Origin of the sequence: Clostridium zeae (genome assembly GCF_017312485.1) — a bacterium.
Lineage (GTDB): Bacteria > Bacillota > Clostridia > Clostridiales > Clostridiaceae > Clostridium_AR > Clostridium_AR zeae.
In genome coordinates this window covers 288,358-346,028 of the sequence record NZ_BMBA01000004.1, presented here as the reverse complement: position 1 = coordinate 346,028, position 57,671 = coordinate 288,358, and the positions used below count along the sequence as shown (strand labels likewise).

Here is a 57,671-nt window from a genome sequence, read left to right as displayed (position 1 = left end):
CCACTCCCAGATATAGATTTAAGGATTTTAGGTTGCGTAATGCTGGTTAATATATTTGTTTTAAGTTATAGTGCAGTAAGATTGAAAAGTAAAAATCGGTAATGTGTACTTAATTAAAAGCTTGATGTAAAAAATGCATCATAATGGATTTTTTAGCTAAGATAGAGAAACATCCCAATAATATAAACCCACGACGATATAGCTTTGTATTGTCGTGGGTTTTATTACAGCTATTCAACAATCAATCCAGCTAGTATTACCTCTAAACCATATAAAAACTGCTGCTGGAAGTCTAGAGTAAATTCATATTGATCTCCAAAAAATGTTCCAAAAAGCATAGCTTCTTCTGGAGAAAAATTCATACCACGAATTTCATCAGCTACAAATGATAAAATATAGTTATTCACAAGATTAGCAGCGGTTAGACAGTTTTTATTAGAAACTCCGTATTTACTTAGAGTTTTTAAAATAAATTTTATAGATTCTATTCTACTTGGTGTACTTGGAAAAGACTGTGATAGGACATCTACCGCATCTCTAGTTTTTAATAGAACTCTTCTAATTTCTAAAGAAAGAGCTATTAATGTTTCCTTTGGATCGTCTAAAGCTTCTGGTAATATTATCTCTTGATTAATATGCTCTGAAAGCAAATCATATAAAGCTTGCTTATCTTTGATGTGCCAATATAAGGATGCAGCTTTTATATTAAGCTCCTTAGCTAAAGTACGCATTGTTAAATTGCCGATTCCATCTCGATTTAATATATTAAGTGATGCATTTATAATTGTTTCCTTTGTTATAGCCATAAAATCACTCCCAAAAAGATATTGACACTAACACTGTTAGGTGATACACTAACGGTGTTAGATAACTAACGATGTTAGTCTTAATTATTATAGATTTTAATTTTTTAAAAATCAATGTGTTTTAAGGAGAAGTTTATTTATGATGAAAAATATGAGAAGAAGCAAAGATGTTGGTATTTATGGGCTAACAGCAAAATGGTATGACAAAAATTCTCGTAAGAGCAGAATAGCTGAAATGAAACAATATGCTGATGAAGTTGCATCATATGTTAATAAAAATGCAAACATATTAGAAGTGGCACCAGGACCAGGCTATTTATCAATTGAACTTGCAAAGAAAGGCTTTAATTTGACTGGCGTAGAGATAAGCCCTGATTTTGTAGAAATCGAGAAAAATAATGCAAAACAAGCAAATGTTTCAGTAGATTTTAAAGAAGGTAATGCTTCAAATCTACCTTGTGAGGATAACTTTTTCGATTTTATTGTATGTAGTGCAGCATTTAAAAATTTCAAAGATCCTGTAAAAGCATTATCAGAAATGCATAGAGTGCTAAAGCAAGGTGGAACTTCTCTAATAATAGATATGAATTACAAGGCAACCTCCGAAGACATCGAAACTGAGGTTAGAAAGTCAGGAATGAAAGGTTTTGATAAGTATTTTGTAAAACTTGCTTTTAAAACTTTCTTGAAGCAAAGTGCATATACAAAAGAAGATTTTGAGGAATTTATAAAAGAAACGTCTTTTAAAAACTACAGAATTAAGAAGGACGGCATTAGTTTATATGTTTATCTTTATAAATAAATGAAAGGCTTGGCTTTCTCGAAAGCGTTTCTTTAGGTAAATGATGAATTAAAAAGGTTATCTCTTAATCTTACCAAAAAAAAACATTAACAATGCTTTCATGATTAAAACCTCGGCAGAAATGTCGAGGTTTTTGACTATCATATCATTAAATATGTACAACTTAAATCACAAGTAAAAAGTGAGTTTTATAATATCTTATTATAGAAAATACTATTTTTTAGAAGAAAACATCTCAATACTAGGCATCACATAAGGTAATATATTGTGTGAAAGTTCTTTGGCTGAAATACGTCTCCTATTGCTATACCAGTAGCTAGTAGCACCATATATTGAACTACTGATCATTATAGATAGTAAATCTAAATTTTCTTTCTCGATGATACCGAAGCTAGTAGTGTTAGTTAACATAAGAGCAATAAGTTCTTTAAGCTTAAGCTGAATTTTGTTATCCATATAAGAAGAAATTGATTTATAAACTATATTACAGTGATTACTTATATTCTCATGATAATTGCACATAGCCACTATTAAAGTCTTTAGTGTATCTTCATTTAACTGTACATCAGATTGAAATTTACTTGATATGCCAGAAGAGAAAGCTTCTGAAAGTAACTGATCTAGAAGAATATATTTATCCTCAAAATGAGCGTAAAAAGTAGATCTATTTATATTAGCTCTTTCTACGATATCTTTTACGGTTATTGCTTCAAAAATTTTTTCTCCTGTTAAGGAAAGAAAGGCATCCTGTATCAAAATACGAGTTCTAGCAGCTCTTGGATCTATTTTTTTAGTTTCAGGTGTCATCTGTCATACCTCTTAATAAAACTTTTCTCCATCATTTTTTATACTCTGTTTGGTTAACCGACAGAACTTAAGTTTTGTTGGTTGAACCAGTTTCTTATAGATATTATCATAATAACATGCAGCATTTACTTTGACAACACGTGTTGGAGAAATTGTATTAACGTTAAAAGCTATATGAACATAAGGATATCCACTTAAATTATTTAGAAATTATGGAAAAGGAGCTAGAATAGCATGAAATTATTATTTGATAAAACAAGTATAGGAAAGTTAGAATTAAAAAATAGATTTATTAGATCTGCAACTGGTGATGGCTTTGTTAAGGATGGACACCCAACAGAGGAAATGTTTGCAGCATATGAGGAGTTAGCTAGAGGTGGTGTTGGAACAATAATAACAGGCAATGCTAAGATAACTGACTACAAGATTCCGTTCTTTGATATGCTTAGCATAGAGGATGATTCTTTTATACCAGAACTAAAAAATTTTACTGATAAAGTCCATGCTTTGGAAACCAACATCATACTTCAAATTGCATACTTTGGTTCGCTAATTGGATCAGAAGAAGGAGATATTTTAGGTCCAAGTGCAGTACCGAATCTTATATCAAAAATCGTACCTAAGGAAATGTCAAAGGAAGATATTAAATATATACAAAAGGCATTTGCATCAGCAGCATTAAGAGGTAAAGAAGCAGGTTTTGATGGTGTACAGCTTCATGCAGCACATGGTTTTCTTTTGAGTCAATTTTTAACTCCATATTATAATCGTAGAACAGATGAGTATGGTGGAACAATCGAAAATAGAGCTAGAATGCTTATAGAGACTTGTAAGGAAGTAAGAGAAATGGTAGGGGAAGACTATCCAATTCTAATAAAAATAAATAGCAATGATGCTATAGAGCAGGGCATGACTTTTGAAGAATGTAAATATGTTTGTAAGAAATTGCAGGAAGTTGGGATAAGTGCAGTGGAGATAAGCGGCAGTTCCCATACTTTTAAACCACAACAAGAAGCATACTTTAAGGATTATGCTGCGGAAATTGCCCAAGAAGTTGATATTCCAGTTATCGTAGTTGGAGGAAATAGAGATTATACATCTATGGAAGCTACATTAAATGAAACTTCCATTGAGTATTTCTCATTCTCAAGACCATTTATTGCAGAAAGCGATTTTATTAAACGTTGGGAAAACGGAGATACAAGTAGAGTAAAGTGCGTTTCCTGTAATGGCTGCAATAGTCCTGAAAGTATGGGAAAGTGTATTTTAAAAAAGTAGGCGATGTTAAAGCACCGTGTTGTTAATATGCAATTTTTTAAGGGAACTTGTTAAAAGTTCCCTTAATGCACATTTTAAGAATATTATGTATTAAGTTTACTATAGACTATGTTTATTTTGAACGCAAAAAATAGTGCTCACCTTCATATGCATTGCCTTCACAGAAGTCAATTTTTAATAATGTATTCCGCCTTTCAACAGCTTGAGGTATTGCCTTAGTTGCAATCATATCAACCTCAAACAAATCAAAAAAGTTCTCGTTACAAACACTAAATATTTCGTTTAAATAATTCGCATTTTCGTATTCAGAAGAAACATCAACTCGGAGTATTCCCGTTTTAATTTTATATTTACCAGCATAACCAAACATTTCTACTGTTCCAATAGCTTTAGATAGTGATTTATCTATAATTGCAAAGCGTATAAATTCTTGTTGAGAATATGCACAAAGCCAAGCTTTAGTACATTGTAACATATCCTCAATTGTGTAAATACAAAAATCACCTGTACACCTATCAGAGTTAAAAATTTTTTGTGCCTTACTATCAGAATAACATTTAAGTAGACCTTCGGAATCTTCTTCTGAAACGAGTCTTAAAATAAAACTTTCTGTTTCAAAAGTGGGGCATATTTCATATGGGTTCTTCATAAAACTCCTCCTCATCATGTATATTATATAAACTTTCTTCGCTTCACATTTCTTACCATTGTGCCACAAAAATCTACAATTCTCTATTTACTTTATTATATAACATGTATAGGTATAATTTCAAATATTTTACACGCATTATACATAGATTGCTTCTCTAATCCTAAAATCCTTTAATTTTGTGTCAGTATGAGAGGTATGGGATTGAACCAATAAATTTTTGCTCTTTATAGTATCTTTCTCGGTATTAAAGATTTCAAGCCATTTAAACCAATACATATTTAAATATAGTATTATAGGTATGGAAATGATTGAAAATGCCAAAATATAGAAGAAGATAATGAACTTAAAGAGCAGCTTAAAATTAGTTACGCAGATATTTACAAACAATTATAATATTATGAAATTTATGGTATAATGAAATGAATAATTACATCGTAATTGTAATAAATGACGAAGTAATAAAGATACTATTTAATTCATAAAATAATTAATAGAGAAGAGGCGCGTTATGGTAAAAATTGATGATTCCAACAGGCATTATTTAAAGAAACTTTGTTCCAGCAGGAAAGATGATACTATGCTGTTATGGTTTCTTGAAGGCAATCCCTACTGTGATGCGTGGGTGGACGATGTAGTACATCCAGAAGAAGCTGTTATTATTGCAGCAGATTTTTGCTACCTTCTGGGTGAGGTAAAACACCTTGATGAAATTGAACAAACATTAGAGGAGAATGCTCGATATAAGATTATTATTCCATGTGGACTGCAGTGGGTTAAATATTTGAATGAACACCTATCCGATAAAGTTCGCTGCTACAAGAGGTATGCAATAAAGCATGAGCCCAATGTTTTTGATAAGAATAATTTAAAACAATTGATTAAGAAAGTTAATCCAGTATATGAAATTAAGCAAATTGATGATGTTATATACAAGGAAGTTCTAAGTATAGGTTGGGCTGCTGATGGATGCTGTTTTTTTAGGTCATATGAGGATTTCAAGAAAAATGGTCTGGGGTATGTTATATACAAGGATAGACAACTTGTTTGCATTGCATCCTCGTATATTACATACAAAAGTACCATTGGAATAACGATAGGAACCTTGGAAGAACATAGAAGAATGGGACTTGCTGCAGCCTGTGCTGCTAGCTTAATTTTGACTTGTCTTGAGAGAGGGATTTACCCTGAATGGGAGGCAGCAAATATGGATTCAGTAAATTTGTCGGAAAAATTGGGTTACCATTTTGATAAGGAATTTGAAGTCTATTCGCTTTTATAAAAAGAATTAAGTATAAAGTTAAAATAATATATTATTAATTAGTAATTTTCTTAAACTACTAAAAAAGTCCAGCATGTTTATTTGCTGGATTTTTTTATAATATACATGTGCTTATATGTTATAAGCACTATTTTTTATAAGTTTTCATAAAATTACTCTTGATAAGTAAATAATTATCAAGATATTTAGTTGCAACGCCATTAAACCTATTCATCCACTTCTTTAATTTTCTATGGAAGGTGTTAATATGTTGTATATGATATATGCCTTCTTTATAACCACTTAATTTCAACAATACTCTTAAACATAGCCAAAAAGTAAAATGAATTTATTATATAAGTTTAATTTATTACTAACGTTAAAATCCAGTAGAAGACAATTTGTCTACTACTGGATTTTTGTTTAATATAGAAAAATAAGTTTTTGAATATATTTAAAAGCTACTTATAGTTGTCAACTTTGCTATATTTGGTTGGTAGAGGTTTACTAATAATGGTAGTATAATAATCTTAGAGGTGAGATGAATGAGTTTTCAAGAACAATTGCAAACATTGAGAAAATTAAGGGGATTATCACAAGAGAAATTAGCTGAAGTTATGGGAATCTCAAGGCAAGCAGTTGCAAAATGGGAGGTTGGGCAGTCATATCCTGATATTGCTAAACTAATCGCATTGAGTGAATTCTTTAACGTAAGTATTGATAAACTAGTAAATGATTATGAGGAAAACTGTCATTTGCTCATAGAATCAAATAAAGGTAATAATATCGATGACGATGCAATAGACTTTTTATGCAGGGCTAAAATATCTACCTATGCAGGAAATGGTTCAGAAGTTAAAGCTTCAAGACCTAATTCTCATGATTTGGAATATGTAGAAGGCGATTTAAAATACATTGACACCTATCTAGGCGGGAAACAATTTTTGGGAGAAGAGGCTATATGGAAAGAGGATATTCCGCTATGGTCTATGAATTATTCAGGAAGGGTCTTAGATGAAAATTTTTCAGGAAAATTTTTAAAGGAAGTATTAAGCTTAGTGTCAAAAGAAAATCCTTATCGAGGGCCAATTATGTACGAAAAAGGACAGTATAAATATCATTGCATTATTAATGGAGAATTTCAATGGTTTCAAGGCTATGAGGAAATATATTTTAATAACAATAAAGTGTATGAATGCTTCTTTCATGGCGGAAAAATCAAATAATAGATAAATGGAGAATGAATTATGAATAAGAATAGAAATGAGCTCTGTTGGTGTGGTAGTGGACTAAAATATAAAAAATGTCATTTGAGTTTTGATGAAAAATTAATTGATTTAAGAGACAAAGGATATATAGTACCAACAAGAGATCTTATTAAAACAAAGGAACAAATCGAAGGAATAAGAGAAAGTGCCAAGATCAATAATGGACTTTTAGACTTAATTGCTGCCAATATTAAAGAGGGCATGACAACACAAGAAATAGACGATATGGCGTATAACTACACCGTGTCTAATGGAGGAATTCCAGCAACCCTTAATTATGATGGATTTCCTAAAAGTATCTGTACCTCAATAAATAGTGTGGTATGTCATGGAATACCTAGTAAAGATGTGATACTTAAAAGTGGTGATATTATAAATGTAGATGCAACAACCATACTTAATGGATATTATTCAGATGCATCAAGAATGTTCATGATTGGAGAAGTAACAGAAGAGGCTAGAAGATTAGTTGAAATTGCTAAGGAATGTTTGGAAAAAGGACTACAAGCAGTGAAACCATGGGGATTTTTAGGTGATGTAGGAGCTGCAATTCAAGAGTATGCAGAAGGAAACGGATACTCAGTAGTTAGGGATTTTGGAGGTCATGGGGTAGGATTAGATATCCATGAAGAACCCTATGTTGCTCACTATGGTAAAAGAGGAACAGATATGATCTTAGTTCCAGGGATGGTATTCACAATTGAGCCTATGATAAATGCAGGAAGCTATGAATTATTCATAGATCCAAGTGATGGATGGACTGCTATTACTAAGGATGGAAGTCTTTCAGCACAATGGGAACACACAATTCTTGTAACAGAGGATGGATTGGAAATCATTGCAAGATAACTTTTAAAATTGAGATAGCCAGCTGTATACTTGTTCGAAAATCTCGGCATTTGGAGATTGCGGGGCATATATAAATTAATAGCTGAGCTAGTAACCATATAATTTATGATAAAACTATGAAAATATAAGAAAAAACAGATAATCCTTTAAACTTAAGGGTATCTGTTTTTTTGCTACACAGTGAAAAATAAAACTTATTCGCCTGCCAAATTTTCTTAACAATATTTAAAAAGGCAGATAAATAAAAAAGTACAAGACAAAGTAGCTCTTACAAAATATGTTATAATAGAACAATAAAGTAAATGTTTTGTTTAGGATAATGGTTATAGTGTGATGTTGCGTTCTTGAAATACTTTTTTTGCTGTAAAGATGGCGTTTAGTACTTTTGGAAATCCAGTATAGGGGATGCATTGTAGAAAGGTTTCCACGATTTTAACAGGTTCTATTCCTGTGTTTAAAGCTCCGTTAATATGAACTTCTAATTGTGGTTCACATCCACCAGCTGTAAGGAGACTAACGATAGTAATCATTTCTCGCTCCTGTAGAGATAGAACAGGTCTAGAATATATATCACCAAAAGCAAACTCAATTATATATTTTCCGAGGTCCGGTGATATATCTTGTAGAGATTGAATCACTGCATCACCACCTTTTCCATCCACAGTTTTTAAATTTTCCATTCCTTTAATGAAACGTGTATTTTCCATAAAAAGACCTCCTTTAGTGTTGATAATTGAAGAATATCACTTCAAGTATGGTTGAGGTCAATGAACAAATTGTGAATTATGAGGTGTAAGATGACAATTGGAGAATTTTCAGAATTAACCGGTATAAGCTGCTCGGCATTAAGATATTATGAGGACAAAGGCCTAATACAGGTTGAACGAGATTTTGGAAATAGAAGAATTTATTCTGATAAAGATGTTGAATGGGTGAAGTTTTTAAAGCGTCTTAAGGATACAGGGATGTCCCTAAAAGAAATGAAGCATTACTCTGATTTGAGATATGAGGGCGATTCCACAATTTCAGAAAGACTTGAGATATTACAAAATCATGAGATTTATGTTGATGAACAAAGAAAACTCTGGGAAGAGTACTCTGAAAATCTAAAGTCCAAAATTCAGTGGTATAAAAAGCAACTCTGATTTTACTGTAAGTATTAAGAAATATTTTTAAGATAAATACGAATGAAAAACAAGAAGTAGAGATTGATATAAATTTCAATTTAAGGATGAGTAAGATAAATTGCGATCTATTAATTTATATAGATTTAATTTTGAGGAAGGGAGGAAGTTAATATGAAAGTAGAAAATTTTATTGAAGTAACCAATAGTAGGAGGTACATTCTCCTATAAGAAAATTAAGGAGATTAAGATGGAAAATATAATTACAGATAGATTAATTATTAGAAAGTTTAAACAAAATGATTGGCAGGATTTATATGAATATTTGTCAGATAAAGAAGTTGTTAAATTCGAGCCATATGATATTTATTCAGAAAATCAGGCTAAAGAAGAAGAGGTTTTTAGGTCGAATGATCAGGCTTTCTATGCAGTTTGCTTAAAGGAAAATGGAAAGTTAATAGGAAACTTATATTTAGCTAAAGGAGACTTTAATACCTGGGAATTAGGATATGTTTTCAATAGCAAGTATCAAGGTAAAGGTTATGCAACAGAAGGTGCGAAGGCGTTACTTGACTATGCTTTTAAAGATTTAGGAGCAAGACGTATTGTAGCCATGTGCAATCCTAAGAATGATCATTCATGGAAATTGCTTGAACGATTAACTATGAGGCGTGAAGGGGTACTTTTACAAAATATATATTTTAAAACCGATAGCAATGGGGAGCCTATTTGGCTTGATACTTACGAATATGCCATATTGAAGAAAGAATGGTGTATATAGTATAAGGTAAATATAAGTGAGCTGTATAAATACTATTTAAATTAGTGTTTATACAGCTTTTTTCATTTATACACTATTGCTGTGTGAACGTCTAAAGATATACAGTTTTTCTATATATTTGGATATTTATGTATATATAGTATATAATTAAGTAAATGTATAATTAAGGATAAATAGCAAATTGGTGGAGGAAATATTTATGAAGAAAGTGAACTTAAATCATCTAGCATCTTGGATACATAGAAATGCAAGAGAACTTGAGATTGCAATATGGAAATATCATTTTGAGAATGGAAATAAAGAAGATGTGGTTAATGCCTTAATGTATTATCAAAACGAAGATGGTGGATTTGGTAATACAGTTGACCCTGATAATTGGAATGTGAATTCATTACCTATGGCAACATTATTTACTATCAATATCTTAAACGATATTGAATTCTATGATATGCAACATCCAATTTATTTAGGTATAAAAAGATATATTGATACTGAATTAAACTTTCCAGAAGGTTGTGCTTTTACTGTAGCATCAAATAAAGATTATCCTCATGCAAGTTATTATAATTATGATGAAAGCTATAATAGGACTGAAAGTACTGGTGTGATTTTAGGATTTTGTACATTTATTATTGAGAATTATGTTGACTCAAAAATATATCAAGAAACATTAGCACTTATTTCCAAAATGATGGATAATCTATTTAGTGATAATCTTGGAGATATGGGACCATCAGGGTATATTTCCTTAATTAAGGCAATGAAGAATAAACAGATTGATGGTTATGATTATGATAAATTGGATTTAAGACTGAAAGAATTAGTAAATAACTCTATTCAAAGAAAACCAGAACAGTGGCCGAACTATGGCTATAGACCATCAGATTACATAAAATTTGAAGATAGCATTTTCTATCAAGATAATAAAGATATTGTTAATGTAGAATTAGATTTTTTACATGACACTTTGCCAGAAAATGACGTTTGGCCAATTTCGTGGTCATGGTTTGAAAATAACGAGAAATATCCAAAGGAATCAGTAATTGGTGGCAATTGGTGGAAATCTATAAAGGCAATTGAAAGAGCAAAGTTCTTAAAGAATTTTAGAAGAACGTATTAGCATGTTTCAACATAAGGGAGAGATCAGATATGTTACTTAACGTAAAAGAATTATACAGAAGCTCTGATATGAAAATCCTCTCAAACCCTGATTCTATGAGTAAAAAGTTATAATTTTAAGAAGGTAAAAAGTTTTATTGATAAATATTTAAAAATGTATATTTATATAAATTTTAAAAGTTATGTTGATAAAAACTTATATTTTTAAATTCTCTTTTCAGAATCTTGCAAAGTTTCAAAAATAGGTTTCAGATTAAAGCAATATATTATCGGAGAACACTGTGTGTCGATTAGGAGACTAAAAATGAAAGATTGGTTTACTATTGAAAAAATTGATAATAGCACATATGTCATAAGCGAAGAAGGTCATTGGGAAAAGATGCATTCCTATCTTTTGATAGGGGAGACCTCTGCACTTTTAATAGATACAGGACTAGGAATAGGAAATATTAGAGCAGAGGTTGAGCTTCTTACAGATCTGCCAGTAAAAGTTGTTACTACTCATGTCCATTGGGACCATATAGGAGGGCATGGTTTATTTAATGACATTTCTGTATATGTAAGTGAAGCTCAATGGCTTGAAAAAGGTATACCTATGCCAATTAATGTAATAAAAAATAATGTTATTAAAGAACCTTTTAGTAAAATGCCGCCTAAGGAGTTTGATATAAATAAATATAAAGTTTATACAGGAACTCCTACAAAATTGTTGTTTGATAATGACATTATAGATATAGGTTGTAGAAAGATAAGAGTGTTACATACACCAGGGCATTCGCCAGGACATATCTGCCTTTTTGAAGAAGACAGAGGTTATCTATATACAGGAGATTTAATTTACTTAGGAACTCTTTTTGCATTTTATCCTAGTACTAATCCAGTTGATTTCAAGAAATCTGTAGATAGGCTTAGTAAGCTACACAATATTCAAAAAATATTACCAGGACATAATGCCTTAGAGGTTCCAGTAGATACTATTGAAAAAGTAAAAGAAGCCTTTGAATATATTGAAAAAAATAATTTGTTAAAGCACGGCAGTGGTATTTTTGAGTTTGAGAGTTTCAGTATACATTTATAAAAAGCAATAGCTATATTTTAGAAAGAAGGATGAAACTTGATAAATTTAAGAAGTACAATTCAAACTAACTCTTTGAACAAGCATATTGAGTTGTAGTGGATATTAGACTTGAAATTTTAATACATTCTTTAAGCATAATAGGAAGGTATATAAGCTTAAGTTATGAAAATAAAGCTAAAGTGAGAAATGTAGAAATTAGGTGAAATTATTAATGAATGAAAAAAATATAATTATGGAAACAAAGAGCCTAAACACTGTAAAAACTTTATATGAAGATTTTTTAAACCTTGGGGTTAATAAAGATGATATATTGTTAGTTCATTCCTCTATGTCCAGCATGGGATGGATTTGTGGTGGACCTCAGGCTGTAATAACCGCTTTGAAGGAATCAGTAGGTAGTGATGGAACAATAGTAATGCCAGCTCAAAGTGGTGATTGGAGTGATCCTTCAGGCTGGGAAAATCCACCTGTACCAAAGGAGTGGATACAAATAATTTATGATAATATGCCAGCCTTTGATCCAGAGGTTACGCCAACACGAGGGATGGGACGTATAGCAGAATTATTTAGAACTGTACCAAACACAATACGTTCAAACCATCCCCAAAGATCATTTAGTGCAAATGGAAAGGCTGCAACCTATATTACCCAAAATCATCCGCTTACTCCTCATTTTGGGATAAAATCTCCTCTAGGCAAAATGTATAACCTTAAAACAAAGGTTCTTTTATTAGGAATTGGCTATGATTCTTGCACAAGTTTTCATCTAGCAGAAACCTTTATAAATGAAATGCCAAAAGAAAGACTTGGTGCTGCAATATTGGAAAATGGAGAGAGATGCTGGAAGTGGTTCGAGGATTATGCTTATGATATAGAGGGCTTTGAACTAATTGGTAAAGAATTTGAGAAGAAATATGATGTACAAGTAGGGAAAGTTGGTAATGCTGATTGCAGACTATTTGATATGAAGGAAGCAGTTGATTTTGCAAAGGATTGGCTAATTAAGAATAGATTTAATAAGTAGAATATTAATATGATAATACCTTTCAAATAACTAATGTTGGTAAAGAGCTATGTGAACTACGTTTTATAAAAGTATAATTTTATAAAATCCATTATGGAGGATAATTAGGAGATTAAGAGGGATATGAGAATAGAAACGGATGAAATAGTAATTAGAGCCTTTGAAAGAAAAGATGCTGAAAATCTTTATAGGATAGTTAGACAAAATAATATCATAAGATTTATGCCTGATTGGTCAGAAGGCAAAGATTCACCACAAGCATATTTTAATTACATAGAGTGGCATCAAGCTAAAAGAGACTCAATAGATATTTATGAAAATAAAAGATATGTAATAGCTTTAAAGGATACAGATGAGATGATTGGTATGGTAGGCATGGGACTTGAAGATACATTGAATGAAGTTGAAATAGCATATTTTATGTCAGAAGAAAATCAAAGAAAAGGTTATACAGTAGAAGCAGTAAATAAATTAGTAGAGTGGTGCTTTAAGGTATCAAATATAAAATATCTTATTTTAACTATTGATTGTGCAAATATAGCATCCTGTAAACTTGCTGAGAAGTGTGGTTTTGAATTGTTTGAAAGAAGAACTCCTATAGGACATAAGCAGCCTAACATGGAAAGTGATAGTTACTTTTACTATCGTAAGTATAGATGAACTTCAATTTAAAGTTAGAAATAGTTGCATTATTTAATGGAATAATTAGTGATTAATTTAAGAAAGTAGGGGAGTTTATGAGAGCACCGTATCAAGTTTTAGTATTTCCTTATCATATTAATGATAAAAATATAGAATATGCCATATTTCATAGGAGTGATTTTGATTGTTGGCAGGCTATTTCTGGTGGAGGAGAAGATGGAGAAACCATAATTGAATCCGCTAAAAGAGAAGCATGGGAAGAAGCAGGGATTTCTATGGATTCGCTTTACATTAAGTTAGACACAGTTAATTCAATACCTGCTGAAGAATTTGCAGCCAGTAAACATTGGGGAGAAAATGTATATGTTATACCAGAAAATTGTTATGGAGTTGAAATTACAGATAAACAATTGAAGCTTTCACATGAACATACAGAATATAAGTGGATGAGCTATGCTGATGCTATTTCATGTTTAAAATATGATGGAAATAAAGTAGCACTGGGGGAGCTCAATAAAAGGCTAAATAAGAAATTTTGAAAGGTTATGAGTTAAAGTTGGACAAGGTCTATTTAGTGGTACATTTAAAGATAAAGTTTTATTATCTAAGGTCTTTATCTTAAATATAGCCTAAATATATCTCTTATTGTAAAAACTCCATATTTTTGATAATATCACAAAAATGTTATAATTTACAATATTAATTGAAAAATGTAAACTGATAAAATATAATTAAATAAAATGCAGTATTGTAAAAACATGTATAAAATGCTATTTGCAGAAATATGATAGGAAGAAATACTTTAAGGTGATTTATGGAAATATATGCTGTGAGAATTTATGATCTTAGTGAAGAAAGATTAACTGAGTTATGCTCGCTAATTAATTTAGAAAAAAAGAATAAAATTGAGAGATTTGTTAATAAGAAAGATAAGATTAGGGCAATAATTGGGGAAACATTGATAAGAATGATAGTTATTGAAAACTTAAAGCTTAGCAATAAGTACATAAGCTTTGACAAAAATCAATATGGAAAACCTTATTTGAAAGATTATCCGAATATCAACTTTAACATATCTCATTCTGGAGATTATGTATTATGTGCTGTTGATGATAGCCCTATAGGAGTTGATGTTGAAGAGGTAAAAGATATTAAATATGAAGAGATAGCTAAAAGCTTTTTTACAACAAAGGAGTCTGAATATATTATTAGTCAAGACTTAAAAATTCAATTAGATAAGTTCTATGAAATATGGACCTTAAAAGAGAGCTACATTAAATGTTGTGGACAAGGGTTATCAATACCATTAAAGTCTTTTTATCTTGACCTAGATCAGCGTGAAAATATTAAAGTAGTTAGCAATGATAAGTATACAGAACATACTTTTAAGGTATTTAATATAGAGTTAGGTTATAAGGTCGCTGTATGTTCTTTAAATAAAGAGATTTCTAATAATATAGTAAGATTAGACCAGAACTATTTAATCAATAAGTTTACTGAACTTTGCCTTAAGTAAGCTGTTGATAATGAGTAAATGTTTCAATTCTTAAAAGAAAGTTGTGAAAAAGCAACAAAAACTTAAAGTAATGATCTATGTAAAGCAATTTTATAATTAAAAGTATTTTTGTTATTCCAGTTTTTATGTTAGACGCTTAGTCTACTTTTTTTATTTCATTAACAAGGAAGAAATAAGTACTTTGTTGAAGAATTAGAGACCGGTTAGGTAGTTATTGGTGACAATCAGTTTTTTAAAGGTTATACAGTGTTTCTTTGTAAAGTACATAAAACAGAATTAAAATACCTACTGAAGAAGAATTAAAAGAAATGAAAGAAATGAAAGAAAAACTTATAGTGAAATTAAATCATTTAGTATAATAAAAATTCCAATTTGTAAATAAAAATAGATGAAACATGAGAATTTATGGAGGGAAATATGGAACAAATATGGGAAAAACTTTATAAAGAAGCTATGAATGTTATAAATCCACATGAAGTCTCAAGCACCATGTGGGTTGGAAGCGTTGCTTCAGCTGTATTAACCAAGAAAGGCAATATCTATACAGGTATATGCATTGATACAAACGGTTCCTTAGGAATGTGTGCAGAGAGAAATGCTTTATCAACAATGCTCACTCAAGGTGAAAATGAAGTGGATAAAGTAGTTTCTGTTTATAAGGATGGAAAGGTTATACCGTCTTGTGGGGCCTGTAGAGAATTTATGATGCATCTTGGAACGGATGCAGAAAATATTGAAATGTTACTTGATAATGAGGGGAAGACAATAAAGCTAATAGAATTACTACCAGAATATCCAAGATATAAATAGCTGCGAGGTAAGAATATTTATAATTATAATTTTATTTATGAAATCTAGGATTGATAAAATGATGAAAATAAACAGCATAATCAGGGGGCATCATTTTGTAACTCCTGCAATCAAAGGAGAGATATAATGGATATTTTTATTAGACTTGAACAAGAAAAAGATTATCGTCGTGTGGAAGAAGTAACAAAACTTGCATTTTCATATCCTGGCAGAGTTGAGCGTGGGCAAATTGGATGTCCATTTGAACATTGGATGGTTCACGAACTGCGCAAACGAGACGGAATACTAGCGTTAAGCTTGGTGGCAGAAGTAGATAACTCTGTTGTAGGTCATATTATTTGTAGCGAAGCCACAGTTAAAACATCTGATAAAACTTTGCCTGTTTTGAATTTTGGTCCTATCAGCGTACTGCCTGAATATCAGCGACAAGGTGTTGGTTCAGCACTTATAAACGCCATGATTGATAAGGCAAAACAGCTAGGATATGGAGCAATATTGTTTTTTGGACGACCAGAATACTATCCACAATTTGGATTCAAGGAAGCTGAGGTATTTGGCATAACAGATTCTGAAGGATATAATTATCCAGCTTTTATGGGCATGGAACTGATACCTAAATATTTATCCGTAGCTTGTGGAGGAAAATACTACGAATCTGACATTTACAATGATGATCTAAATCGGGACAAAGTTAAGGCTTTTGATGATGATTTTTAATACAGAGCATGATCATAACTATGTGACTTAACAAATTCCAATTTAAGATTGATACAGGAGGATAAAAATGGATGATAGCAGTGAGCTTATTTTAAACTTAGATAAGCTACATACAACTGATTTAGGAGTCGTTAGAATTAAGAGAAATATATCTTTAGATGTGGAAGATGTTGTTAGATGGTGTAGAAATAAAATTCAAAATCCAGATGCTTCTATAATCAGAAGGGGCAAAAACTGGTATGTAGATATAGATGATTGCGAAATAACGGTAAATGCTTATAGTTATACAATTATCACGGCACATAAGGTAAAGAAGTAAATTAGATTTCATTTAAAAAATAATTAATTCCAATTTAATGTTTATTAATAAATAGTAATTTGTGGGGTAACGTTAATATGAATGAAAACATTCAAAATTATATTGAAAAATACAGCGAGGAAATACAAGACCTTTTTTCAGAGGTGCGTGAGCTTATTATAAAAAGTGTACCTTGCAGGATAGAAGAAAAATTATGGGCAAAATTACCGAGCTTTTATGTTGACGATAAATTCGTAAGAGTTATTCCTTTTAAGGACCATATTAATATTAATTGTACTGCAATTATTGATCATAAATCACAATTAGAACAATATAAGATTACACCTAAAGGGATGTTGCAGATTTATCTTAATCAAGACATACCCTATACTGTTTTGCAGGCAATTTTTAAGGAGTCGTTAATTGGGTAAATTCCAATTTAAGTTGAGTAGTATAAATAGTAATTTGCACTGAGGAACATTATGATATGTATTATTAATGAAAGAGAGCAGAAAGAGCAAATAGCAAGAGAAATATTAAAAGGAAGTGAAATTTAATGAAAAAAGAATATTCAGTTATTCCAGAGTCAATGAGAAATATGGAAGCTTACGGTTTTTCGTGGATGGATTTTGTGACTGCGATACCATCACCACTATTTGTTGTAACTTCCTATAAATCTAATGGAAAGCCTAATGCTTGTTTGCAGTCGTGGGCATGTTTTAATGGTAGTCCTCGTGGCTTTTATGCAATTCTCTCAAGTGTAAATAAATCTGGACACATGTATCAAACTATAAAGGAAAAAGGGGAAGTAGTGTTGAATTTTCCATCCGCTGATATTTACGAAAAATGTACAGCAACAATTGCTAATAATGGATTCGATAACGATGAAATAACCTTATCGGGACTTACTGCTGAACAAGCATCTAGTGTAAATGCACCACGTATCAAAGAATGTTTTCTTAATCTTGAATGCCGCTATCTGTGGGAACGTGAAATAAAAGATGGGGATACCCACGTTTTAATATGCTTAGAAGTTGTTAATGTTTGTGCAGATGAAGTTCATTTGGATGAAAACGTTCAAGGAAGATACGGTGAAAAAGGATACCTTTACAATGTGCATTATCCAATAAACCCAGAAAATTTTGAGGGTAAATCACACGATTGGATAGCAACATTGAAAAAGCTTAAGGATATGGGGGAATATTAAAAAGTTATCCATATTATGAAACATTGAGAAAAAGAGGTATACTATATGCAAAGTTTGGTCTTATTATTGATTATAATTGTTCTAATAATTATATTGATATTGGCATCAATTAAGCATTTAAAGAACAAATGCAATCTTAAACCAGTTACCATAAATGTTTTTAGAGTATCAATAGTATCAATTTTAGTTGGCTTAGTAATATTAGGCTTGTGGAGTTCAGGTTTAAGATTTACGCCCCTTCAGGCTTCAAAAGCTAACAGCTTTATAGAGGTTGATAGCAAATTCTTAAAAGAAATAAAGATAGATAATAATTTCCTTCACATCTACTACAATCCTAAGGAAAAATTATATAGGACTACTTTTACTAAACATGTTGGATTTCTTTTCGAAAGTAAATCTTCAACCTATTACTATCCCCATGAAGAAGATATGGTAGCAACCTTAGGTGGCAGCAATATTGAAACAAAGGAAGGCTATGAATCTGTGTTATATATTGCAAGTAAAGACCCACAAGTAACAGAATTTGAAGTACTCGATTCGGACGGCAACTATATAAGCCGGCAACCAGCCAATTCAGGAGATTCTGTAACAATTCAGTATAAGTATCCAAGTAGTGAAAATACCGCAAATTATAAAGTTTTAGCACTAAATAAAGATTTAGATGTTGTTTACTACTATGGTTACCCAATAAATTCTAATAAAATGAGCATTGATGATTATAAATGGCATGAAATGAAAAACGAAAAATTAGACAGTAAATTTGCAGCAAAAATTAAATCAGGTAATTTAGTCACTAACTATAAAATTGATACAGTGCTTAGCGATATAGATAACTTAGGTCTTAATACCTTAAACATTCCTGTTGTTATAGCTATAAAAGACCTTTCATCTAGTGATATGTCAATTGATAAGAATAGCGAAGAACAGGCAATAAAGCTTATTAAGAAGTTGCAAGGTAAAAACATAAATATAATACTTGAGCCCTATCCATGGATAGCAAATGGCAGTAAAGTTGAGACAGAATGGAAGCCTAATAATATCAATGATTTCTTCAATAATTGGAAAATCAAAGTATTAAAACCTTTAATTGACGATATTGCAGTGCCATATCATGTTGAGTCCTTTAACATCGGTACGAGCTTCAACAATATTGAAAATTATGAAGACCAGTTCTGTGAAATGATAGATTTTGTAAAGAGTAATTACAAAGGTTTAGTTACTTATAGAACAAGCTGGTGGGTAACAACTAATTGGAATGATCCTTCAACCAAAAAGATTGAAGATAACTTAAAAGCAGCATATAACAAGAAGCTTAATAACAAACTATTTTCAAAGCTAGATTTCATTTCCATTGCTTCTTACTTTGAACTTACTGATAAGGATACAAATACCGTGGACAACCTAGTTAGGGCTCTCCAAAGTACCCAAAGATATAATAGAAAGCAAAATGTAAAGCAAGAAATCAAAAGCTTTAATACAAAGTATAATAAACCAATCTTCTTTGGCGAATTAGGCTTTCCACCAAAGGATAAAGCTTCTATTGAGCCATGGAATCCATATCTAACATATAAATGGAAGGATAAAGAACAAGCTAATTGTTTTGAAGCCTATAAGACTGTATTTGAGAATGAGCCATGGAATTTAGGCTTTTCAATTTTTGCAATCGGAAGTAAGGAATCTGACAACAACTACTATCCAAGTGATGATACAATGGAAATCATAAAAGGATGGTATTCGAAATAGGGAAAAAAACGAAGATAGAGTTTCTTTAGTTACAATATATTACATTATCCAGGAAAAAGGAGATAATGATGAATAGTAAGTACGATAACTGTATAAATCAATGGAATAATATTTTTTCAAAAGAAGTAACTAATGCACCTATAGAGTCAACCTCCGGAAATGAAACCCTTGATAAAGGAATCAAGTAGATTTGTAATGGCACAGAAAAAATTCTTGATTTTCGATGTGGAAATGGTACTATGCTATTTTTATGTGCTGCTAATGGAACAAAATATGATATTGGAATTGATTTATCAGAAAAAGGTATTGAGGTTGCAGAAAATAGAGTACAGCAAATGACGCAAGGGGAATTTCATTTTATACAAGGTGGAATCGATAAGCTGAAGAAAATGGATAACCTAGATGTAGATGCTGTGATTTTATCTAATATTATTGATAATTTGTATCCTGATGATGCAGAAGTTCTAATTAGCGAAGTGGAAAGGTTCTTAAAAGGAAGTGGTAAAGCTAAATCTATATTTATCAACAGATCAATGGGTAAAGTTCTTTGAAAGAAAATTTCATATAAAACAATATGAAGAAATCTATTATCCAGAATATGAACAGTTTAATAGAATGTTCTGGATTGTTAAGAAAATATAATAACACATTACTTAAAGAGTGGACTTAATCAGTAAGTCCCAATTTAATGTTTATTAATATAAATGATAAATTTGAAAGGTTGATACAGGTTGACAAAAATGGATGATGGAAGTGAGCTTGTTTTAAACTTAGGTAAGCTACATACAACTGATTTAGGAGTTGTTAGAATTAAGAGAAATCTTTCCTTAGACGTGGATGATGTTATTAGATGGTGTAAAAATAAAATTCAACATCCAGATGCTTTGATAATCAGAAGGGGCAAAAACTGGTATGTAGATATAGATGATTGTGAAGTAACGGTAAATGCTTACAGTTATACAATTATTACGGCACATAAGATAAAGAAGTAAATTATATAAACTCAAAAATAGATAAATTTCAATTTAATATTGAGTAATATAAATATTAGTTTATAAGTGATTCGTTTAACAAATGCGAACTGAAGATTATTATAAAATGGGTAGGTGAAGATATGGAAAACCATATTGAAAAAATTCAAAAGTATTTACATAATGGACGTACTGAAGATATGGGTAATCGCATTGAAAAACTTCGAAAATATATTGATGAAATTCTAATAAATATGAGAGACACTGAAGAAAGAAGATGTGGTTACCTCCATTTATATGGAGTTTCTCAGGCATGTGCAATGATTGCTCTCAAAAGAAATCAAGATGTTGAGTTGGCAACCATGGTTGGTATGTTACATGATTTACATTCATATAAGACCATGAATACTGAAAATCATGCTGAACACGGTGCAGTTTTGGCACGTCAAATTCTTGAGGAGTTGTCACTGACAACTGATAATGAAACAGATTTGATATGTTCGGCTATTCGTAACCACAGTTCAAAGGCAACTATTCATTCTGCATTTGATGAGGTATTAAAAGATGCAGATGTTTTGCAACATTGTTTATATAATCCTCTTTTTCCTGTGATGGAACATGAAAAATGTAGGTTTCAGAATTTGCTAAATGAATTTGGTATTTTGAGAACGTTATAAGTATAATGTGGAGTGCAACAAATTCCAATTTTTAAATCAGAACAGGTAAAACGTGAGAAATGAAGATGGAGAATATGGAACAAATATTGGAAAAACTTTGCAAAGAAGTTATGAAGGTTTTAAGATTATATTAAGATAATTAATAATTTGAATTTTTGATTATTTGCTTTCTAGGAAGTGATATTATTGGATACGTATAAATACAATCGCATCATCATTGTTGGCAATAATGGTAGCGGGAAAAGCTTTTTATCTAAAAAATTGTCTGTTATTGCAGGTTTACCACTCATTCATCTTGATGTTGAGTATTGGCTTCCTAATTGGGAACAACCAACGAAAGAAGAATGGATTAAGAAAGTAATGGAGCTTACATCAAAGGAAAGATGGATAATAGATGGTAATCATACTAACACAATGGAGCTAAGATTTAAAGCGGCGGACTTAGTCATATTTCTTGATATAAATCGTTTTATATGTTTGGCCAGTGTATTATTAAGAAACGGTAAAAAGCGCTCTGACACACCCGAATATCTTGAAGAAAAATTTGATAAGGCATTTTTGCGTTTTTGTAAGGGTTTATGGAGTTTCTCCAAAACACGTAGACATGTTATAACGGATTTACATAACAAGTATCCCGATAAACCGTTTTGGGTTATTCATACAAGAAGAGAAATGAAAAAGTTATTAAATCAATGTAGTAATGAAAAAACTAAATATATAAATTAGGCATTATAAGAATAACACAAAGCAGACAAATAGTAATTTGTAGATGATTTGGAGGTGATAACTTATGAAGAGTTTAGTTAGGCTAAGAGAATATAGTAGAGATGATGTTCAAAGAATATTCCATATTGCTGATGAATTACAAAGCGGAAAGTATAAGGACTTTTTAAAAGGTAAGACAATAGTTATGTTCTTTCCAGATTCAAGCATTAGAACAAGAATTACGTTTGAAAAAGGAATATATTTATTGGGGGGGCAAACTATATTATTTCCACCTTCAGCATTGGATAAGAAAGAAAAAATTGAAGATGTCATAGGATATTTAAATAATTGGACTGATGGTTTAATTATACGCTACAAAGATATTTCTGTTATTGATGAAATAATAAGGTATGCTGATTTTCCAGTAATCAATGCTATGACAGATATAAATCATCCTTGTGAGATGTTAGCTGATATGTATGGTTTATCCAAAATAAGGAGGGACCTTACCAAAGAAAATTATCTATTTGTAGGTGCAAGCGGAAATATTGGATTAGCATGGAAAGAAGCATCTGAACTAATGGATTTTTCATTAACACAAAGTAGTCCAAGTGGATATAAAATACCTGGTGTTAATCATATAATTGACTTAAAAAGTGCTATTGTTGGTAAAGATATTATTTGCACGGATTCGTTAGGCGCTAACATATTAAAAGATTTCTCTGAACACCAAGTTACATTAGAAATAATGGAGAATGCAAATAAAAATGCAATATTAAATCCTTGTCCTCCTTTTTATAGAGGAGAAGAAGTTTCTAAGGATGTAATAGAAAGTAAGTATTTTGTTGGATATTCTTTCAAAAAATATTTACTAGAGATACAACAAGCAATAATAATATATAGTATGTTAAGCTAAATAAATTCCAATTTAAATTTAAGTATTATAAATTATAATTTGTGAGGCACTTGAAATCTGAAAATAATTAATATCATAGGAAGGAGTACATTTTATGGACAGGGATGAAATATTAAAAACCAATAAGACATATTGGGACTCAAATGCAGATTTATGGTTTGGTACCACAGCACTACCAGAATACGGAGTTAAATTTGTGACAGAAGATGACTTACATTTGTTTGGAGATGTTTCAGGTAAAAAGTTGTTGGAAATATGTTGTGGCAGTGGTCACTCTTTAAAATATCACGCTGATAAAAATGCCTCTGAATTGTGGGGAATAGACATTTCCCATAAGCAAATAGAAAATGCTGATGCTTACTTGAAAGAGCATGGGTATACAGCAAAATTTATTTGCTCACCTATGGAAGCAGATATGGATATCCCAACAAATTATTTTGACTTCGTTTATTCCATATACGGGATCGGTTGGACCACAAATCTACAAGGTATATTCAATAAGATAGCATCTTATCTGAAAAAAGACGGTATATTTATATTCAGTTGGCATCATACGTTGAATTACTGCGTGGCTTGGTCATGTAACCAACGCAAAGATGTTATAGAAAATGACACCTTGATTTTTAGTAAAAGCTATTTTGATGAATCATATTTTACTATGCCAGTTGATGGAAGTGAAATAATATTATGTAATCGAAAAATATCAACATATATCAACGCTTTAGCAAAAGCAGGATTTGTTGTTGAACAAATGGTTGAGCAATCTGATAATGAAACAATGGAAGCAGTTCGAGATGTTAGCGACAAAACTAAAAAGGCAAAGATGCTTCCGATTTCTTTTTGCATTAAGGCAAGGAAATTGTAATGTGAGCTTCGTTCATTATGAGCAAAACGGGAAGTTGTCAAATCCTAATTTAAGGTTTAGTAGTATAAATAGTAATTTGAATGAGAGATTGAATAGATAATTATTTTTATAAGAAAGGTGAGTGAAATTATGGCTTATAAATTAAAAGAAGTAACAATAAGAACCAATAATTCTGAAGAAGGAATGAAAAAAATTGATGAAATTTGGGATGATATTTCAAGTGGAAAACTTCCTATTCTTTTTGATAGTGAGCATACATTTCAACAAGGTATTTCTCCTGTTTCAAGATATAGTAACTATTCTAGTGATGAGAGTGGAGATTATGACCTTAGCATAATGGCTGTATCAGTTGACTTCTTTCAAGATATAGAATTAGCAGTAAGTAAAGGATTATACAAAAAATATGTTGAAAAAGACGAAAACGGAGATATAGGTGTATGTGCAAGAAAAGCTTGGGAAAAAGTATGGGCTGAGCAAAAATCAGGTGAAATAAAAAGAACCTTTACCAAGGATTATGAAAGTTCCGTTCCTAGTAAATATACGAAAGATGGAAAAGCACATTGCTATTTATATATTGCCATTTAGTAGAACGCAAAATGATGAATTACTTGTTTGGACAAGCCATAGAACAGTAACTTTCTATGAGTGAGAGGAATTTTCAATGAGCAACGAAATAATGGAATTAGAATTATAGTCAATATTGATTTATAATTTAAGAAAAGGATATTGTCGCTTGTTCTATGTAGCATAAGGATTGGAAGGAGAAAATTAATGATATTTTGTAAAAAAGGTAATTTGCTTATTCGTAGTTTGGAATATGCAGACAAACCCTTATTGGTAAAATGGCTTTCTGATAGTTGAGTTCTCAAATATTATGGTGGAAGAAACAATATATATAATGAGAGTATGATAGAAACAAAATTTTATAATGGTAGTAATAAAACAAGATGTATAATTGAATATTTTGAAATACCGATAGGTTATATACAATTTTACGCTATTAGCGAAGAAGAGTGCTATGAGTATGGATTTGAAAATCTTAAAGGCGAGATTTATGGCACAGACCAATTTATCGGAGAAACTAATTATTGGGGACAAGGCATAGGGAAAATGCTAATGGAACTAATTACAAATTATTTAACATCTGAAAAAAGAGTTCAGAAAATATTATTAGACCCACAATCTTGGAACGAAAGAGCAATTAAATGCTATGAAAAAAGTGGATTTATAAAAATAAAATTGCTTCCAAAACACGAATTACACGAGGGAGAACTAAAGGATTGTTGGTTGATGATGTATGGTTAAGGCATAATGAAAACATATATTTTTAAATAGAAGTGAGATTAGATTTTTGGAGGTTAAGTTATATGGAAAAGTATACAAGAGAAGAATTGAAAGAGGCACTACAAGTTATAGTTTCGACTATTAGTAACTGTGAAAAAATGCAGCCCAAATTTGCAGAGGGTACTTCACAACACTCACTACTTAAGAATAGGATAAAAGCGCTATATATTTCAAAAGCATTGATAACAGATGAGGAAATAACTGACAAATATACAAAAGAAGAATTGATAGAAGCATTACCACCAGTATCTTCAGTTATCAGTAAATGTGAAAAAGCAGTGCTAAAAGTTACTGAAGGCACCTCTCAGCACACCCGCCTTAAGAAAATAATAAAAGCGATGTATATTTCTAAAGCATTAATAACAGATGAAATTAGTAGAAGAGGATAAAAGAAAAGTATTTATTAGAAGGAGTAATAATGGATAAAAATAATGATTTGAGGTGACACGCTGTTTATGTTTTGCTAGTATTATACCAAAACAGGACATTAAATATTATGCGAAAATCTAACAATATCTCCAAGTAAGGATTTATACACAGGTGAATATATGAAAAAGGTTATGAATGAACAATTAATTTATGAAATACTCTCCGTTGTGGAAGAAATCCCAGAAGGAAAAGTAGCTACCTATGGACAAATTGCCGGGCTTATTGGTAGAGACAAAAATGCACGACTTGTTGGGAAGGTCCTTAGCCAAGCAGAACTTTATGGTGGGTACCCGTGTCATCGTGTGGTAAATCATGCTGGAAGGTTAGCACCTGGGTGGCAGGAACAACGATTTCTGCTATTAGAAGAAGGTGTATCCTTTAAAGATGAGAATCATGTTGATATGAAGAAAAACAAATGGGACTATTAGGATTGAGATTAAAGACCAATAAACAAAGTTATTGGGAGCATACACACATTTGATTTACACAAATCTATGTATGCTCCTTGTTTGTATGTTATTTAATTTTGAAAGCATTAAATTTTGTTTCATTAATTTCATTCATTTCATCTAAATTACTTTGTAATTCATTTTTATCATTATAGAGATTAAATTGTTCAACCTTTGAAGTGGAATTTGAAATAACTATATATCCGCTTTCATTTGATATATTTTCTTTTAAGCTTTGGCCATCAGAGAACTTTATATCAAGCTTATTAAGCTGAACAGGAATTTTCTTATCTTCTTTTGGATCCCATTTAGTGTTGTTGAAGGTTCCAAATAGTATTGTACTTCCATCGTATTCGGTTTTGTTTATGCTAAAGCACATACTTATAGGCGTTACTCCAGTGGTCCAGGCTTCAATATTATGTTTCATATCTAATAAAAATAGATCAGTAGATCTATGTCCATCTCCCGAGTATTTTTCTGCTAATACCAAATATTTATCCTTAAAGGATTTTGTATTATAGATTTTTAATTCGCCTTTATTTTTTGGGTCTTGGGTTAGATAGTATTTGGAGACAGCTTCTTTAATTAAACTGTCATTGTTGCTAGAATTAGCATCTAATTTTGTTTTATCTAAACTTGTAGCTTTGCAACCTGCTAATGACAGGCAAATTAGAGAGCACAGGGCTAGTGCAATAAGCTTCTTCAATTTTAAAACCTCCATTTCTTAATATATTTATATACGTAAAGATATTATATATAGTTATTAAATCTATACTTTGAATATTAAAAAATTCATATTAATTCTTTGCAAAGGCTCATTAAAGCATCGGATGTATAACCACTTAATTTCAACGGGGTGCTTTAACAGCACCAAATCTTTTAAAATATAGTATTATTATTTTTTTCTTGTAACAAAATAATAATAATGATAAATATGTAATCGCTTTCTTAACGTTTTAACAAAAATGTATTAAGAATAATTAATAGTATTTAACATAATTTGGAAGGAAAGTCAAAGGTGGAAAGTATAATATGAATTTTGTAACCAAGTTCTAAATATACTAGATTAGGATGTCCACTAATTGGATATTCAGAAACTAGGAAAAGTAGGGGGAGAAAATGTTAAATTCTATCAGGAAAGTTAAGGGATTTATTACACTGGCATTGTCAACAGTCATGACCTTTAGTATGATCGGTCCAATAAATGTCATGGCAGACACCACTAACAAAAGTGAACAAGCTATAAGTACAACTGAAAAAAGTCAGCTTTTAGCCACAGGTAACGATAAGCTAACACTACAGATCCTTGCCACATCAGATAGTCATGGAAGATTTTTACCTTATGATTATGCGATAAACGCAGCGGATACTACAGGTAGTTTAGCTCAAGTTTATACTGCAGTAAAGCAGCTTAGAAGCCAAAATCCTAACAATACTATTCTTATAGACAATGGAGACACAATTCAAGACAATTCAGAAAGCCTATTTATCAATGGTTCATCAAATCCTATGATAGAAGCAATGAATATTATGGGTTATGATACTTTAACTTATGGAAATCACGAATTTAATTACGGAGTTCCAGCATTGAAAAATGTTATGAGTAAGTTCAAAGGAAAAACCCTTTGCGGCAATGTTTACAATCAAGATGGTTCAAGACTTGCGGCACCTTATACAATAGTTGAAAGAAGTGGAGTTAAGATTGGAATTATAGGTATGGTAACTCCAAATATAACTAGATGGGATTCAGTTAATCTAGAAGGTTACAAGGTAACTAATCCAATAATTGAAACAAAGAATGCAATAGCAGAACTTAAAAAGCAAAATGTTGATGTAATAATTGCTTCAGAGCATATGGGGGAAACAGGAGAATACAATGAGCCAGGATCAGGAGTAATAGATGTCCTTTCTCAGTGTCCTGAAATAGATGCCTTTATAGCAGGTCACTATCACTCAAGAATTGCTGGAGATTATTATTATAACAATGCAATATATACTTTAAATAGTAATGGCACAGTTACAGCAACTTTACAAGATGGCAGCACAAAGGCTTCAACTGTGGATGCTTACAACGAAGCTAAGCAAAAGGGAACTGTAATAGTAGAACCTAATAAGTGGGATAAGAGTCTTTCACAGATAAATATAAATGTTACAAAGAATGCTGATGGAAAGTATGTTATTGCAAACAAGGGTGCTGATATAACCACTGCAATATACGATATGGCGACTAAAACAGCAGTAACTTATCAGCCTGATGCAGACTTAACTGCAGCACTTCAATCTTATCATAAGATAGCAATTGATGATGCTAACACACCAATAGGAACCTTAAAGGGTGGAGATTTATCACCTAAGGATGAAGTTAAAGGAATAAGTGAAGCTAAACTTAAACCAACAGCTATGATTGATTTAATAAATAAAGTTCAGATGTACTATGGGGAAAAGGTTGCAGGACACAAAATAGATGTATCTGCAGCAGCTATGTTTAAAGATGTTCAAAATATAACAGAAGGTCAAATAAAGAAATGTGATACTGCGAACATCTATCAGTTTGACAATACTTTATATGTATTAAAAATAACTGGTACACAGCTTAAAAAGTATATGGAGTGGTCAGCAAACTACTACAATACCGTTAAGCCAGGAGACTTAACTGTTTCCTTTAATGCAGCAATACCAGGTTATAACTATGATATGTTCTATGGAGTTAAATATAAAATAGATATATCAAAGGAGCCAGGCAGCAGAATAGTTAATTTAACTAAAGCTGATGGTACTGCAATAGGTGACTCAGAAGTATTATATATGACTGTAAATAACTATAGAGCAAGTACTCAGCTTACAAAACCAGGTACTGTTTATTCAGCAGGTGACAGCTTGCCAGTAATCATCGGTCAGTCAGAAAAGACAAATGGTCTAGGTGATGGAAGAATAAGAGATCTTATAGGAAGTTATATTCAAAATGTTAAAGGAGGAACCATAACTCCAGAGTGTGATAATAATTGGAGCTTAACAGGTTACAATTTTAACACTTATGAAAGAAACTTAGCAGTTAAGTATATAAATAACGGTGCTATAGCTCTTGCACAATACAACGGTAAGGCAATCACTATGGATGATGTAAACAAAGCTATGAATCCAAATGGTGATAAGATAATAGATGTAGTTTCCTTCAATGACTTCCATGGAAACTTAGCAGAAGACACAAGTGCTAGCGGAAAGAACCTTGGAATGTCTAAGTTTGTAGCTGCTATAAATGAATATAAAGCTGCAAATCCAAACACAGTAGTTGTTTCAGGGGGGGATATTTATCAAGGAAGTGCAATGTCTAACCTTACTTATGGAGAACCTGTTTCTGCAATGTTGAAACAACTTGGTATAGTAGCTTCAGCAGTAGGAAACCATGAATTTGACTGGGGTATCGATAAGATAGCACCTTGGGCTAAAGACGGAAACTTTGATTTCCTAGCTTCAAATATCTATGATAAAAAGACAGGTCAACCAGTATCCTGGGCAAAACCATATAAGATGGTTACAGTAGATGGTGTAAAGATAGGCTTTGTAGGACTTACAACACAAGAAACAGCATTTAAGACTAAACCTGAGATCGTTGCAGGACTTGAATTTAGAGATCCGGCTACATCAGCAAAAGTATGGGCAGATAAGTTAAAGAGCGGAAGCCTTCCAGAAGGAAAAGCAGATGTGGTTATAGCACTTACTCATATAGGCTCTTCACAAGACGCAAAGGGAAATATTACTGGAGAAGTAGTAGATACAGGTTTATGCAATGTTGACAGCCTAGATGCTGTAATAACTGCACATTCTCACAATCCAGTAAGCGGCTATGTAAATAACAAGCCAGTAGTTCAAGCTTACTATGCAGGAAGATCTTTAGCTGATCTTTCAATAGTTATAGATAAGAATACAGGAAAGCTAAAGAGCATAACACCAAACCTAGATAATGTATATCAAAGAAAAGCAAAGATTGTTCCAGATACAACTGCACAAGCTACTTATACTAAGTACTATGCAGAGCTTCAACCAAAGCTTGAAAAATTAGAAGGTTATACAGATACAGAATTAACTCATGATAGATATGCAGAAGGCACATCTTTACTTGGTCAATGGGTAACTGATGTTATGAGAAAGGCAGTAGGAGTTCAAATAGGTATAACAAATGGCGGAGGCCTAAGAACCCCAATAGCAGCAGGAAAGATAACAATGGGTACTCTATACGAAGTAATGCCATTTGACAACACTTTAGTTAAGCTAAATCTTAAAGGCTCAGATCTAAAGAGAGTAATAGAAAATGGTATAATGAACACTAGCGTAGGCTGGGTTCAAGTATCAGGAATAAAAGTATACTACGATAAAGACGCTAAAGCAGGAAATAGAATCACTGCAATGTTCTTAGAAGATGGAACCCCAATAGACATGAACAAATCCTACTCAGTAGTTACAAATGACTTCATGATAACAGGCGGAGATCAATACGACTTCACAGGAGCACAAAATGTTTATGACACAGGAATTCCAATAAGAGACAGCCTAGCAAGCGCACTTGAAGCATTAGGATCAAAACACTTAGTAGTAAATGATGCTAAACCACTAGTAGCTGGAACAGCACCTGCAAACAATGGAGGCACCAATAATGGTGGAACAGGTACAACAAATCCATCAGTACCAACCTCAGGAACTGCAATATCAAGTCTTCCTAAGACAGGATCAACAATTGATTCAAATGTACTTTTAGGAGTTGGCGGAGTTGTAGTAGTACTAGGAGCTGCAATGTTTGTAGTTAGTAAGAGAAAGAAAAATGAAGATGAAGCAGCTTAAGGCTTAGTTAGAATAAGAGAGACTGCAGCACATTGATGAGAGGTTGATGTGCTATGGTTTTTTGTGTGTAGAGGGAAAATATCAAAGGTTTTAGCCTTAAAGAGATATTTAAGTTGTATTATGGTTTTAAAAATTTATTGGGAGATGATTTCAAGATTGAGATGCTTTGTTACATATTAGGAAGGGAGATGGTTAATATTTTGGTAAGTAAAGGGCAAAGATGATTGAATTTATTGAAGTTTGTAGAATAATGGTATAAAAGAGTATTATGTTATTAATGTAAATAAAGTTTAAATAATTATACTATAGAAAATAGATAAATATTTATAATATTGGATGGGAAACCATATCATAAGCAAATGCGAACTTTACTAAAATTGGATATAGAATTAATAGAAGCGACTTGCCATATTAGAGAAAATATGGTAAGTTTTATTTCGTTGATATATAATATAGAAATAGTACAAGATAGTTTCTAGTTGCGGGCTAGTGCTATAAAAGGAGTTATTGATATAAATAAGGATTTGTTCACCAAAGCTTTACGGGCGAATGATGAGATGCAACAAGTTTACAAAGAAGGACTGCATGAACAGACAACAAAATTTCTAAACGGAGACTTTATTGCACTAGATTTAAAAAACCTTAAAGTAGATAAAGTTGTGGAGATATGCAAACTGTTATATGATATATCGCAAAAAGCCGTGGTCATCGGAGCCGCAGATTAAAATGGGAGGATAATATCTATGGAATTAAAAGATATAAAACTTTGGAAAAAAAATGTTCCTGATGCCGACTTAATTTCTACTGTTGGGGACTTGAATAACGAAGGATTACCTACTCTGACCCCTTATTTATTAAAAGGGGAGAAACCCCGTCCTGCAATTATTGTTTGCCCGGGCGGATCATTTCAATTTAGAGCGTCTAATGAAGGAAAACCAATTGCAAAATGGCTAAATCAAATTGGAATAAATGCTTTTGTTTTAAATTATCGGGTTGCTCCTTTTACTCCATTTACATCAACCAAAGATGCAGTACGAGCGGTTAGGTATATTCGGTATCATGCCCTAGAATTTAATATTGATCCGGAACGGATCGGCATGATAGGATTTTCAGCTGGCGGTTATCTCACCGCTTTTGTAGGAACTCATTTTGATAATGAAATTATAGAACCGGATAGTCGAAATGCACAGATTATGTCGATGCTTTTGGGAGAACCAGATTTTAACGATCCGATTGATCAAACGAGTTCTAAACTTAATGCGATGATTTTATGTTATGCTGAGACATCCCCCTTTTCTAAGGAAAAATTGCCGCCAGATTCACTATTAACAAAAGATATTACAGTGGATGAATTTATAGACTTTACTTCAAATCATAAACATGTAACAGCGAAAACACCACCGACTTTTCTATGGATTACAGCGACCGATCACTGGAATTTTCAGCGCCAAAACTTACTTTTTGCTCAAGCTCTAAATGAGCTAAATCTACCATTTGATTTACATATATTCTCCAAAGGTCCCCATGGTTTAGGATTAGGTGAGGATGAACCTACGGTAGCAATCTGGCCAAAACTTTGTGAAAATTGGCTTCAAGGATTATAATATTCCGTTTATTAATTCCATTCTTGTAATCTCAGCATTGGAAAATGAACGCTTGATTGGGGCTATGAGGTATTGAGCGATAAAATGTTCAGAGCTATAATCTATGTTTTACCGAAATTTCAAAACAAGGGAATAGGCAAAGATTCCTAAAATGCTGCATTGAGCACTTCTCAAACTCGGAATGGTTAGTTCAAACAACAGAAATAATATCAAGTTGTTACGAGAAAAATGGATTTAAGATTAATAATGATGTGTTTTTATCCATGCCGTGTTAATTATTTTCACACACCTAATAGCATAATGTGGTTCATATTGACATATTCCCTCATAGTAGTTATTGAAATCAGTAGCTTTTATGGCAATAGAAACATTCTAAATTGTATCAATATGCGTTATTATATTTTATATACAAATAGTGAAACACAATATCTAGGATGTGATTTATATGGATGAAGAATTGTTTTCTATAGGTAAATTTTCGAAAATATGTTCTGTTTCAATTCAAGCATTGCGCTATTATGATAAAATAGGAATTTTAAAACCTAAATTTATAGATAAGGAAACAGGGTACAGGTTCTATAGCACTAATCAAATTGTTATTGTTATGATAATTCAAAAAATGGCTACATTAGGTTTATCATTAAGTGAAATAGATGTGTTTTTACATAAAGATGACATGTTAGGAATAAAGTCTATATTTAATCAAAAAAGACAAGAGATCAAAGAACAAATTAATGAGTTATTGTATGCTGACAAAATTTTGAAATTATACATTGATAACATTAATATGTGTAAAAATGCTGAATTTTCCTGTATAGAGATAAAAAAAGTTCCAATAAGAAATGTTATTTATTTAAGAAAGACTATAGAACTAAGTGAAAATGGGTTCACTAAATTATTTAATGATGCTATGAAAATTGTTGGGATGAAAAACTACTTAACTATAGGAAATCCAATGGCTATATATCATGGAGAAAGAGTTTTGGGAGAACCTTGCGATATTGAACTCTGTATTGAGCTTCAAGAAGCATGTACATCACAAGAAAACTGCAAAATAATACAGGGAGGGTATTATTTGAGCAAAATGCACTTAGGAGCTCATAATAATAAGCCTAAAACTTATGGACAGTTAATAGAGTATGCTAATAGGAATAAACTTAGTATAATAGGAAATCCAGTGGAAGTATACTATATAGATATCTCAATAACCAGAAATCCTGATGATTTTATTACAGAAATTCAACTTCCTATAAAAAATAAGTTGACTCTATACTAACAATAGACTTTATAATTCTTCTCAAAGAATAGAAATTAAGTAATGAAATTGAGGAGGTTATAAAAACATGATATTTTTTATTTTTTGGTTAATAGGAATAATAGTAGCAATTGTAACAACAATAATCAATCCTACGATAAGGACTGTACAAGCAATATCTACAAATTTATTGTTCTATCAATTAGTAATTACATTAACTTTAACAGGCGTACAAGGTTTTTTAGGACATGTATTTAAATCAGATATGGTAGCAGAGTATATAGGATGGGAAAAAGGAAGTCCATTTCAAAAAGAATTGGGATATGCTGAATTAGGATATGGAATTGCAGGTGTAATGTGTATATGGATGAGTAGGGAGTTTTGGATAGCAACAATAATAATAACTAGCCCATTATTTATTGGTGCAGCAGCAGTACATTTAAAGGAAATGATGAAAAGCAAAAATTTTAAGCCTGGAAATTCTATTATATTATTGCCTGACTTAATTATACCACTATCATTAATTGTATTATATTTTATATCAATAGAATAGTTAACATGAACAATAAAAAAGCCTTCGCTATACCTGTTACGGAGAACCATACCATAAATAACGTGGACTTTGTTCTAAAAGATTGGTATTACTAGCTTTAACAGGGGTTTATGATATAAATACCGTATTATAACCTAAATAAATCACTCTTTTTTAAACTATTCTTCTTAGCACATTTTATCCATTTTATATTGGCTGAGATAAAAAACAGGTACTTAGGCATTTTAGGCTTTACAAAAAAATTATTGATTTTATCTGTTGATTCGTTTTCAATGTCCTTAATAACCTCATGTATAGTATTAAAAATATTATTACTTAATTTATTTATAAAAGGAATATTTTTAGTAGTACTAATAAATTCACCCATACCAATTCCAATTCCAAATCTCCAATATAAATTTAGTCTATTGCAAAAATTCTCAATTATTCTTATTGCCTCTGTATTAATTTTTGGTTCTGGAAAACCACAGTTTACTATAGTGTAAACTCTAACATTTTTGTTGAATTTACCTTTGTTTTTAAAGTATATATAATAATCTTCAAAAAATCTTATTAATATGCCAGGTAAACAATATACATACAGTGGGAATGCAATTATAATTGTATCTGCATTTTCTATCTTTTTAAAATCATCTTCGAGACTATTTTTTTCAGTGAATTTTACATCAATGTAATCTTTAATATATTCTTTTTCATCCATCAATTTATCCAATTTATTTAGATAAAAGAATGAACTTGAATTTTTCCCCTTTGGGCTGCCATTTATAAAACATATATTTTTCATAAATCCTCCATATTATAGTTATACATATTCCTTTATTTTCTCAACTATCTCTTTATTACTTTCTTTAGATAAAGAAAAGTAAATATCTCTATGTTGTCGTTCATGTTTATTGATTAAATCCAAAAATGTATTTTTCTCTTCTTCTATAATTTCATCATTATAAGCAATAATTATTTCTTTTGGGTTCTTCTCATATCTTAGAGGGTGTTTAGTTGTTCCATTAATTTTTTTGAAAAATGGTAAAACATATGGTTGGCTTCTGTCTATAACATTTTTTATATTGGAACTATATTGCCCAAAAATCACAGGCGTTAAGTAAATAACTGTGTCACTACTTATATAATTTCTATTTATTTCACCAATTAAGTCTTTAATAACACACTTGCCAGGTGTTTTTATCCAACATCCAAAACAGCCTATACAACTTTTTAATTCCTGTTTCCCAACTTGAATAATTCTTATTTCAAATCCTTTATGCAAAAATAATTCAAATAATTGTTTCTCTAAAGCTTCACTATAGTCTGTTTTAATGTCTTTATCACAAATTATTAGAACTTTCATATTTCAAATCAACTCCTTAAATTATCTAAATAATTTTTGAACCAATGTATAGCAAAGTCATAGAAATCTAATCCAAAGTTTAGTGTACAAAGTTCAAAACTATTAGCCTTCTCATCTACCGTCTCCTTTACATTTAATAAGTTGCTTTTAAATTTAGTTAAATCCTCTATATATGTATTCAGCAGATTAGTTATAGTTTCTTTGGATAGGTTATCAAAGAAAAATATTTTAGATAAAGCACTTGTAATACTGGTTTTAGAGGCTTCTATAGGTGAATTAAGCCACCTTAAAAACTCGTCTTTTCCTTGTTCAGTTATAGAATATATCTTCTTTATTTTTCCACCTTCAATAATTTCTTCAGAGCAGATCAACCCTTTTTGTTCTAGTCTTTTTAGAGAAGGGTATATACTTCCATAACTCGCATCTATAAAGTTTGAGGTACTGATGCCCATTTTCTGCTTTATATCATAACCAGTCATATTATTCTTAGTAAGAAAGCCAAGTATTATAAATTCAGTCATTTAACCAAACTCCTTTTATAATCATATCACAATGATATATATCGTTACGATATAATTATATATATTTATATTTAATTTGTAAATATAAATATGCATGAAAGTCTCCGTTGTACCCGTTACGGTGAACCGTGCCATAAGTAAATAAAGAAAAAATTTTAAAATAAGAACATAGAGTTTTACTTTTTATAATAGTTTGATCTTATATAAATAAGAAAGCTTAGAACATTTATTTTGTTTTAAGGCTATTGAATGAATTAAATAAGTTTTATTAAGAGTAAAGCACTATTCTTCAAGGGATGGGTGCTTTTTCTTTTTGCACCAACATCTAATAGATACCTAGAAATTTAGTCTTGTTAATTAATTTAGAAATAAAGAGACTATTCTTTAATACTAATCTAATAACATTCATCTGTGCTATAATAATCTAAACATGTAAAATTAGCTGTTTTATATAAAAAGAAGAGGTGAATACTATTGAACAGTGTAACTTGCGAACGTAGAATATATGATCATAAACTTAATACCCATGCTCATTCACATGCTCAATTGATCTTACCGATCCATGGTATTCTTCATATAGAAACTGATTATAAAAAACTATCAATAGAAGATGAACATTTGTTTTTTCTTCCTCCAGATTGCAAACATAGCTTTAGGGCTGATAAAAGTAACGAATTCTTAGTTTTAGATATTTCTAATAATATAGTTAACAAACATGATATGAAAAAACTGACTGGTGGGAAGGAAATCCTATTTGATGATAAATGGAAAGCTATAAGATATTTAATGCTAAATGAAGTAAACAATAAAAAAAGTTCTAGCTCACTTACTAACTTATTTCTCTATTGCTATGATTTCATCGCAGAAGAGGGGATGCCTGATTCTATAAAATACATAAATGAGCATTTTGCTGAAGATATTGATTTAAAAACCTTAGCGGCTATTGAGCATTATAACACTAGTTATTATAGCGAATGGTTTAAAAGTAAAATGAAAGTTTTGCCCATTGAATATATACAAAATTTAAGAATGAAGAAAGCGAAAGAGCTTCTATTAAATTCAAATTATACGATTTTACAGATTTCACAAATGGTAGGATATGAACATAATTCCTCATTTACAAGAGTATTTAAGTATTTAGAAAAGGTGACTCCTGCAGAGTTTAGAAAAATCAAAAGATAAGCTAAAAACTAACTGGATTTAAGAAAAGACTTATCTAACTAAAGAACTATAATATTTAGTATAAAGAACTGTTAAGCATAGTTCTTTATTTCTTAATAGTTTAAAATTCAAAGGAGCTTAGTTGTATTATGGTAGAGGTTATAATTAGCGCAGAGTTAAAGAAAGTTTGTCCTCAAATCACACTGGGCTGCATTCAAGCGCAGGTAGAGGTAGAAAGCAGTAGTAATAGTTTATGGGAAGAAATTAACGATTATTGTGAAATGTTAAAGAAAGAAATACATATAGAAGATTTAGCTTCATTGACTAATATTAAAGAGGGAAGAGAAGTATATAAAAAGCTGGGTAAAGTGCCAAGTAAATATAGATTATCTTCAGAAGCATTAGTAAGAAGGATACTACAGGGAAAAGGAATTTATAAGTTAAACAATATTGTAGAAATCAATAATTTAATATCAATAAAATCTAAGCGTCCTGTGGGTTCATATAATATTAGAAATCTTAATTCTCCAATTTCGTTAACGATAGGTAAAGAAGGAGAACAATATAAGGGTATCGGCAAAGAAAATATCAATATTGCAAATCTTCCTGTATTAGCTGATTCTGTTGGGAGTTTTGGAAGTCCTACAAGTGATTCAGAAAGAGCTATGATAACGAATAATGTAAGTGAAATTTTAATGTGCATTTTTTCTTTTTCCGGTAAGAATGATATTGAAGAATACTTAGAGTATGGTAAGAAGCTTTTAGAAAAATACGCTAAGGGGAAAGATATTAAAATTAGGATAATTGAATAGATTTTATAAAATTACTGATGTTAATTACATCTAAATTGTTTCTTAATACGGTATAATTTTTAGTGTTATTGTATTGTCGAAGGCAGTGGACACCATTTTATTATCATCATGATATAGAGCTTCTGAGCATATTCAACAGGTTTTAGAACTCACAAAACAAAGGTTATTATAGTTATAAGTCTTATAACTATAATAACCTTTATTTTATTGTATTAATGAATACTACATGTTATATATATGGTCCTGACTTCATAGTAGTTGGAGAACATTATACCAATTTCACGTCTTAAAACCTATAAAGTACCGATGCCTCATAGCTTTTATAACTATAATGCTATATAATTCCATCTACTTTTCAATATATAACAATCATATACAAGGAAGAATAAAGAGCTCTTATTTTTATTGTACCAAAACTATAACTGATTGAGCTTGCTTTCAGGCTCTTTACCACTCTTTACACGTTTTATATTATTCACGAAGAAATCATATCTTTTTTTATGAAATTTGAGACCGTCAGGCATGCCTGCTGTATGAGGAGTAAGTATCACATTGCTCAGATTTCGGAGCTCACTATCAGTTGACAGCGGTTCAGATTCAAACACATCCAGGCATGCACCTGAAATATAACCGTTTTTCAATGCATCTATCAAATCTCTTTCATTGACAATCCCACCGCGGGCAGTATTAATAAAAAGTGCGGTATTCTTCATTTTCTTAAATACTTCTTTGTTGATCAGCTGTTTGGTCTGCTGATTCAAGGATACATGTACACTTACTATGTCCGATGCACTTACAAGAGTATCAAAATCTGTCATTTTTACAAAACCGTCAGACTGCACAACGGGATTTCTAGCATAAGCTAAAACATTCATATCAAAAACTCTGCAAAACTCAGCTACTTTCTTACCGATGGCACCAAAGCCGATAATCCCAATAGTTTTGCCTTTTAGTTCACTACCTCTATAGTCCAATCGATCTTCATCTATCCTGTTTTTAATGAAAGCATCAAGAAAAGGTATGTTTTTATAATAAGACAATATTAGTGCCATTACGTGTTCGGCAACTGCCTGTGCATTCACTCCTGCAGCATTGGCCGCCCAAACGCCGTACTCCGTGCAGGCATCTATATCTAGATTATCAAATCCTGCACCGGTCTGTACCAACTTTAATTTTTTTGCTATAGAAAGCAGACTGCTGTCCACTTTAATATGTTCAGGTATGAGTACCTGACAATCTTCAATATGATGCAGCATTTCTTTTCCTGGTTGGACAATTACAATGTCCCAGTCTTCTGGAAAATGCCTTGAAATATTTGATTTTGAGGTCTCTGTAAAATATCCTACTATAAGAATCTTCATTGCTAAACCACCTTTCATGCTCTATATCCTGTTTCGAAGAAAACTCATTTGATGTTTGCAATTACAACTATCATTATTTTTTGCATAATTTACATCCACTTTAATATAGACGCTTATTTATTTTTACGTTATCACTTCTATAATATTTTGTAAAATATGAATAATATTATATAATGATTAGTAAATACTTAACTATGTAGAATGAGGGATTTCAATTGACAATTCGTGATTTAGAAATATTTGTAGAAGTTTGTACTGAAATGAGTATGAGTAAAGCCGCTCAAAAATTATATATATCTCCGTCATCCATCAGTCAGTCAATATCAACGCTGGAGAATGAATATGATACAAAGTTATTTGAGAGATTATCGAAAAAACTATATTTGACTTCTAGTGGAAAAGAATTACTTTTCCATGCAAAACAATTATTATATGATTTAGAGCAAATGAACTTAAAAATGAGAAATCTGTCCTATCAAGGACTAATACGCATTGGGGTTTGTACCACAATTGGTTATAAAATGATTTATCCAATATTAGAGAAATTTCAAAACCTTTATCCTTCTGTAAATATTCAAGTTGAAATTGGAAATAGCTCATATATAGAACAAAAAATATTATCATATGATTTAGATATAGCCATTATTCAAATGGAATGTCCTTGCAGTGAGTTAACATATATTGATTTTTTAAATGATAAACTAATGCTTGTTTGTCATCCAGAAAATCCCCTTGCTAATCAAACAATTAGAATTAAGCAATTGAGTTCAGAACCAATAATAGCCCGTGAACATGGAAGTAGAACTCAAAAAATGCTTCAAGATATTTTTGATGAAGCGCATATTATTCCTAATGTTACATGGATTTGCAAAAGTATTGATTCTATAAAAGAAGCTGTAATTCATAATAAAGGAATAGCACTTTTATCTCAATACTTAATACAAGATGAATTGAAAAACAGAAAAATCGCAAAAATAAATTTAGAAGAACATAATTTTACAAGGAAGTTCTATGTTTCTTATCATAAAAATAAGCACTTAACAGAATATATACATAACTTTATAATGTTGTGTAATTCAATAAAGGTTGAGAATCCCCAAAAGAGTTGATAGCACTCCTTTATAATTTATATTACTTTTGCAAGATTGACTACGTATTTTTAATGCTCAAATCTCTTTTTGAGTAAATTTAAAAATCTGAAGCTACATTAAAGGAGTTGATGAAATTAGATACAGCAATAAAAAAGCTGAACAAAAAATCGAATACTTAAGTAGTGATGAAGAATCTATTATGAGAGAGAAAGATCTCTTCATGAAAGAGCTAATATGATTAGTTCAGCAGAAGAAAAAGGAAAAAAAGATAAAGCAATAGAAATAGCAAAAGATTTATTAGATATTTTAGATGATGAAACAATAGCAGTAAAGACTGGGGTAGATATAAGAGAAATTAAATCTTTAAGAAAGAAGAGTAAGTAGGATAGGTTTAAAAGCCTATCTTTCTTTTTTATAAAAAATATAATGTTATTAATTATGTTGGACATGGAAAAATCTGTAGTTTTACTTACGGCGCGGTGAAACGTACCACAAATAACATAACTCTTTTGTAGAATATTTTGTTATAGTTAAAAATAGTCTGCATATTTTCATTAAGCTATTTAAATTAAGGCGCTTATTAACACCAAAGAACCTAAAAGAATATGTAAATACGTTTAGCAATTTAATATACCTAAGAATAGAAGGAAATAAATTACTTCAAGTATTTACAAATTGTGTATTTAACATTATAATTAAACCAACGGTCGGTTTAATTATTGGGAGGCAATATGGCTAGAACAAATAAAGATTTTAATAATAAAAGAAATGAACTTCTAGAAAAAATATGGAATATATTTATTACAAATGGTTATGAGGACACAACACTTTCGTATATAATTCAGACATTAAATATGTCAAAGGGCGCATTTTACCACTATTTTTCTTCTAAAGAAGAATGTGCGGATGCGGCAATAGAAATGTATGTAACACATTGGGTCAAGGAAATAATTGAACAGGATACAAAAGAATTAAAATCTGATGAAAGGCTTAAAAAAGTTATTTTAACGGGGGTACATATTGCTAATAGTAATAGTGAGCAGAACAAAAAAATTAATTCTTCATCAAATGCAATATTTCATCAGAAACTAATGGTTAATATTGTTAAGCAATGTACACCACTTTATGCAGAAATAATATCGCAAGGGGTTAATGAAGGAATTTTTAATGTAAGATATCCTGTTGAAGCAGCGGAGATGATATTAACACTTTCTAATTTTTATTTTGATATTGATTTATTTAAATGGAGTAAAGAGTCAATGCTTTCAAAAGCTACTGCGTTTGAGGAATTGCTTACACGAGTTTTGGGGGCTGAAAATAATACGTTTAGTTTTATAAGTAGATTATTTAAAGAAGAGGAGAATTAAAATGAAGAAAATTGTTGCAATAGTTGGGAGTCCTAAACCTGCTGAACAATCAGTTACAGTAAACATTATTAATGATTTCCTTAACTTATTGATTAAAAACAATAAGGATATTCAATCAGAAGTGTTAGTATTATCACAGAAAAATATATTACCATGTAAGGGGTGTATGTTGTGCACCAAAAATGGTAACTGTTTATTGAATGATGACTTTTCATTAATAAGGAAAGCAATGAAGGAGGCAGATTTATTATTTTTTGCTTCTCCAGTTCATTTTAATCATGTAAGTTCATTATTTCAGAATTTTATTGAAAGATCGCTAATAGACTTGCATACATTCGAACATATCGGTAAGCCATTTGTTAATTTTATTACTACGAATGGAAGTGGTGAAAGAGAAGCCGATAAATATTTAACTAAAATAGGATTACTATTTGGTGCAATAAAAATTGGGTCAGTAATTAAGATAGAAAATGAAAAGTTTGACGTGGATAGTTTAAATAAGCTTGCCCAGAGAGTAAGTATGATATTAACTAAAGAAAAAAAGGTAAAACCCAAATTGATGAATACAATGTATTTTTCTTCAATGAAAAGCATTATAAAGAGCAACGGAAAATATTTTCAGTATGAATCGAAGGTTTGGGAAGAACGAAATTGGATGAACAAGAGTTATAAAGAAATAATTAAGGTTTGATTAGTAAAGTGATAGTCACGTGAGGTATGATAATATACAAAGAATTTTAAGAGATAAAGAAAGGTAATAAATTGATCCTAGTAAAGCATTTTATTGCCTTACTAGGATATTTTAATATTATTTTTGAAGATATTAAAGGTGCTAAAATCTTCACGTTCATCTATAAAAATTATCAATAATAGTGTATATGTGGTAATAGATATTTATTTACTTATGACAAGCTAAACTGTACTGTAGCTAAACTCAGTTTTACTAAAAGTATATAATTAAAATAAGGTGAAAAATTTTTATAGTTAAATGATTTATTAAATAAGTTATGTGTAATATAATAGCTACTAATAAATTTATATAAAATATAAGAAAAAAATGGTAAAATTAATTATAAAATAGTGATTTATAGTATGTCAAACACTTTTGACATGTGAAAAATAGTCAATATCCAATACTTTTGATAGTGGAATTTAATTCAAGGTTATAAACTGAAGGTGCAGGAGGACATTATATGGAGATTGGAAAACAAATAAAAAAATATAGAATGCAAATGGGATTTTCTCAGGAAGAATTATCTGAAAAAATATTTGTATCTAGACAAACTATTTCAAATTGGGAAAATAATAAAAATTACCCTGATATGAAAAGTTTATTATTGCTAAGCGATCTTTTTAGTGTATCTCTTGACATATTAGTTAAAGGAGATCTTGAAGAAATGAAAGAAAAAGTTAAGTCAGAAGACATTAGTAGATTTAAACATGAGGGGAATATCTTTGCGGTATTGCTATTACTAACAATTGTATTACCTGTTCCGCTTATGAAGCTTATGGGTAATATTGGACTAGTGATTAGTGGTGTAGTTGCAATTATAACAATATATTATTCAATTAGGGTTGAGAAATATAAAAAGAGTTTTAATATCCAAACTTACCGAGAAATTCTTGCTTTTACAGAGGGGGAAAGTTTGGATGACACTAAAAAGAATCAGGAGTATGGGAAGCGACCATATCAGAAATTTTTATTAGCAATAGGTTCTGCTTTAATAACAATAATAGTAGCAGTCATTATGAGTTATATATTTTTGTAAAGCTTAAAGGGTATGTATCTATATTAAAATGATAGATTAAAAAGAGGGACTTCTTACATTATTTTTAAGAAATTTATAAATTATAATTTGCAATTTACTAAGATGTTTTAGAGGATGAAACAATAGCAGTAAAGATTGGGTTAGATATAAAAGAAATTAAATCATTAAGAGAGAAAAGTTAGTAAGATAGGTTTAAAAGCCTATCTTATTTTTTTGTAAAGGAAGGTAATACTATTAATTATATTTATTACTAATAGCTTTTGGCGTGATTAGCAAGTAACTTGTCGTAGGTTGCTAGTTACTTGATCATATTTAATAGTTATAATGTAATCAATGTTTAACTAGCAAGGAAAACGTGAGTGCAACTAAACTAGTGAACATATAGATATTTAAGGGAGGTTTATATACATGGCATCGCATGCGCGTATTAAAATAACGGCTGGATTTTGGGAAAGCTTGCGTCAATTAGGTATTGATGTTAATCACGTAGTTAGAAAAGCTCAGCTACCGCTAACAATTATTACTTCACCCTTTGTCACCACGGCTCAATATTTTGCAATTTGGAATGCTTATTCGGATATTATTGGTGATACTGCTAAAGCAATCATTAAGCTTGCAACCGTATTTGAAACGTCCCATTATCCACCGTCTGTGTTAGCGACTTATCACGCACGTGATTATCGAGATGCGCTAAAGCGAATGGCCAGATACAAGCAATTATGTCCGCCTGAAGGTTTACATATTGTCGAGAAAGGTGATGAGTGTACTATAGAATTGGAATGGTTGTATATTGAACAGCCTGGTCCACCGATTTTAGTTGGTATAACTCTTGCATTTCTTCTGGAATTAGGTCGTAGGGGGACAGCTCAGCCTTTAAAGGCTAAATTAGTAGAATTTTCTGCTTCTATGGACAATGTACAGGAGCTTGAAGACTACTTTGGCTGCCGCGTTCAGATCAGTGCAAATTGCAATCGACTGACATTACATCGAGCAGATTTGGATCGTCCGTTTACTTCATATAATGTAGAGCTACTAGAGATTCTGACTCCAGTGCTTGAACAATCTCTGGATGACCAACAACGCAGCTATTCGATTACTGAGATGGTTAAGTGGATTATAAAACGTAGCTTAACAGGAGGGTGCCCAGATATTAAGACAGTCGCTAGTGAGTTGGGGATGGGCAATCGAACATTGCAGCGTCGTCTTGTTGATGAAGGTACTAGCTTTAAGGATGTATTGACACAAGTAAGGCATGAGAAGGCAATAGAGTACTTGACAGATTCATCTCTCGACATTAAAGAAGTAGCCTTTATGATTGGTTATGAAGACAAAAATTCGTTTTACCGCGCTTTTAGACTTTGGGAAGGCGATACTCCTTCAAATTGGCGTGCTGAACATTTAGGTAAAAATTAGATAAATTAACATGGGATTAAAATTAAAAGGAGAAATGTATCATGGATATGGGGTTAAACAATAAAACAGCTTTAGTTACAGGATCAACAAAAGGTATAGGTAAAGCAATTGCTATGGAACTTGCTAAGGAAGGCGTTAATGTACTAATTAATGGACGAAACTATGAGGAAGTAGAACAGGTCGTAAATGAAATTAAGTCAAAATTTCCAGCTACTTCGCCTCAAAATGCAACAGCAGATCTTGTAAGTATTAAACAAAGAGAAGCTTTATTTGACAAATATTCTAGCATTGACATTTTGGTTAATAATATGGGTATCTATGAAATTATGGATTATAATGATGTTGATGATACTGTATGGGAAAAATACTTTAAAACTAATGTTCTTGCTGCAAATGGATTATGTAAATTTTATTTGAATAAAATGTTAAAAAATAATTATGGCCGCATTATCTTTATTGCCAGTGAAGAAGCAATTATGCCTTCTGGACAAATGCCTCAGTATTGTATGACAAAATCAATGTTATTATCACTGTCAAAAAGTTTATCCAAATTAACAATAGGAAAAGAAGTAACAGTTAATACAATTATGCCAGGTCCAACACTTTCTGAAAATGTATATAAAATAATTGATAGTATATATTCTGACGAAAATATGGCTTTTGAAGAAAAAGAGAAAGAATTTATGGCCACAAATCTACCTCAATCTGAAATACAGCGTTTTATTAGACCAAGTGAAATAGGTAGACTAGCTGCATTTGTATGCAGTCCTTATGCATCTGCATTTAAAAGTTCTCCGATTCGTATGGATGGGGGAATGGTACCGACTATTTATTAAATGTATCGATAGTATTCGTCTATAAAGGATTGATATAATCTTATTTATGAAATCATTATAAGTATTACAGTCGCAAATTTCAGTTTCAGTAGAACTTATTCCTAAAGGTATTCGTGAATATGAAATTTAATCGAGGGTTTTATTTTATGTTATTTTCAGAAAATAATATAGATAAACTACTTCATATTAGAATTTATCCAAATAAAGATTCGTAGAAGCATCGAAATCTTTATTTGTAGTTCAAGGATTGAAGTAGTTTATCAGTTCAGCGGAATAAATAATCCAGTTCTATCAAGTAAAACTAAGTGATACTTATGTTAACTATTAAAGATAAGGAGATTATAAAAGATAGATTCTACTTGGAACTGATTTATCTATATTTATTGATGTACCACTTCGTAATAAAACTTATTATTTCTAAATTTTCTCACCAGAAGCCGTGAGAGTTTTAAAAATAGATTTCGGATCGAAGTGGTTCATCTTTATATGTACAATAATTATGGAATTACATTAGAAGATTATTAAATATGTTAATGTTTAAATTGAATTTACAATACTTCCTATATAGAATGCCGCGATAGAAGGAATATATCCATCACTTTTTAGAATACGGTGTTATCCCATTTGTATATAGGCTATCTACTAAGTTAAACAATTCTTCTGAAGATAAATCCTTTCCTTGTCGGATCCAAAGACGAAATAAGGAAAGTGATGTTGATATGTAAAACTCAATCAAGTAGGGCGTTAAAGAATTATATTCCGAAAAGTTTAAGTCTAATTTATCAAAGGGAATTTCTCTTTTCAACCGTTCTAAAAAATGAACACTTCCATAGTCACCCAACAAGGCCTTGAGAGTTGAGATATGCTCGCTACTTTCCAAACAATTAAGTGCATTTTGGATAGGATCCGTAGCTGCTTCTTTATTCGCCAATGACTCTTTCATAGAATTCAATAAATCATTTTCAACAAAGTCTAACAATTCGTAAATATCAGCAAAGTATTGATAAAATGTGCTACGGTTATATCCAGCCTTACTGGTAATATCTTTAATGGAGATTTTTTCAATGTGTTTTTCACTATATAACTCACAAAAAACATCTATAAACGCTTGCCTTGTTTTTTCTGTAATTTCAGGTTGCTTTTTCATTTTATCCTCCTTGTTATGAACAAAAGTATCATCCAACAAATAATGGAAAACTGATGGTTGATAAAGCTATAATAAAGATTTACAATCCTATTATACAACGCGTTGTCTTATAATCAAGAGAAAATATTATTAATAAGTAGGAGTGTTTTTTATGTCAGTAAGACAAAATAGAATTTTAATTTTTGGTGCAGGTGTTATAGGAAGTATATACGCAATGAAATTCATTGAAGCAGGGCTTGATGTTACTATGTTTGCACGTTCTAATAGATTTAAAGCATTGAAAGAGAATGGACTACAATATAGTGAAAAAGGTGTGGTTAAATCTATAAAAGTAAATGTCATTGATAAGCTTGAAAATGATGATGTATATGACTTTATTTTCGTTACAGTCCGTTATGATCAATCCGAATCAGCGTTGTTAGCACTAAAAGACAATCAAAGCAAAAATATAGTTACGATGACAAACAGTTCAATTGGATTTTCGACCTGGCAAGATATTGTTGGAGATAGACTTCTACCAGCCTTCCCTGGTTTTGGAGGGCAGATTAAAGATGGAATATTGCATGCTCGAATCCCACCAAAGTTTTTAATAGCTAATATGTTTGGAGAAATTAGTGGTTTAGGGACAGAACGTGTAAAGAACCTCGCAAAATTATTTAAGACAGCAAAACTTCCCTATGCAATTAATAAGGATATGAAAGCGTATCTAATAACACATTCAATATCGGATATTGCACTTTTGGGTGGTTTATATTTTGAAAATAAGATAAATGGTGAAAAAACAGCAAGAACGAGAGAAACGGCACACAAAATAACAATCACTTTAAAAGCGTATTTAAGGGCAATACAAAAAGCTGGAGTATCTATTAATCCCTCTGCATTTAAAATTGTGCTTAAATTTCCAAATTTGATTCTGGAATTTTTCTTTATGATGTGGCTACGGACTAAAATGGTGAAGGATATGATGTTGCCAGATTATGCAGGTAGTGCAAACAACGAAGTTGTGAAACTTAATAACGATTTATTGAAGTTTTTAAGTCAAAATCATATCACACCATAAAGACCAAAACAGATATAAGGTGGTTAACAAGCTAACAGTAATAAAACTCACTTTTTAAGGAAAGGTACAAGGGGGCTTTGATATAAACCTACAATTTATATCAACTAAGTAATTAAAGATTTGTGCTTATTGTAGAAACCTCATTTATTTATGATACGGTGAACAGTATCATAAGTAAATGAGGTTTTTTGCGGTGTAAGGATTGAAGGAATATTGATGTGGGTAAGTCCTTAGTGAATACTGTAAGAATAGTTTAAATCAATGTTTAATAATATTTTTCTACTAGGTTTATTAAATCCCTAGTTGAATCTTAACAATATTCAATATCAATATTACTTCAAAACTAACTATTTAATTACAGGAGGAATATAGATATTTAAAAATACCCAAACAGATAAATTTAATATATCAACTAGAAAATGTGCAAAAATACACCATCTCTAACTCTTTGTTTTATGATAAACATATCCCCAAATTAATCCCATAGTTAGCAATGGTAATACCATTATATAACTTCTAATAGTTATTGAGAAAACTCCCCACATTAAAGGATGACTCAAACTGAATAAAATAGTAGTGTATATAACTTTGACTGATGGTTTCCATGTAAGGTTGTCTATTAAATAACCTCTCCAAAAAATTTCTTCTGTAAAAGAATTTATAACAGCAAATATAATCCACATAATAATTAACGAGGGAGTTTCAATATATTTTATCCCCCATATAAATGAAAAACCACAAAGAAAGACAGGTATAAGAGAAAATATACTTACTTTTAAATTATCAACAGGTTTCTTAAGATAGGAAGTCAGTATGTTTTTTGTAGGCTTTACAACTACAATTATTGATGTCCAATAAACAATAGCAAGTGGAATGAATGCCCATGCATTTATATACTTTGATGCAATTATTGCTGTTAAAGAGCCTGCTAAAATAATTATTAAAGGGATTAGGGCTGTTTTTATATTAGTTTTCATCATAAATTACCTCAACTTAAACAATATTAATGATTTTTTCTGTAATAGTTCTAAATTTAATAGTCAGGTCAATTTTTTCAAGGCTTATATAATTAATGAAATTATCATACCATATGATGGTAACATGTGCGACATATAAAGTTCCTCTTGAAGTAGTTCATCTTTATATAATTCACGGCTTCAATTTGGGTTTATCGGCCTAAAAACATCAGAAGGTAAAAGGCTGCCTCTTATCTCGACGACTTTAGCAGATACTTGATTGGCTATCTCCAGGCTTTTTATATAGGAATAGCCTAATTTTTTAGAAGCCATGAAGGCTCCAATGTGGGAATCGCCAGCACCGATTGTGTCAACAACATCAGCTTTGATACCCATGGCATGTTGTAGATGTTCACCATCATATAGATAGGAGCCATTTTTACCATCAGTTATGATAATTAAATTATTTGTTAAGGAATAAAGTGTCTTAACAGCTTGCTCTAAAGTCGCTGTTTTTGTAAAGGTTAGAATTTCATCCATATTTAGATGAACAATTGGTGAAAGTTTAAAAATTTCATCAATCTTTTTTTTATCTATCATCGAGAATCTTGGCCCAGGGGCGAAGAAAACTTGTAAATGTATGTTTTTATTAAGAAAAGATATAATTTTATTACCTGTGGATTCCTCAATTTCTAGGCCACATATGTAAACCTGGTCAAAATCATCCATATTAATCCCATCAAGCCACATAGAGTCAAAAGTGTATTCGGCACCGTGATATGATAAAAAAGTTCGTTCTCCATGAGGTTCAACATAACAATAACAACACCCGTTATCTTGATCTTTAACTCGGACAAATGGTGATAATCCTAGTTTTTTAAGCTGTGAAGCCACATAATCTCCATAGATTCCGGTACCGATGGGTGAACAAAACACATAAGGCACTTCAAAAAGATTTATTATGTTCTGTACATTAAAAGCACAACCGCCGATAGACATAGTTTGGCCAGTTATGTGACAGTCTTCAGTGGTAGTTGGGAGTTTTTCTATATTGATGATTATGTCGAGTACAGTAGATCCGATAATCAGTGTTTTTTTCATTGTTACCTCCTAGGCTTATGTAAAATATTTTGTTGGATAATTATAGTATAGCATCTTTTGATGCAGTTTGTATTAAGGCTAAAATACCTGACTCAATTCAAGCTGACCTTAGCCATATCCTTGTGGTTACAATTAACGTAACTTGAAACCTAAAACTAACAGTGCTATAATTGAAAAATCAAATAAGAAAGAACATTTTATGAGAGGTAATGACTTTGGATAAGATTTCGTTAGATAAAGAAATAATACTCAATGCAGCAGAAGAAGTTATTCGTCGTTTTGGACCAGAAAAAGCGAATATTTCTGATGTAGCAAAATCATTAAAAGTTAGCCATGCTGCACTTTATAGATATTATAATGGAAAAGCTGACCTTTGGAATGCAGTTACAGAACGTTGGCTTTCAAACTTGCATGCTACTTCAAAAGGCATTTTAAAAGAAGATACTCCTGCGGATATTAAACTTTTTCGTTTACTTGAGGACTTTGCAGAAGCGAAGCGTCGCAGCTCCATCAATGATCCGGAGATGTTTGCCAATTATCTTAAGCTCGCCCAAAGCTCAATGGATGTAATAGAAAAAAGTATAGAAGCTGGGATAAATAGTATTAAAGAGGTTATAGAGCAAGGAATTGCAGAGGGGATATTTTATGTAGAATTTCCTAAGCAAGCAGCGGTAGCTGTATATCTTGCAACCAGCGCTTTTATTCATCCAAACTCATTTGAAGCTGCTAATCGAAAACAAAACATAGAATCTGTTGTAAATCTTCTGATAAGAGGGCTTAAAAACCCAAATATGATAAGCTAAGTTTTTAGCCCTTGACTTTCCTAGTAGGATTGTTGAGGGCTTTATTTATTGTCTAGAAACAATCTATAGATAAACTACTTCAGTCATTAAACTCCTAGGATAAATTTCAAAATGAAGTAGTTTATCTATATGAAGGTAAAGCCTAAACAAAGCATAATGAAAAATAGTTATTCCTTTAAGTAATAAGTTATAAAAAATATTACAAGTTACAAACTTTATATATTGTAACTTGTAATGCGATGTGGTATTATTAAAACAATAAGTTACAAATAATAATAATTGTAACTAGTAATATTAATTCGGAACTTTTAAGGAGGATTTTTTATGCGTGTTTTTGTAACAGGAGCAACAGGGTATATCGGTTCTGAGGTTGTCAGGGAACTCATCGATGCTGGACATGAAGTCATTGGGTTAACACGATCAGATAAGGGAGCTTTAAAATTAAAGGAAGCTGGAGCTGAAGTGCACCTAGGTTCACTTGATGACCTAGATAGTCTTCGCAGTGGAGCTGCTATTGCAGATGGTGTTATTCATCTGGCATTTAACCATGATTTCTCGGATTTTGCAGGTTCACTTGCCACAGATTTACAAGCAATTCAGGCTATAGGCGGAGTTCTTGAGGATACGGGTAAGCCATTTTTGACCACAGCTCACGCAAATGGTACTGCATCAGATAATGCCACTTTGGAGCTTGCAAAGCGTGGAGTTAGGGCCTCTGTAGTGTCGCTTTCAACCTCTGTACATGGGAATGGCGATAAGGGATTTGTTCCAAGATTAATAAGTATTGCCCGTGAAAAAGGTTTCTCTGCATACATCGGCGACGGGGCAAACCGCTGGCCAGCTGTGCATCGTCTAGATGCGGCAAGACTTTTCCGTTTGGCATTGGAAGCTGCTCCAGCAGGATCAAGACTGGATGGGGTTGGAGATGAGGGGATACCGTTCCGTGATATCGCAAATGTAATTGGTCGTCATCTGAACCTACCTGTAGTTAGTATTACACCTGAAGAGGCAACGGATCACTTTGGTTTTCTAGGTGCTATTGCAGCTCTTGATCTATCAAGGTCCAGTGTACAGACGCAAGAGCTTTTAGGTTGGAAACCAGTGAATCCTACCCTTATGGAGGATCTTGAACAGGGACACTACTTTGAAAAATGATTTGAGACAATAGTAACTATATAAAATAGTTATACGATGATATTGCTTGTAATAAATAAGGGGGAATAGAAATTGAAAAGTGTTGTTTATTATTTTACAGGAACAGGAAACAACTTGCAGGTAGCTAAAAAAATAGCTGAGGCATTGCCAGATTGTAAGCTAGTATCTATGGGTAAAGGTAGTCATGACAGCAATGAAGTGTATGATTATATCGGTTTTGTGTATCCCACATACGCCTTCAATTTACCGAGAATAGTAACGCAATTTATAAGTGAAATGTCGCTTGAAAAAAGTAGAAATGCATATTTTTTTGCTGTGACTGGATGTGGTAATATGAGTGGTGTTGCGTTAACTATTCCTGCCAAAATTTTAACAAAAAAAGGTGTGACACTTAATTTTGCAGAGAAAATTAGTATGGTTGGAAATTATGTTGCCATGTATAAAATGAATGAGAAAAATCCAGAGAAATATCAAATTGCTACCGATAATATACCTGAATTGGTACAAAAGATAGTAGCTAAAACACAGCAGCCAGTAGGTAAGGTGAACGAGCCTCTTAATATATCAACTGCTATTGGTCAAAAATTAATATACGCCAGAAAAGACAAAGGTTTTAATGTTTCCGATGCTTGTATAGGTTGTAGAACCTGTGAGGCAGTTTGTCCTGTTTCCAACATAGTAATGAAAGATAGAAAACCGAGTTTTCAGCACAATTGCGAACAGTGTATGGCGTGTGTGCAATGGTGCCCAAAGCAGGCTATCAACTATAAGAATAAAACACAAAGCAGAGGACGTTATACTAATCCTAGTATTAGTTTGAAAGAATTAATAGAAGGCAATAAGTAGAAAAATCAAAATTAAAATATCCCGTTCATAATAAAGCTAAGTGTTTTTTCAATAAGATTGTCTATTTTATGTTTTAATAAGTTATCTACACTTGATGAAATAGATGTAGCAAATGTATTTTAACATTATACAAATTTGCCTACTTCATGGTTTTTTCTTTATATATATTATTAATAAAATTGATATTAATACTAAATTTTTACCAATATTATTATTACATCAAAATCGAACTGTTATATAAATATTCTTATATAACAGTTCGATTTTGAATTAAGTTTTATTCTATAAATTTACACTTGAACGTACTTTTGATGTTTCACCATCGTAATCAAATGCCTCAATAGAAACTTCTAAAGGAGTGTTTTTATTAGTTGGTATCTTATCAGCAGTTATTAAATAGCTTGTGGCTTTTTCATCAACTGTACCAACCCATTCTTTATTTAAGAAGATATTATATCCCAACAAATCTACATCGCTATTTCTATTCCAGGAAACGTATATGTTCCCATTTTGGAATCTTGCACTTAATCCAGAAACATTTCCTGGCTGAATTAATAAATCAATATTATCTGGTCCCCAATTTGCATCAACAGGATTTCCAACACCTTCAACGGTTTCTGCTTCACTAAACTGCCATACTCTCCACCTAGTCCATCCTCCGATGCTAGGAGGTACACTAGGATTAGTAGGTATATCTAAATACATAGCAATCCATAGTGGCATATTACTTAAAGGGTAGCCACTACCAGGGATGTAGAAATTATCATAAAGTTCTATAAAAAATAATCCTGTGTAAAGCATTAGTCTTCTTCGCGTTTTACTTTCAAATCTTTTCCTAAACCTATCAATCCAATTGACTAGTGTTGCTGTTGTTATTGATTTATCTACTGGTGTTTCTACATCTAATACTGGAAACAAATCTCCATAATCACCATTTCCAAACCCTTCTTGCAGTATATTGATAAAATCATCACATTGCCTATCAGCATCTGTTAAATCATAAGATGGGACTCCATAATGATATGCTCCCACTGGAATTCCATAATTTCTACTACTAGCTGCAAATTCTAAAAACTTTTTATCAACTCTAAAATTTCCTGTACCTGACCCAGAAGCTCTCAAATATAAAAAGTCTATTTTAGTTGCTATAATATTAAATTGAACGCTTTGTGTATATTCATTTATGTCTATTCCAAAAAGACTTTTGGGATTTTTATCTTGGTTATTTTCTTCATAAATAATTCGATTATGCTCTGATACAATCCTGTCCCAAGTAATAGGTCCTATTACTCCATCAACTACTAACCCGAATAGCCTTTGAAATTCTATTACAGCGCTTTGCGTCATAGATCCAAAATTCCCATCTTCTACAAGTTTCGGAATAGAAGTGTAAGCACTTGAAATTACATTTAAAAATTGTTGCATTAATAAAACATCTTCACCACTTGAACCAAGTTTTAGAAGCGTTCCTGGAAAAGGTGGACTAGGTAAAGTAGGCGGAGGAGTGACCTCTGGAATATCTACATTTTCTTCAATTCCTTTATAAACATTGTAAAGCATATCCCAGGTAGCGGGACCAACAATTCCATCTGCTGTTAAACCAAATGTGTTTTGGAAGGCAATAACTGATGTTGTTGTTGTACTTCTAAATACTCCATCTTGTATAACAGGTGGTACGGTTGAATAGAATTGAGCAATAAAATCTAAAATAAATTGTAATTCAATAACATAAGAACCTCTAGAACCTTCCATTAAGACTATAGTTGGAGGGGCTGCTCCTAAACCAATTCTTTCCCCTTCACTATCAAGTGATGCAAGATTTGCAACCCCCACAAATATTTGGACAATTTTATACCATGTAGCTCTATCTATGATACCATCTTCATTGAGATTAAATACACTTTGAAATGTTTTTACTGCTTTTGTTGTATCTGCTGCAAATATTCCGTTTGGACTAGCTATCTGCGGAATATTTGGATAATTTGCCCTTATTCTATTTAAATACCTTTGCATTAACCGCACATCTGACCCAACACTACCATCACTTAAAGGTGTCCCTGGATAAGATTCAGTTATACCAGCAATATTATTACTTGTTACAATTATAATATCATTAGGATAGTAATTTCTAAGTATTTCAAGTGGAGTCATACCTTGATTTGCTAATGTTACCGTACCCCATTGTGAAAGTCCTGGACAAGTTACCGTTGTTCCATTACAAAATTGTGCAAAAAATGGTTCTAATCTACCGGTTCTACGAATAAACGAATTAAATATTCCGTCAACAATAATACTTATATTTGCATAAATATCTCTACCTTCAACAAAAGCCTGATCTAAAGCTGTAGAGTTTGTTATATCAAAATAATATCCTCTGCTTCTATACCATTCAGTGAAAACTCTATTTAATGCAAAACTTATTTGAGCATATATGTTTGCTTCAAGTGAAGCCTGTGGCCAAGTAGGATATATCTCACTTGACGCTACATTCTTTATATAATCAGCAAATTTAACTCTAACATCTCTTGCTGAGGATGCAGGAGTACCAAGATGAACTGTTATATAGTCTGGAATAACTACCTCGCGAAGTGCAAATGGTATAGGAGGTGATACTTGACGTCGTTGTATTGATGATTGTACTGTAGGTGGCGGTATATTAACTACTTTCAGTAGTTGAGTAGGCTCCACTGGTAGTGGTAGCATTGACACAGGCAGTATGGATTCTATTGTATCGTATACTTGAACATTATGAATAGTTTCTGTAACAAACTTTTCTGAATATATAACATTTACTTCATAAGTAGCATAAAAAGGACCTGGATCGTTAGGATTTAATGTATGATATTTGTCTGGAGCATATAAACTTATTTTCTGAGTATTTCCACTAGCATCTGTTCTTAATTGATAGAGAGTCTTTCCCGTATTGTCTTTAATAACAACATATGCATCTTTTACAGGTAAAGCATCATTCCCAGTTCGTGCTTGTATTTTTAAGTAACCTATCCCCATAATAAGCCTCTATTCGTTAAATAAATTATTACTTCAATATATTATTTTATTAATGATGTTGTTACTCTTTTAACTTGAATTATTCATAAAATTATAAAAGTAATGCTTTGAAGGGTTCTATAAGTGATTTTTAATAAATTTAATTTTTTTATTACAATTAATTGAAAAATAAAGAGACTATTCTTTAATACTAATCTAATAACATGCATCTATGCTATAATAAGCTAAACATGAAAACTTAGAGCAGTTTTATTATAGAAAGAAGAGGTGAATACTATTGAATAGTGTAACTTGTGAACGCAGAATATATGATTATAAACTTAATACCCATGCACATTCACATGCGCAATTGATTTTGCCCATCCATGGTATTCTTCATATAGAAACTGACCATAAAAAACTATCAATAGAAGATGAACATTTGTTTTTTCTTCCTCCAGATTGCAAACATAGCTTTAGAGCTGATAAAAGTAACGAATTCTTAGTTTTAGATATTTCAAATAATATAGTTAATAAATATGATATGGAAAAACTCATAGGTGGCAAGGAAATTTTATTTGATGATAAATGGAAAGCTATAAGATATTTGATGCTAAATGAATCTAACAATAAAAAAAGTTCTAGTTCACTTACTAACTTATTTCTCTATTGCTATGACTTCATCGCAGAAGAGGGGATGCCTGATTCTATAAAATACATAAATGAGCATTTTGCGGAAGATATTGATTTAAAAACCTTAGCAACTATTGAGCATTATAACATCAGTTATTATAGCGAATGGTTTAAAAATAAAATGAAGGTATCTCCAATTGAATATATACAAAATTTAAGAGTGAAGAAAGCGAAAGCGCTTTTATTAAATTCAAATTTTACGATTTTACAGATTTCTCAAATGATAGGTTATGAGCATAATTCATCATTTACAAGAATATTTAAGTATTTGGAAAAGATGACTCCAGCGGAGTTTAGAAAAATCAAAAGATAAGCTAAAAACTAACTAGATTACAGAAAAGACTTATCTAACTAAAAGGCTATAATAGTAATTACAAGAACTATGTTTAATAGTTCTTTATTTTTAATAGTTTAAAATGCAAAGGAGCTTAGTTGTATTATGGTAGAAGTTATAATTAGCGAAGAATTAAAGAAAATTTGTCCTGAGATTACACTGGGCTGCATTCAAGCCTATGTAGAGGTAGAAAGCAGTAGTGATAGTTTATGGGAAGAAATTAACGGTTATTGTGAAATATTAAAGAAAGAAATACATATAGAAGATTTAGCTTCATTGACTAATATTAAAGAAGGAAGAGAAGTATATAAAAAGCTAGGTAAGGTACCTAGTAAATATAGATTATCTTCAGAAGCATTAGTAAGAAGGGTATTGCAGCAAAAAGGAATTTATAAAGTAAATAATATTGTAGAAATCAATAATTTAATATCAATAAAATCTAAGTGTCCTGTTGGTTCATATAATATTAGAAATCTTCATTCTCCAATTTCGTTAACAATCGGTAAAGAAGGAGAACAATATAAAGGTA

At 31.3% G+C, this 57,671-nt stretch carries 59 protein-coding genes and 5 pseudogenes (1 of these 64 running past the window's edge); 49 read left to right on the top strand and 15 right to left on the bottom strand.

What is annotated here, in order from left to right; all coding sequences use genetic code 11:
* Positions 1 to 230 precede the first annotated feature (230 nt).
* A complete protein-coding gene (locus J3477_RS18845) occupies positions 231 to 806 on the bottom strand; it encodes a TetR family transcriptional regulator (protein WP_206871487.1) in 576 nt (191 codons plus the stop codon).
* 139 nt (positions 807 to 945) lie between these two features.
* Here J3477_RS18845 and J3477_RS18840 point away from each other — a divergent pair, with 139 nt between their 5' ends.
* Positions 946 to 1,608, top strand: a complete 663-nt coding sequence (locus tag J3477_RS18840) for a class I SAM-dependent methyltransferase (protein WP_206871486.1) — start codon at positions 946 to 948, stop codon at positions 1,606 to 1,608.
* Between the two features lie 213 nt (positions 1,609 to 1,821).
* Here J3477_RS18840 and J3477_RS18835 read toward each other — a convergent pair whose 3' ends face one another.
* Entirely contained in the window at positions 1,822 to 2,415 is a 594-nt protein-coding gene (locus J3477_RS18835) for a TetR/AcrR family transcriptional regulator (RefSeq protein ID WP_206871485.1), read from the bottom strand.
* Positions 2,416 to 2,649: 234 nt separating this feature from the next.
* Here J3477_RS18835 and J3477_RS18830 point away from each other — a divergent pair, with 234 nt between their 5' ends.
* Positions 2,650 to 3,693: an NADH:flavin oxidoreductase gene (locus J3477_RS18830; RefSeq protein WP_206871484.1), complete on the top strand. Its 1,044-nt coding sequence runs from the start codon at positions 2,650 to 2,652 to the stop codon at positions 3,691 to 3,693.
* Positions 3,694 to 3,805: 112 nt separating this feature from the next.
* Here J3477_RS18830 and J3477_RS18825 read toward each other — a convergent pair whose 3' ends face one another.
* Complete coding sequence (locus J3477_RS18825; protein WP_206871483.1) at positions 3,806 to 4,342, bottom strand: GNAT family N-acetyltransferase; 537 nt, start codon at positions 4,340 to 4,342, stop codon at positions 3,806 to 3,808.
* Positions 4,343 to 4,853: 511 nt separating this feature from the next.
* On the opposite strand from J3477_RS18825, the gene J3477_RS18820 reads away from it, so the two are divergent.
* Entirely contained in the window at positions 4,854 to 5,624 is a 771-nt protein-coding gene (locus J3477_RS18820; protein ID WP_206871482.1) for a GNAT family N-acetyltransferase, read from the top strand.
* A gap of 166 nt (positions 5,625 to 5,790) precedes the next feature.
* On the opposite strand, the pseudogene J3477_RS18815 reads toward J3477_RS18820, so the two are convergent.
* Positions 5,791 to 5,898: pseudogene (locus J3477_RS18815) on the bottom strand (IS1595 family transposase); the annotation flags it as partial.
* Between the two features lie 250 nt (positions 5,899 to 6,148).
* On the opposite strand from J3477_RS18815, the gene J3477_RS18810 reads away from it, so the two are divergent.
* Together J3477_RS18810 and J3477_RS18805 are read left to right on the top strand one after the other, a co-directional pair.
* Entirely contained in the window at positions 6,149 to 6,829 is a 681-nt protein-coding gene (locus tag J3477_RS18810; protein ID WP_206871481.1) for a DUF5680 domain-containing protein, read from the top strand.
* A gap of 21 nt (positions 6,830 to 6,850) precedes the next feature.
* Positions 6,851 to 7,720 carry a methionyl aminopeptidase gene (locus J3477_RS18805; RefSeq protein WP_206871480.1) on the top strand — a complete coding sequence of 290 codons (870 nt, stop codon included), beginning with the start codon at positions 6,851 to 6,853 and terminating at the stop codon, positions 7,718 to 7,720.
* A 323-nt stretch (positions 7,721 to 8,043) separates the two neighbouring features.
* On the opposite strand, the gene J3477_RS18800 is transcribed toward J3477_RS18805, so the two are convergent.
* Positions 8,044 to 8,427 carry a carboxymuconolactone decarboxylase family protein gene (locus J3477_RS18800; protein WP_206871479.1) on the bottom strand — a complete coding sequence of 128 codons (384 nt, stop codon included), beginning with the start codon at positions 8,425 to 8,427 and terminating at the stop codon, positions 8,044 to 8,046.
* Between the two features lie 90 nt (positions 8,428 to 8,517).
* Between J3477_RS18800 and J3477_RS18795 the strand changes: the two genes are divergently transcribed.
* The 24 genes and pseudogenes from J3477_RS18795 (at position 8,518) to J3477_RS18680 (ending at position 26,114) form a co-directional block, all read left to right on the top strand.
* Positions 8,518 to 8,865, top strand: a complete 348-nt coding sequence (locus J3477_RS18795) for a MerR family transcriptional regulator (RefSeq protein WP_206871478.1) — start codon at positions 8,518 to 8,520, stop codon at positions 8,863 to 8,865.
* A 229-nt stretch (positions 8,866 to 9,094) separates the two neighbouring features.
* On the top strand, positions 9,095 to 9,625 hold the full coding sequence (locus J3477_RS18790; RefSeq protein ID WP_206871477.1) for a GNAT family N-acetyltransferase: 531 nt from the start codon (positions 9,095 to 9,097) through the stop codon (positions 9,623 to 9,625).
* Between the two features lie 199 nt (positions 9,626 to 9,824).
* On the top strand, positions 9,825 to 10,745 hold the full coding sequence (locus J3477_RS18785; protein WP_206871476.1) for a hypothetical protein: 921 nt from the start codon (positions 9,825 to 9,827) through the stop codon (positions 10,743 to 10,745).
* Between the two features lie 303 nt (positions 10,746 to 11,048).
* Complete coding sequence (locus tag J3477_RS18780) at positions 11,049 to 11,822, top strand: MBL fold metallo-hydrolase (RefSeq protein WP_206871475.1); 774 nt, start codon at positions 11,049 to 11,051, stop codon at positions 11,820 to 11,822.
* Positions 11,823 to 12,033: 211 nt separating this feature from the next.
* Positions 12,034 to 12,846: an AAC(3) family N-acetyltransferase gene (locus tag J3477_RS18775; protein WP_206871474.1), complete on the top strand. Its 813-nt coding sequence runs from the start codon at positions 12,034 to 12,036 to the stop codon at positions 12,844 to 12,846.
* 123 nt (positions 12,847 to 12,969) lie between these two features.
* Positions 12,970 to 13,506 (top strand): GNAT family N-acetyltransferase, encoded by a 537-nt coding sequence (locus J3477_RS18770; RefSeq protein ID WP_206871473.1) that lies wholly within the window; start codon positions 12,970 to 12,972, stop codon positions 13,504 to 13,506.
* Between the two features lie 77 nt (positions 13,507 to 13,583).
* The gene (locus tag J3477_RS18765) at positions 13,584 to 14,027 is read left to right on the top strand and encodes an NUDIX hydrolase (protein ID WP_206871472.1); all 444 of its coding nucleotides are present in this window, start codon (positions 13,584 to 13,586) and stop codon (positions 14,025 to 14,027) included.
* A 275-nt stretch (positions 14,028 to 14,302) separates the two neighbouring features.
* The gene (locus tag J3477_RS18760; RefSeq protein WP_206871471.1) at positions 14,303 to 15,004 is read left to right on the top strand and encodes a 4'-phosphopantetheinyl transferase family protein; all 702 of its coding nucleotides are present in this window, start codon (positions 14,303 to 14,305) and stop codon (positions 15,002 to 15,004) included.
* Positions 15,005 to 15,421: 417 nt separating this feature from the next.
* Positions 15,422 to 15,814, top strand: coding sequence for a cytidine deaminase family protein (locus tag J3477_RS18755; protein WP_206871470.1), 393 nt, complete (start codon positions 15,422 to 15,424; stop codon positions 15,812 to 15,814).
* Positions 15,815 to 15,940: 126 nt separating this feature from the next.
* The gene (locus J3477_RS18750) at positions 15,941 to 16,531 is read left to right on the top strand and encodes a GNAT family N-acetyltransferase (RefSeq protein WP_206871469.1); all 591 of its coding nucleotides are present in this window, start codon (positions 15,941 to 15,943) and stop codon (positions 16,529 to 16,531) included.
* A 67-nt stretch (positions 16,532 to 16,598) separates the two neighbouring features.
* Positions 16,599 to 16,850 (top strand): DUF3781 domain-containing protein, encoded by a 252-nt coding sequence (locus tag J3477_RS18745; RefSeq protein WP_206871468.1) that lies wholly within the window; start codon positions 16,599 to 16,601, stop codon positions 16,848 to 16,850.
* A gap of 77 nt (positions 16,851 to 16,927) precedes the next feature.
* Positions 16,928 to 17,260, top strand: a complete 333-nt coding sequence (locus tag J3477_RS18740; RefSeq protein ID WP_206871467.1) for a DUF1801 domain-containing protein — start codon at positions 16,928 to 16,930, stop codon at positions 17,258 to 17,260.
* Between the two features lie 167 nt (positions 17,261 to 17,427).
* The gene (locus J3477_RS18735) at positions 17,428 to 18,036 is read left to right on the top strand and encodes a flavin reductase family protein (protein ID WP_206871466.1); all 609 of its coding nucleotides are present in this window, start codon (positions 17,428 to 17,430) and stop codon (positions 18,034 to 18,036) included.
* Positions 18,037 to 18,783: 747 nt separating this feature from the next.
* Positions 18,784 to 19,779: pseudogene (locus J3477_RS26160) on the top strand (glycoside hydrolase family 113); the annotation flags it as partial.
* A 188-nt stretch (positions 19,780 to 19,967) separates the two neighbouring features.
* On the top strand, positions 19,968 to 20,330 hold the full coding sequence (locus tag J3477_RS18725; protein ID WP_228731320.1) for a class I SAM-dependent methyltransferase: 363 nt from the start codon (positions 19,968 to 19,970) through the stop codon (positions 20,328 to 20,330).
* A 189-nt stretch (positions 20,331 to 20,519) separates the two neighbouring features.
* On the top strand, positions 20,520 to 20,771 hold the full coding sequence (locus tag J3477_RS18720; protein WP_206871463.1) for a DUF3781 domain-containing protein: 252 nt from the start codon (positions 20,520 to 20,522) through the stop codon (positions 20,769 to 20,771).
* A gap of 122 nt (positions 20,772 to 20,893) precedes the next feature.
* Positions 20,894 to 21,427 carry an HD domain-containing protein gene (locus tag J3477_RS18715; RefSeq protein ID WP_206871462.1) on the top strand — a complete coding sequence of 178 codons (534 nt, stop codon included), beginning with the start codon at positions 20,894 to 20,896 and terminating at the stop codon, positions 21,425 to 21,427.
* 186 nt (positions 21,428 to 21,613) lie between these two features.
* Complete coding sequence (locus J3477_RS18710; RefSeq protein ID WP_206871461.1) at positions 21,614 to 22,153, top strand: P-loop NTPase family protein; 540 nt, start codon at positions 21,614 to 21,616, stop codon at positions 22,151 to 22,153.
* Between the two features lie 64 nt (positions 22,154 to 22,217).
* Positions 22,218 to 23,048: an ornithine carbamoyltransferase gene (locus J3477_RS18705; protein WP_206871460.1), complete on the top strand. Its 831-nt coding sequence runs from the start codon at positions 22,218 to 22,220 to the stop codon at positions 23,046 to 23,048.
* A gap of 94 nt (positions 23,049 to 23,142) precedes the next feature.
* Positions 23,143 to 23,913 carry a class I SAM-dependent methyltransferase gene (locus tag J3477_RS18700; protein WP_206871459.1) on the top strand — a complete coding sequence of 257 codons (771 nt, stop codon included), beginning with the start codon at positions 23,143 to 23,145 and terminating at the stop codon, positions 23,911 to 23,913.
* A gap of 129 nt (positions 23,914 to 24,042) precedes the next feature.
* The gene (locus tag J3477_RS18695; RefSeq protein WP_206871458.1) at positions 24,043 to 24,498 is read left to right on the top strand and encodes an AraC family transcriptional regulator; all 456 of its coding nucleotides are present in this window, start codon (positions 24,043 to 24,045) and stop codon (positions 24,496 to 24,498) included.
* Between the two features lie 321 nt (positions 24,499 to 24,819).
* Entirely contained in the window at positions 24,820 to 25,218 is a 399-nt protein-coding gene (locus tag J3477_RS18690; protein WP_206871457.1) for a GNAT family N-acetyltransferase, read from the top strand.
* Positions 25,219 to 25,280: 62 nt separating this feature from the next.
* Positions 25,281 to 25,646 carry a hypothetical protein gene (locus tag J3477_RS18685; RefSeq protein ID WP_206871456.1) on the top strand — a complete coding sequence of 122 codons (366 nt, stop codon included), beginning with the start codon at positions 25,281 to 25,283 and terminating at the stop codon, positions 25,644 to 25,646.
* A gap of 159 nt (positions 25,647 to 25,805) precedes the next feature.
* Positions 25,806 to 26,114: an MGMT family protein gene (locus tag J3477_RS18680; protein WP_206871455.1), complete on the top strand. Its 309-nt coding sequence runs from the start codon at positions 25,806 to 25,808 to the stop codon at positions 26,112 to 26,114.
* A gap of 88 nt (positions 26,115 to 26,202) precedes the next feature.
* Here the strand turns inward: J3477_RS18680 and J3477_RS18675 are convergent, their stop codons facing one another.
* Positions 26,203 to 26,841: a hypothetical protein gene (locus J3477_RS18675; RefSeq protein ID WP_206871454.1), complete on the bottom strand. Its 639-nt coding sequence runs from the start codon at positions 26,839 to 26,841 to the stop codon at positions 26,203 to 26,205.
* A 413-nt stretch (positions 26,842 to 27,254) separates the two neighbouring features.
* On the opposite strand from J3477_RS18675, the gene J3477_RS18670 reads away from it, so the two are divergent.
* The 5 genes from J3477_RS18670 to J3477_RS18650 all read left to right on the top strand — a co-directional run bounded on the left by J3477_RS18670 (position 27,255) and on the right by J3477_RS18650 (position 34,383).
* Positions 27,255 to 30,971 (top strand): 5'-nucleotidase C-terminal domain-containing protein, encoded by a 3,717-nt coding sequence (locus J3477_RS18670; RefSeq protein WP_206871453.1) that lies wholly within the window; start codon positions 27,255 to 27,257, stop codon positions 30,969 to 30,971.
* 557 nt (positions 30,972 to 31,528) lie between these two features.
* The gene (locus J3477_RS18665; RefSeq protein ID WP_206871452.1) at positions 31,529 to 31,696 is read left to right on the top strand and encodes a hypothetical protein; all 168 of its coding nucleotides are present in this window, start codon (positions 31,529 to 31,531) and stop codon (positions 31,694 to 31,696) included.
* Between the two features lie 18 nt (positions 31,697 to 31,714).
* Positions 31,715 to 32,575, top strand: a complete 861-nt coding sequence (locus J3477_RS18660) for an alpha/beta hydrolase (protein WP_206871451.1) — start codon at positions 31,715 to 31,717, stop codon at positions 32,573 to 32,575.
* Between the two features lie 445 nt (positions 32,576 to 33,020).
* Positions 33,021 to 33,851: a MerR family transcriptional regulator gene (locus J3477_RS18655; protein WP_206871450.1), complete on the top strand. Its 831-nt coding sequence runs from the start codon at positions 33,021 to 33,023 to the stop codon at positions 33,849 to 33,851.
* A 67-nt stretch (positions 33,852 to 33,918) separates the two neighbouring features.
* Entirely contained in the window at positions 33,919 to 34,383 is a 465-nt protein-coding gene (locus J3477_RS18650) for a DUF6790 family protein (RefSeq protein WP_206871449.1), read from the top strand.
* Positions 34,384 to 34,510: 127 nt separating this feature from the next.
* On the opposite strand, the gene J3477_RS18645 is transcribed toward J3477_RS18650, so the two are convergent.
* The 3 genes from J3477_RS18645 to J3477_RS18635 are packed head-to-tail and all read right to left on the bottom strand — an operon-like array spanning position 34,511 to position 36,249.
* A complete protein-coding gene (locus J3477_RS18645; protein WP_206871448.1) occupies positions 34,511 to 35,167 on the bottom strand; it encodes an NAD(P)H-dependent oxidoreductase in 657 nt (218 codons plus the stop codon).
* A gap of 18 nt (positions 35,168 to 35,185) precedes the next feature.
* Positions 35,186 to 35,728 (bottom strand): flavodoxin family protein, encoded by a 543-nt coding sequence (locus J3477_RS18640; RefSeq protein ID WP_206871447.1) that lies wholly within the window; start codon positions 35,726 to 35,728, stop codon positions 35,186 to 35,188.
* Between the two features lie 8 nt (positions 35,729 to 35,736).
* A complete protein-coding gene (locus J3477_RS18635; RefSeq protein ID WP_206871446.1) occupies positions 35,737 to 36,249 on the bottom strand; it encodes a PadR family transcriptional regulator in 513 nt (170 codons plus the stop codon).
* A 474-nt stretch (positions 36,250 to 36,723) separates the two neighbouring features.
* Here J3477_RS18635 and J3477_RS18630 point away from each other — a divergent pair.
* Positions 36,724 to 37,453, top strand: a pseudogene (locus J3477_RS18630) (AraC family transcriptional regulator).
* A gap of 106 nt (positions 37,454 to 37,559) precedes the next feature.
* On the top strand, positions 37,560 to 38,222 hold the full coding sequence (locus J3477_RS18625; protein WP_206871444.1) for a B3/B4 domain-containing protein: 663 nt from the start codon (positions 37,560 to 37,562) through the stop codon (positions 38,220 to 38,222).
* Between the two features lie 416 nt (positions 38,223 to 38,638).
* On the opposite strand, the gene J3477_RS18620 is transcribed toward J3477_RS18625, so the two are convergent.
* Positions 38,639 to 39,583: an NAD(P)-dependent oxidoreductase gene (locus J3477_RS18620; protein ID WP_228731310.1), complete on the bottom strand. Its 945-nt coding sequence runs from the start codon at positions 39,581 to 39,583 to the stop codon at positions 38,639 to 38,641.
* Between the two features lie 215 nt (positions 39,584 to 39,798).
* Here J3477_RS18620 and J3477_RS18615 point away from each other — a divergent pair, with 215 nt between their 5' ends.
* The 7 genes from J3477_RS18615 to J3477_RS18585 all read left to right on the top strand — a co-directional run bounded on the left by J3477_RS18615 (position 39,799) and on the right by J3477_RS18585 (position 46,059).
* Entirely contained in the window at positions 39,799 to 40,692 is an 894-nt protein-coding gene (locus tag J3477_RS18615) for a LysR family transcriptional regulator (RefSeq protein WP_228731309.1), read from the top strand.
* 216 nt (positions 40,693 to 40,908) lie between these two features.
* Positions 40,909 to 41,058, top strand: a complete 150-nt coding sequence (locus J3477_RS26155; protein WP_228731308.1) for a hypothetical protein — start codon at positions 40,909 to 40,911, stop codon at positions 41,056 to 41,058.
* A 347-nt stretch (positions 41,059 to 41,405) separates the two neighbouring features.
* Positions 41,406 to 42,041, top strand: coding sequence for a TetR/AcrR family transcriptional regulator (locus J3477_RS18605; protein ID WP_206871442.1), 636 nt, complete (start codon positions 41,406 to 41,408; stop codon positions 42,039 to 42,041).
* A 1-nt stretch (position 42,042) separates the two neighbouring features.
* Entirely contained in the window at positions 42,043 to 42,732 is a 690-nt protein-coding gene (locus tag J3477_RS18600; protein WP_206871441.1) for a flavodoxin family protein, read from the top strand.
* 502 nt (positions 42,733 to 43,234) lie between these two features.
* Positions 43,235 to 43,810 (top strand): helix-turn-helix domain-containing protein, encoded by a 576-nt coding sequence (locus J3477_RS18595; RefSeq protein WP_206871440.1) that lies wholly within the window; start codon positions 43,235 to 43,237, stop codon positions 43,808 to 43,810.
* A gap of 408 nt (positions 43,811 to 44,218) precedes the next feature.
* Complete coding sequence (locus J3477_RS18590; RefSeq protein ID WP_206871439.1) at positions 44,219 to 45,223, top strand: AraC family transcriptional regulator; 1,005 nt, start codon at positions 44,219 to 44,221, stop codon at positions 45,221 to 45,223.
* Between the two features lie 41 nt (positions 45,224 to 45,264).
* Positions 45,265 to 46,059, top strand: coding sequence for an SDR family NAD(P)-dependent oxidoreductase (locus J3477_RS18585; RefSeq protein ID WP_206871438.1), 795 nt, complete (start codon positions 45,265 to 45,267; stop codon positions 46,057 to 46,059).
* Between the two features lie 595 nt (positions 46,060 to 46,654).
* On the opposite strand, the gene J3477_RS18580 is transcribed toward J3477_RS18585, so the two are convergent.
* Positions 46,655 to 47,206: a TetR/AcrR family transcriptional regulator gene (locus tag J3477_RS18580; RefSeq protein ID WP_228731307.1), complete on the bottom strand. Its 552-nt coding sequence runs from the start codon at positions 47,204 to 47,206 to the stop codon at positions 46,655 to 46,657.
* A gap of 151 nt (positions 47,207 to 47,357) precedes the next feature.
* On the opposite strand from J3477_RS18580, the gene J3477_RS18575 reads away from it, so the two are divergent.
* Entirely contained in the window at positions 47,358 to 48,266 is a 909-nt protein-coding gene (locus J3477_RS18575) for a ketopantoate reductase family protein (RefSeq protein WP_206871437.1), read from the top strand.
* Positions 48,267 to 48,706: 440 nt separating this feature from the next.
* On the opposite strand, the gene J3477_RS18570 is transcribed toward J3477_RS18575, so the two are convergent.
* Positions 48,707 to 49,246, bottom strand: coding sequence for a CPBP family intramembrane glutamic endopeptidase (locus J3477_RS18570; RefSeq protein WP_206871436.1), 540 nt, complete (start codon positions 49,244 to 49,246; stop codon positions 48,707 to 48,709).
* Between the two features lie 177 nt (positions 49,247 to 49,423).
* Positions 49,424 to 50,323, bottom strand: coding sequence for a carbohydrate kinase family protein (locus J3477_RS18565; protein WP_206871435.1), 900 nt, complete (start codon positions 50,321 to 50,323; stop codon positions 49,424 to 49,426).
* A gap of 209 nt (positions 50,324 to 50,532) precedes the next feature.
* Here J3477_RS18565 and J3477_RS18560 point away from each other — a divergent pair, with 209 nt between their 5' ends.
* The 3 genes from J3477_RS18560 (at position 50,533) to J3477_RS18550 (ending at position 53,127) form a co-directional block, all read left to right on the top strand.
* Positions 50,533 to 51,126, top strand: a complete 594-nt coding sequence (locus J3477_RS18560) for a TetR/AcrR family transcriptional regulator (protein WP_228731306.1) — start codon at positions 50,533 to 50,535, stop codon at positions 51,124 to 51,126.
* A gap of 324 nt (positions 51,127 to 51,450) precedes the next feature.
* Entirely contained in the window at positions 51,451 to 52,281 is an 831-nt protein-coding gene (locus J3477_RS18555) for an SDR family oxidoreductase (protein ID WP_206871433.1), read from the top strand.
* A 72-nt stretch (positions 52,282 to 52,353) separates the two neighbouring features.
* Positions 52,354 to 53,127: an EFR1 family ferrodoxin gene (locus J3477_RS18550; protein ID WP_206871432.1), complete on the top strand. Its 774-nt coding sequence runs from the start codon at positions 52,354 to 52,356 to the stop codon at positions 53,125 to 53,127.
* Positions 53,128 to 53,409: 282 nt separating this feature from the next.
* Here the strand turns inward: J3477_RS18550 and J3477_RS26150 are convergent, their stop codons facing one another.
* Both J3477_RS26150 and J3477_RS26145 read right to left on the bottom strand, forming a co-directional pair.
* Positions 53,410 to 54,366, bottom strand: a complete 957-nt coding sequence (locus tag J3477_RS26150; protein ID WP_228731319.1) for a glycoside hydrolase family 25 protein — start codon at positions 54,364 to 54,366, stop codon at positions 53,410 to 53,412.
* A gap of 36 nt (positions 54,367 to 54,402) precedes the next feature.
* Positions 54,403 to 55,278, bottom strand: a pseudogene (locus J3477_RS26145) (peptidoglycan-binding domain-containing protein); the annotation flags it as partial.
* 1,135 nt (positions 55,279 to 56,413) lie between these two features.
* Between J3477_RS26145 and J3477_RS18540 the strand changes: the two are divergent.
* Positions 56,414 to 57,137, top strand: a pseudogene (locus J3477_RS18540) (helix-turn-helix transcriptional regulator).
* A 110-nt stretch (positions 57,138 to 57,247) separates the two neighbouring features.
* Positions 57,248 to 57,671, top strand: partial view of a B3/B4 domain-containing protein gene (locus J3477_RS18535; RefSeq protein WP_206871430.1) — the 5' portion only. Its footprint extends 239 nt past the window's final position; only the first 424 of its 663 coding nucleotides appear in the window; its start codon is at positions 57,248 to 57,250; its stop codon lies beyond the right edge, outside the window.

Coding starts and splice junctions, on each gene's coding strand:
- J3477_RS18580 (WP_228731307.1), bottom strand. CDS start 47,206: ATGAAAAAGCAACCTGAAATTACAGAAAAAACAAGGCAAGCGTTTATA.
- J3477_RS18570 (WP_206871436.1), bottom strand. CDS start 49,246: ATGATGAAAACTAATATAAAAACAGCCCTAATCCCTTTAATAATTATT.
- J3477_RS18790 (WP_206871477.1), top strand. CDS start 9,095: ATGGAAAATATAATTACAGATAGATTAATTATTAGAAAGTTTAAACAA.
- J3477_RS18650 (WP_206871449.1), top strand. CDS start 33,919: ATGATATTTTTTATTTTTTGGTTAATAGGAATAATAGTAGCAATTGTA.
- J3477_RS18740 (WP_206871467.1), top strand. CDS start 16,928: ATGAATGAAAACATTCAAAATTATATTGAAAAATACAGCGAGGAAATA.
- J3477_RS18750 (WP_206871469.1), top strand. CDS start 15,941: ATGGATATTTTTATTAGACTTGAACAAGAAAAAGATTATCGTCGTGTG.
- J3477_RS18760 (WP_206871471.1), top strand. CDS start 14,303: ATGGAAATATATGCTGTGAGAATTTATGATCTTAGTGAAGAAAGATTA.
- J3477_RS18685 (WP_206871456.1), top strand. CDS start 25,281: ATGGAAAAGTATACAAGAGAAGAATTGAAAGAGGCACTACAAGTTATA.
- J3477_RS18765 (WP_206871472.1), top strand. CDS start 13,584: ATGAGAGCACCGTATCAAGTTTTAGTATTTCCTTATCATATTAATGAT.
- J3477_RS18845 (WP_206871487.1), bottom strand. CDS start 806: ATGGCTATAACAAAGGAAACAATTATAAATGCATCACTTAATATATTA.
- J3477_RS18555 (WP_206871433.1), top strand. CDS start 51,451: ATGCGTGTTTTTGTAACAGGAGCAACAGGGTATATCGGTTCTGAGGTT.
- J3477_RS18600 (WP_206871441.1), top strand. CDS start 42,043: ATGAAGAAAATTGTTGCAATAGTTGGGAGTCCTAAACCTGCTGAACAA.
- J3477_RS18780 (WP_206871475.1), top strand. CDS start 11,049: ATGAAAGATTGGTTTACTATTGAAAAAATTGATAATAGCACATATGTC.
- J3477_RS18735 (WP_206871466.1), top strand. CDS start 17,428: ATGGAAGCTTACGGTTTTTCGTGGATGGATTTTGTGACTGCGATACCA.
- J3477_RS18745 (WP_206871468.1), top strand. CDS start 16,599: ATGGATGATAGCAGTGAGCTTATTTTAAACTTAGATAAGCTACATACA.
- J3477_RS18670 (WP_206871453.1), top strand. CDS start 27,255: ATGTTAAATTCTATCAGGAAAGTTAAGGGATTTATTACACTGGCATTG.
- J3477_RS18755 (WP_206871470.1), top strand. CDS start 15,422: ATGGAACAAATATGGGAAAAACTTTATAAAGAAGCTATGAATGTTATA.
- J3477_RS18690 (WP_206871457.1), top strand. CDS start 24,820: ATGATAGAAACAAAATTTTATAATGGTAGTAATAAAACAAGATGTATA.
- J3477_RS18625 (WP_206871444.1), top strand. CDS start 37,560: ATGGTAGAGGTTATAATTAGCGCAGAGTTAAAGAAAGTTTGTCCTCAA.
- J3477_RS18715 (WP_206871462.1), top strand. CDS start 20,894: ATGGAAAACCATATTGAAAAAATTCAAAAGTATTTACATAATGGACGT.
- J3477_RS18775 (WP_206871474.1), top strand. CDS start 12,034: ATGAATGAAAAAAATATAATTATGGAAACAAAGAGCCTAAACACTGTA.
- J3477_RS18705 (WP_206871460.1), top strand. CDS start 22,218: ATGAAGAGTTTAGTTAGGCTAAGAGAATATAGTAGAGATGATGTTCAA.
- J3477_RS18720 (WP_206871463.1), top strand. CDS start 20,520: ATGGATGATGGAAGTGAGCTTGTTTTAAACTTAGGTAAGCTACATACA.
- J3477_RS18820 (WP_206871482.1), top strand. CDS start 4,854: ATGGTAAAAATTGATGATTCCAACAGGCATTATTTAAAGAAACTTTGT.
- J3477_RS18585 (WP_206871438.1), top strand. CDS start 45,265: ATGGATATGGGGTTAAACAATAAAACAGCTTTAGTTACAGGATCAACA.
- J3477_RS18810 (WP_206871481.1), top strand. CDS start 6,149: ATGAGTTTTCAAGAACAATTGCAAACATTGAGAAAATTAAGGGGATTA.
- J3477_RS18840 (WP_206871486.1), top strand. CDS start 946: ATGATGAAAAATATGAGAAGAAGCAAAGATGTTGGTATTTATGGGCTA.
- J3477_RS18645 (WP_206871448.1), bottom strand. CDS start 35,167: ATGAAAAATATATGTTTTATAAATGGCAGCCCAAAGGGGAAAAATTCA.
- J3477_RS18830 (WP_206871484.1), top strand. CDS start 2,650: ATGAAATTATTATTTGATAAAACAAGTATAGGAAAGTTAGAATTAAAA.
- J3477_RS18605 (WP_206871442.1), top strand. CDS start 41,406: ATGGCTAGAACAAATAAAGATTTTAATAATAAAAGAAATGAACTTCTA.
- J3477_RS18770 (WP_206871473.1), top strand. CDS start 12,970: ATGAGAATAGAAACGGATGAAATAGTAATTAGAGCCTTTGAAAGAAAA.
- J3477_RS18825 (WP_206871483.1), bottom strand. CDS start 4,342: ATGAAGAACCCATATGAAATATGCCCCACTTTTGAAACAGAAAGTTTT.
- J3477_RS18800 (WP_206871479.1), bottom strand. CDS start 8,427: ATGGAAAATACACGTTTCATTAAAGGAATGGAAAATTTAAAAACTGTG.
- J3477_RS18590 (WP_206871439.1), top strand. CDS start 44,219: ATGGCATCGCATGCGCGTATTAAAATAACGGCTGGATTTTGGGAAAGC.
- J3477_RS18655 (WP_206871450.1), top strand. CDS start 33,021: ATGGATGAAGAATTGTTTTCTATAGGTAAATTTTCGAAAATATGTTCT.
- J3477_RS18575 (WP_206871437.1), top strand. CDS start 47,358: ATGTCAGTAAGACAAAATAGAATTTTAATTTTTGGTGCAGGTGTTATA.
- J3477_RS18595 (WP_206871440.1), top strand. CDS start 43,235: ATGGAGATTGGAAAACAAATAAAAAAATATAGAATGCAAATGGGATTT.
- J3477_RS18835 (WP_206871485.1), bottom strand. CDS start 2,415: ATGACACCTGAAACTAAAAAAATAGATCCAAGAGCTGCTAGAACTCGT.
- J3477_RS18680 (WP_206871455.1), top strand. CDS start 25,806: ATGAAAAAGGTTATGAATGAACAATTAATTTATGAAATACTCTCCGTT.
- J3477_RS18560 (WP_228731306.1), top strand. CDS start 50,533: ATGACTTTGGATAAGATTTCGTTAGATAAAGAAATAATACTCAATGCA.
- J3477_RS18640 (WP_206871447.1), bottom strand. CDS start 35,728: ATGAAAGTTCTAATAATTTGTGATAAAGACATTAAAACAGACTATAGT.
- J3477_RS18565 (WP_206871435.1), bottom strand. CDS start 50,323: ATGAAAAAAACACTGATTATCGGATCTACTGTACTCGACATAATCATC.
- J3477_RS18635 (WP_206871446.1), bottom strand. CDS start 36,249: ATGACTGAATTTATAATACTTGGCTTTCTTACTAAGAATAATATGACT.
- J3477_RS18785 (WP_206871476.1), top strand. CDS start 9,825: ATGAAGAAAGTGAACTTAAATCATCTAGCATCTTGGATACATAGAAAT.
- J3477_RS18665 (WP_206871452.1), top strand. CDS start 31,529: ATGCAACAAGTTTACAAAGAAGGACTGCATGAACAGACAACAAAATTT.
- J3477_RS18700 (WP_206871459.1), top strand. CDS start 23,143: ATGGACAGGGATGAAATATTAAAAACCAATAAGACATATTGGGACTCA.
- J3477_RS26155 (WP_228731308.1), top strand. CDS start 40,909: ATGATTAGTTCAGCAGAAGAAAAAGGAAAAAAAGATAAAGCAATAGAA.
- J3477_RS18695 (WP_206871458.1), top strand. CDS start 24,043: ATGGCTTATAAATTAAAAGAAGTAACAATAAGAACCAATAATTCTGAA.
- J3477_RS18660 (WP_206871451.1), top strand. CDS start 31,715: ATGGAATTAAAAGATATAAAACTTTGGAAAAAAAATGTTCCTGATGCC.
- J3477_RS18620 (WP_228731310.1), bottom strand. CDS start 39,583: ATGAAGATTCTTATAGTAGGATATTTTACAGAGACCTCAAAATCAAAT.
- J3477_RS18805 (WP_206871480.1), top strand. CDS start 6,851: ATGAATAAGAATAGAAATGAGCTCTGTTGGTGTGGTAGTGGACTAAAA.
- J3477_RS18795 (WP_206871478.1), top strand. CDS start 8,518: ATGACAATTGGAGAATTTTCAGAATTAACCGGTATAAGCTGCTCGGCA.